The organism is Actinacidiphila guanduensis (assembly GCF_900103985.1).
Taxonomy (GTDB): domain Bacteria; phylum Actinomycetota; class Actinomycetes; order Streptomycetales; family Streptomycetaceae; genus Actinacidiphila; species Actinacidiphila guanduensis.
In genome coordinates, this window is record NZ_FNIE01000026.1 from 1 (window position 1) to 56,144 (window position 56,144).

Below are 56,144 nucleotides of genomic sequence, written 5' to 3' on the forward strand. Positions count from 1 at the left end.
CCACCGTCACCGGCGCCCTCCGGGCTTTCCCTTCGTTGTGTCTCCGACTCTATCAGACCCTTTTCAGTGCCTGATCCCCGGTCAGCGGGGTTTGTCTTTCCGGCTGTTGGGCCGTTCCGACGAGTGAGACTTTAGCGGAGCCTTACCGCCCGATCCAAATCGAGCGATCTTGCTTCCCATTCCGCGGGGTGCACATGGAGACGACACGGATAGCCCGTGGTCGTCTCGGGTGTGGGTCCTGCGGGATGGCTGTCCGGGGACCGACCGGAGTCGGCGCTCACGTCGGACAACCCGAAGAACTTTACGCACCGGACCGGACCGTGTCAACCTCTCCCTGATCTGCACCATCCCTCCGCGCCCTCTCCCCCATCGGCCCGGCCTGCCGCTACCCTTCTCGGCATGAGCACGCATACGCGCACCTCCCAGTGGTGGGCCGCCTAGAGGCGGCCCAGGAGTCACGTATGCATCCACCGGCCGCCGCCCAGGCGGCCGTTCTCATTGGTGTCACCGGCCGCTCGGCGCGGCGGTCCCCATAGCGGGACGACAGGAGAGTCACCGATGACACACCCCTCGCGGATCTTCAGCGGGATCAAGCCCACGGGCCACCTCACCCTGGGGAACTATCTCGGTGCCCTGCGCCGGTGGGCGCGGGAGGACCAGTACGCCGCCGAGTCGTTGTTCTGCGTGGTGGACCTGCACGCGCTCACCGTGGAGCACGACCCCGCGCGGGTGCGGCGGCTGAGCCGGCAGGCGGCCGGGCTGCTGCTGGCGGCGGGCCTCGACCCGGAGGTGTGCACGGTGTTCGTGCAGAGCCACGTGGACGAGCACGCGCGGCTGTCCTACCTGCTGGAGTGCGTGGCGAGCGACGGCGAGATGCGGCGGATGATCCAGTACAAGGAGAAGTCCGCGCGGGCCCAGCGCGGTGGGCAGGGCGTACGGCTGTCGCTGCTGACGTACCCGGTGCTGATGGCGGCGGACATCCTGGCCTACCGGGCCACCGAGGTGCCCGTCGGCGAGGACCAGGCGCAGCACGTGGAGCTGACCCGGGACCTGGCGGTGCGGTTCAACCAGCGCTATGGGCATGTGTTCGCCGTGCCCAAGGCGACGCTGCCGGCGGTGGCCGCGCGGGTGATGGACCTGCAGGACCCGGCCACGAAGATGGGCAAGTCCCATGACGCGACGGCCGGCATCGTCTACCTGCTGGACGAGCCGGAGGCGGTGGCGCGCAAGGTCCGCCGGGCGGTGACCGACAGCGAGCCGGGCGTCTCGTACGACCGCGAGGCGCGGCCCGGGGTCGCGAACCTGCTGGAGATCCTGGCGACGTGCACGGGCAAGGAGCCCGAGGTGCTGGCCGCCTCGTACGAGGGGATCGGGGCCTTGAAGGCGGACACCGCGGAGGCCGTGGTGGAGCTGCTGCGTCCGGTGCGGGAGCGGCACGCGGAGATCAGCGCCGACCCGTCGTACGTGGACGGGGTGCTGCGGGCGGGCGCGGCCCGGGCGCGGGAGCTGGCGCGCCCGACCGTGGACGCGGCCTACGCGGCGATCGGGCTGCTGCCGCCGGCCTGAAGGGCGGGTGCGGGGTGCGCGCCGGCCGCCGCTACGCCCCGGAGGCCAGCTCGCGGCTGCGGTCGCGGGCAGCTTCCAGGGCGGCGATCAGGGCGGCGCGCACCCCGTGGTTCTCCAGCTCGCGGATGGCGTTGATGGTGGTGCCGGCCGGGGAGGTGACGGCCTCGCGGAGCCGTACCGGGTGCTCGCCGCTGTCGCGGAGCATGACGGCGGCGCCGATCGCGGACTGGACGATGAGGTCGTGCGCCTGGGCGCGGGGCAGGCCGAGGAGGATGCCGGCGTCGGTCATCGCCTCGACCAGGTAGTAGAAGTACGCCGGGCCCGAGCCGGACAGCGCGGTGGCGGCATCCTGGTGCTTCTCGGGGACGCGCAGGGTCTTGCCGACGGGCTGGAAGATGGCCTCGGTCCTGGCCAGGTGGGACTCGTCGGCGTGGCGGCCGGCGGAGATCACGGACATGCCCTCGTCCACCAGGACGGGGGTGTTGGGCATGACGCGGACCACCGCCGTGCCCTCGGCCAGTCGTTCTTCGAAGAAGGCGGTGGGGATGCCGGCGGCCGCGCTGATCACGAGGCGGTCGGCCGCGGTGTGGGGTGCGAGTTCGTCGAGCAGGGCGCCCATGTCCTGCGGCTTGACGGCGAGGATGAGGGTGTCGGCGGCCTTGGCGGCGTGCGCGTTGCTCACGGCCTCGACGCCGTGGCGCTCGTGGAGTTCGGCCGCGCGCTCGGGGCGGCGGGCGGTGACGAGCAGGTCGGCCGGGGCCCAGCCGGCGCGGATCATCCCGGACAGCAGCGCCTCGCCGATCTTGCCGGCGCCCAGGACGGCGACCTTCTGGGCGGTGCCGGGGGTACGGGCCTCGGCGGGGGCGGTCGTGGGGGTCATCGCGGCTCACCTCGGGCGGTTCTGGCGGTACGGGTCGGTTACGGGGTCGCGGACGGGTCCGGTCCGGGTCTGTTGCGGGCCCGGTCCGGGTCCGTTGCGGGTCCGCCGTGCCCGTCTGCCGGGCACGGCTCGTGCGGCCCATCCTGGCAGGCGGCGGGCGGCCGCGGCGGGTGCGTCCACCCTGCGGGCGGCGGCCGGGCCCCCGGGCGGGGTGAGGGGCGGGTCAGGGTCATCCCCTATGGCGCGCGGGCGGCGGGCGATGGACCGTAGCGGTATGAGGCGTTCATCCCCGGAGATCACGGTATCCAGCGCGGACAAGCGGCACTTGGCCGTGGCGTCGGCGTCCCTCGGACCCTGGCGGCCGGCGGCCGTCGTGGGCGCGCTCGGCGGCGGCGTGTCGCTGGTGCTGCACCTGGTGCACGGCCACTTCGGCCTGGGCATCCTGACGGGCGCGCTGTCCGTGGCCGCGCTGCTCTTCTTCTGCGTGGGCGGTGCCGGTGCCGTCCTCGGCTACTCCGGTGCCGGTGCCCGGCGCGACCACCGCATCCGCCGCTGGGCCCGGTCGCACCCGTGGCACGTGGCGGCGGTCCCGGCCGGGCTGATGTTCCTCACCGACCTGGTGCTGCGCCAGGTCCTCACCAGCCAGGGCTTCTTCGGCACGGTGTGGACCGGGCTGTGGCACGGGGCCGTGGTCGGCGCGGTGGTGGGCGTCGCCGGCACGCTGGGCGCCGCCCGCCGCTGACCGGACGCCGTGCCGTCCGTCCGGCCGGTCCTGCCGAACCGGCCGGCGTGGTCGACCGGTCAGCGGTTGACGCTCTGGATCTCCTGCACGGTGACGTCCTGTCCCCGGCCGTAGGTGCCGGACGGCAGGGCCGTCGGGTCGGCGTGCCCGGTGCCGACCCAGCTGACGGCCCAGGTGATGGTGGCCTTCAGCCGGAAGGGGCCGGTGCCGTCGGTGGAGCGCAGGTAGGTCACGCCGCAGGGCGGGTTGCCGTGCGAACCGTTGTACGGGGTGCCCAGGTGGTGGTTGCCGTCGGCGGTGCAGGTGCCGGAGGCGGGGAAGGTCTGCGCGTCCTTGGTGCCCGGGTCGATCGTCATGCTCACCGGGGTGGCCGTGGTGGTGGCCGAGATGCCGAGCAGCGGCACGGACGCGGTCACCGAGACCGGGCGGATGTCCCGCTGGTTCATCCAGATCCAGGTCGGCAGGTTCACCGTCTGGACGGCGGTGGGGTTGAGTTCGGCCCGCTCGTTGGGGATGCGGATGGCCTGGTAGGCGAGCTTGGCGAGCATCTCCGGGGTGATCGCGTTCTGCACCGGCGGGGTGTCACCGGTGTCGACCCAGAAGTAGGGGGCGTCGCAGGAGGTGGAGGCGGGGTCGGCGATGTCGGCCTCGTTGGGGAAGCCGGTCCACCAGTAGCCCTTACCGGCCTTGTCCATGTTGAAGTTCTTGTACGGCTTGCCGTTGACGTACCGGTCGCGCTGGGTGTTGTCCCACTCGTAGCCGGTGGAGTCCTCGCCCCAGACGCCCTCTTCGAGCGCCTTGAACTGCTCGGGGGTGTAGGCGGGGGCGTACCAGCAGGGCGGCGGGGTGAAACTGCCGCCGACGGCGGTGAGCGGGCCGGTCGAGGGGCCGCGGCCGTTCTTGCTGGTGTCGTAGGTGACCGAGGCGGATATCAGGCCGCTGCTCGGGTCGCTGCCGCCGGTCGGGGTGGACTGCGTGCCGTTCCCGCCGCGGCCGCCGGTCTCGGTGGCGTGGGCAGGCGCGGTCATCAGGGCCGCGCCCGCGAGGGCTGCGGCGAGAATTGCGGCGGCACGGGTCCGCCGGATCACGGCTGGCATTGCTTCGCCCCCCGATCGGAGAGAAGGTTCGTCGTCTGCCACACGCCCTGGGCGTTCTTGGTGAGCCGTGCGTTGTAGAGCACGTACGCCTGCGGGGTGTCGCCGCCGCCGGGCAGCTTCTTGCCGTTGTGCGTGATCCAGGACTTGCTCTCGTCGGAGCAGAAGACGACGGCGGCGGTCGTGGCGGACTGCAGAGTGACCTTGCGGTCGAAGAACCGGGTGACGCCGCCCCATTTCTCGCCCTTGGAGATGTAGCCCTTGGCGAAGTCGACGGCGCCGATGAGTGCCTGGTCGGAGTAGTAGTAGTGGAGCAGCGGCCGGTCGGTGGAGCCGTGGAAGATGGCGTCGTCGGTCGCGCTCATCGCCTGGGCGCTGTCGGCGAGGACCTGGTCCTTGACGGGGTCGCCGGTCTTCGGGCCGTCGAAGACGTCCTTGGCGTAGGAGGGGAAGGTCACCGTCGGGCGGGCGGCGGCGCGGGTCGCGGAGGCGGTGGGCGCGGCCGTGGTGGTGGCGGCCGTGGTGGCCGGCGCGTCGGTGATCTTGTCGGAGCCGGAGTCGGAGCCCGAGCCGCAGGCGGCCAGCGCGGCGGCGAGCACCGCGGTCAGGGCGGCGGCACAGGTGGTACGTCGGATCACGTGGGGGCTCCCGGGTGCGGTGGACGCCGCCGGCAGCGGGTCGGTGGCATACGGCTCGGCGGGGGGCTCGGGTGCTGTGCGACCCCACACTGTAGGTGCGGAACGGCCGGTTCCTGACCCTGTGTTAGCGAATCGCAACTCCGCCCCCCTGAAGTCCTCACACGGTCCACGCACGCCAACGCGTGCTTGACAACCTATCGGGGAAGACGCGGCGGGGGTATGGCCCGGTTGCGTCCCGGCCGGATCGCGTTGGTGGTGCCATGACAGGAGCATCACACGGGCGCGGGTTGCGGGGGCCGTCCGGCGGACGGCGGGGCGGGGCTGTGCCAAGGGGTGGCCAAGGACGCGTTTTACCGGGCCGGTTCGCCGGGCAGCGGCGTTAGCATCGGCGGGTCGGTCCCGAGGAACGGAGAGTTCACCCGTGCGCCACCCTCGTGTAGGAGTCGCCGTCCTGACCATGGGGACGCGGCCCGCGGAGCTCGCCGCCCTGCTGGATTCCGTGGCCGCCCAGGAGACGCCGGCCACCCGCGTGGTGGTGGTCGGCAACGGCACCCCGCTGCCGGACGGCCTGCCGAAGGAGGTCGCGACGGTGGAGCTGGCGGAGAACCTCGGCATCCCCGGCGGGCGGAACGTGGCGCTGGAGGCGCTGCGCGACTTCGGCGACGTGGACGTCGTGGTGAACCTCGACGACGACGGGCTGCTGGTGGACCGGCACGTCTTCACCCGGCTGGTGGAGCTGTACGCGGCCGACGAGCGGCTCGGCGTGGTGGGTTTCCGGATCGCCGACGAGCGCGGCCGCACCGCCCGCCGGCACGTGCCGCGGCTGCGGGCCTCGGACCCGATGCGCGGCGGCCCGGTGACGACGTTCCTGGGCGGCGCGCACGCGCTGTCGATGGCGATGCTGGACGAGATCGGCGGCTGGCCGGAGCCGTTCTTCTACGCGCACGAGGAGACCGACCTCGCCTGGCGGGCGCTGGACGCGCGCTGGAAGGTGCTCTACGCGCCGGAGTTGGAGCTGCGGCACCCGTGGACGTCGCCGACCCGGCACGCGGTGTACTACCGCAACCTGGCCAGGAACCGGGTGTGGCTGGCCAAGCGCAACCTGCCGGTGCTGCTGGTGCCGGCGTACCTCGGGGTGTGGACGGCGCTGACGCTGGCCCGCACCCGGTCGGGGTCCGGGCTCAAGGCGTGGTTCGCCGGGTTCGCGGAGGGGGTGCGCACGCCGTGCCCGCCACGGCGGCCGATGCGGTGGTCCACGGCGTGGCTGATGACGCGGCTGGGCCGCCCACCGGTGATCTGACGGCGGCTCCGGGGGGACGAGGCACAGCGGGGGCGCCCTCGTTCCGGGTCGCGTTGCGCCTCCCGCGGCGGCCGCGCCCTGAAGCGCCCACCTGGATTGGCCGGGACGATCGCGGCCCCGTCGCCGGGGGAACCGGGCACGGGCGGGTCCGCGCGCGCCGAACCCGCCCTGCGCGCACGGCGCTTGACGTTGGGTGGGAGCCGACCCCTGTACGGCTCCCGGTGATCACGGTGCCGTACCGGCCGGCGCGCTGTCAGGGTTCACGCGCGGCCGGCGCAGAGCCGGGGCGGTGCCGTGACACAGTCCCGACACCTGTTGCCGTCCCCTGACCCGGCGAACGGCGGCGGCCGCCCTCCTGAAGGGGGGCGGCCGCGGGGTGCCTGGGCGTGAGCGGGGGCTCAGCGCTCCAGCAGGGAGATGTCGCGCACGGCGCCCTTGTCGGCGCTGGTGGCCATGGCGGCGTACGCGCGCAGCGCCTTGGAGACCTGGCGCTCGCGGTTGCGGGGCGCGTACACCCCGCCCAGGGTCTCGCGGCGGGCGGCGAGCACGTCGTCGGCGACCAGCAGCTCGATGGAGCGGCCGGGGATGTCGATGCGGATCCGGTCGCCGTCCTCGACCAGGGCGATGGTGCCGCCGGAGGCCGCCTCGGGCGAGGCGTGGCCGATGGACAGGCCCGAGGTGCCGCCCGAGAAGCGGCCGTCGGTGACCAGCGCGCACACCTTCCCCAGGCCGCGGCCCTTGAGGTAGGAGGTCGGGTAGAGCATCTCCTGCATACCGGGGCCGCCGCGCGGGCCCTCGTAGCGGATGACCACCACGTCGCCGGGCTTGACCTGCTTGGTGAGGATCTTCTCCACCGCCTCCTCCTGGGACTCGCACACCACGGCGGGCCCCTCGAAGGTCCAGATCGACTCGTCGACGCCGGCGGTCTTCACCACGGCGCCGTCCACGGCGAGGTTGCCGCGCAGCACCGCCAGGCCGCCGTCCTTGGAGTAGGCGTGGTCGGCGTCGCGGATGCAGCCGGCCGCCGCGTCGGTGTCCAGGGACTCCCAGCGCTCGGACTGGGAGAACGCCTCGGCGGAGCGGACGCAGCCGGGGGCCGCGTGCCACAGCTCGACGGCCTCCTCCGAGGGCGAGCCGCCGCGCAGGTCCCAGGTGCCGAGCCACTGCTTGACCGACGGGGAGTGCACGGTGTGCACGTCCTCGTTGAGCAGCCCGGCCCGGTAGAGCTCGCCGAGGATGGCGGGGATGCCGCCGGCCCGGTGCACGTCCTCCATGTAGTACGTGCCGGTGGGCGCCACGTTCGGCGCGACCTTGGCCAGGCAGGGCACCCGGCGGGAGACGGCGTCGATGTCGCTGAGCCCGTAGTCCAGCTCGGCCTCCTGGGCGGCGGCGAGCAGGTGCAGGATCGTGTTGGTGGAGCCGCCCATCGCGATGTCCAGCGCCATGGCGTTCTCGAAGGCGGCCGGGGTGGCGATGGCGCGCGGCAGCACGGAGGCGTCGTCCTGCTCGTAGTACCGCTTGGCGAGGTCCACGACGGTGGCGCCGGCCCGCTCGTACAGGCCCCGGCGGGCGGTGTGGGTGGCCAGCACCGAGCCGTTGCCCGGCAGGGACAGGCCGATCGCCTCGGTGAGGCAGTTCATCGAGTTGGCGGTGAACATGCCGGAGCAGGAGCCGCAGGTGGGACACGCGTTCTGCTCGATGCGGAGCATGTCGGCGTCCGAGACCGACTCGTTGACCGCGTCGGACATCGCGTTGATCAGGTCGAGCTTGCGGACGGTGCCGTCGACGAGAGTGGCCCGGCCGGCCTCCATGGGGCCGCCGGAGACGAAGACGGTGGGGATGTTGAGCCGCAGGGCGGCCATCAGCATGCCCGGGGTGATCTTGTCGCAGTTGGAGATGCAGATCAGGGCGTCGGCGCAGTGCGCCTGGACCATGTACTCCACAGAATCGGCGATCAGGTCGCGCGAGGGCAGGCTGTAGAGCATGCCGCCGTGGCCCATGGCGATGCCGTCGTCCACGGCGATGGTGTTGAACTCGCGGGGCACCGCGCCGGCCGCCCGGACCGCCTCGGAGACGATGCGGCCCACCGGGGCGAGGTGGGTGTGGCCGGGTACGAACTCGGTGAAGCTGTTGGCGACCGCGACGATCGGCTTGCCAATGTCGGAGTCGGCGACGCCGGAGGCGCGCATGAGCGCGCGGGCGCCCGCCATGTTGCGGCCGTGGGTGACCGTACGTGACCTCAGCTCGGGCACGGTGTCCACTCCCTTGGGTTCACTTCGCTCGTACGACCCCCGTGCCCCGCACGGGAGTGCCCTGGGGGTCGAGGGTACGCCCGCGGCCCAGGATTCGGACGGGTGGTCCGCATCGCGGGACCGGGTGTCCGCCGCGCGGGCGGTGCCGAGCGCCGCCGTGCGGGGCTCGCCGGCTCAGCGGCGGGCGGGAACGGGCTGCTCGGGGGCGGCCAGGTGCAGCCGGGTGAAGGCCAGCGCCTCGGCGAGATCCTCCTCGCGCTCGGCGGAGGACATCGCGCGCCGGGTGTTGACCTCGATCACGACGTGGCCGCCGAAGCCGCGTGCGGCCAGGGCCCGCAGCACGGGGCCGCAGGGCTGGGTGCCGCGGCCGGGGACCAGGTGCTCGTCCTTCGCCGAGCCGTTGCCGTCGCCCATGTGCACGTGCGCCAGCCGGTCGCCCATCCGCGCGACCATGTCCAGCGCGGCCGAGCGGGAGGTGGCGGTGTGCGAGAGGTCCACGGTGAAGTGGCGGTAGTCGTCGCGGGTGACGTCCCAGTCGGGGGCGTAGGCGAGCATCTCGCGGTCGCGGTAGCGCCAGGGGTACATGTTCTCCACGGCGAAGCGGACGTCGGTCTCGTCGGCCATCCGCCAGATGCCGCGCACGAAGTCGCGCGCGTAGCCGCGCTGCCAGCGGAACGGGGGGTGGACGACGACCGTGTCCGCGCCGAGCCGCTCGGCGGCGGCGCGGGCCCGCTGCAGCTTCGTCCAGGGGTCGGTGGACCAGACGCGCTGCGTGATCAGCAGACAGGGGGCGTGTACGGCGAGGATGGGGACGCGGTGGTAGTCCGAGAGGCGGCGCAGGGCCTCGACGTCCTGGCTGACCGGATCGGTCCACACCATCACCTCGACCCCGTCGTACCCCAGCCGCGAGGCGATCTCGAAGGCCGTGGCCGTGGATTCCGGGTACACGGAAGCGGTCGACAGCGCGACCTTCGTCTTCACGGGAACCTCGACCACGTCGCCAGGGTACGGGGCTTTTCTTGCAGGGCCACCGCACCAAAGGGGTAATCAATCCCATACCCGCACCAACGGCCTGCCGATAGCTGGTCGCGCAGTTCCTCCCCCGGAGCTTCGCCTGGGGCGCCTCCAGCACCCCCTGGGCGGTGGTACGGGGCTCGGCCTGCGCGCGAACGGCAAGGTTTTTCAGGGGCGCGGGGAACGGCGCGACCAGCCATCCGCCGGGTTGCAGGCGGCGACGAGACGGGAACCCCCGCGGCGGGCAGCCGCACCCGCACCGCACCGGCGGAACCCGGCCTCCCCCGGAGGGAACCCTCAGGACGACGACATCACGTCGAGCTTGCGGAGGATGACCCCCTCGCGCAGGGCCCACGGGCAGATCTCCAGGACGGGGACCTCGAAGAGGTCCATCGCGGCCTCGGCCACGAGCGCTCCCGCGAGGAGCTGGCGGGCCCGGCCCTCGGAGACGCCGGGGAGGGTCGCGCGGCGGGCGGCCGTCATCGTGGCGAGACGGGGCACCCACTCCTCCAGGGCCCCGCGCCGCAGCGTGCGCTGGACGTAGAGCCCGTCGGCGCTGCGGGCCGCACCGGCGATCCGCGCGAGCTGGCGGAACGTCTTGGACGTGCCGACCGCGTGGTCGGGCCGTCCCAGCCGGGTGAACTCGGCGACGCAGCGGCCTATTTCGGCCCGCACGTGCTTGCGCAGGGCACGTACGTCCTCGGCCGCGGGCGGGTCGCCCGGCAGCCGGCCCGCCGTGAGCCGCCCGGCGCCCAGCGGCAGCGACACGGCAGCGGCGGGGTACTCGTCCATGCCGTAGCCGATCTCCAGCGAGCCGCCGCCGATGTCGAGCACCAGCAGCCGGCCGGCCGACCAGCCGAACCAGCGGCGTACCGCGAGGAAGGTCAGCCGCGCCTCGTCGGCGCCGGCGAGGACGGTCAGCCGCACCCCCGTCTCGCGCTCGACCCGGGCGAGCACCTCCTCGCCGTTGGCCGCCTCGCGCACCGCGGAGGTGGCGAAGGGCAGCACGTCCTCCACGCCCTTGTCCTCGGCCACCCGCATCGCCTCGGCGACGGTGCGCACCAGCAGGTCCACACCGGAGGCGCTGATGGCGCCGCTCGCGTCGAGGAGTTCGGCCAGCCGCAGCTCGGCCTTGTGCGAGTACGCCGGCAGCGGGCGGGCGCCCGGGTGTGCGTCCACCACCAGCAGGTGGACGGTGTTGGAACCCACGTCGAGCACTCCGAGTCGCATAGGCACGACATTAGGGCAGGCCGGGCGGGGCGTGGACGGCGGACGTACGAAGGGCGGGGGGCACGGCGGCGCACGCCGCCGCACGGAGAGTGGGCGCGGCATTCCGTGCATTCCGGTCTTACGCTGGGCCCTGTGGCGAAGGTGACTGCCCGCAAGAGCAAGGGCGACAAGAGCAAGAAGAAGGACCGGGCGCACGGCAGCCTGCCCGCGCAGCCCGTGGCGGAGGTGCGCGAGGACGCACGCGAGGAGGAGACCGGGCTCGACTTCCCGCGGACGTGGGTGGAGTTCGTGGACCCGGCCGACGAGGAGCAGGTCTTCCGGTGCGACCTGACCTGGCTCACCTCGCGCTGGGGCTGCGTGTTCGGGGCCGGCTGCCACGGCATCGTGGCGGGCCGGGCGGACGACGGCTGCTGCTCGCTGGGCGCGCACTTCTCGGACGACGACGACGAGAAGCGGGTGGCCGGGCATGTGGTGCGGCTCACCGCGGAGGACTGGCAGTTCCACGACCTGGGCACCGGCGCCGACGGCTTCTGGGCCGAGGAGAACGAGGACGGCGAGCGGCAGACCCGGGTCGTGGACGGCGCCTGCATCTTCTCCAACCGGCGCGGTTTCCCCGGCGGGCAGGGGTGCGCGCTGCACGCGCTGGCGCTGCGCGAGGGGCGCGAGCCGCTGGAGACCAAGCCGGATGTGTGCTGGCAGCTGCCCATCCGCCGCACCTTCGACTGGGTGGACCGGGCCGACGACAGCCGCGTGCTGGTGGTGTCCATCGGTGAGTACGACCGGCGGGGCTGGGGCCCCGGCGGTCACGACCTGCACTGGTGGTGCACGTCCGCGCCTTCCGCGCACGGTGCGGGTGATCCCGTCTACGTGTCCTACCGCCCCGAGCTCACCGAGCTGATGGGCGAGGCCGCGTATGCCGAGCTGGCGGCCATGTGCGAGGCCCGCCTCGCCTCGGACCTCCCCCTGGTGGCCCCCCACCCCGCCGATCCGCTGCGCTAGCGTTACGAGTTGCCTACTCGCCGCGACGGTTCCTGTCTCGCCGCCGCCTGCCGCGGCATTGCTCCTACGGTGCGGCTGCCCGCCGTTTGGGTTCCTGTCTCGTCGCCGACAGCCGCCGCATTGCTCCTACGGTGCGGCTGCCCGCCGTAGGGGGTTCCGTCTCCTCCCCGACAGCCGCGCCGATGTGGCTGGTCGCGCAGTTCCCCGCGCCCCTGAAAAACCTTGCCCTTCGCGCGCAAAGCGAGCCCTGTACAACCCAGGGGCGCTGGGGGTACCTCCCAGGCGAAGCTCTGGGGGAGGAACGGCGCGACCAGCCAGGCACCGGCCTGCGGCCGGGAAAGCGCGGAACCCCTACGGCGGGGGACCGTTCTTGGGGGCGCGGGGAACTGCGCGACCAGCCCAAAGCCGGGCCGCGGCCGGGAACGCGCAGAAACCCCTACGGCGGGATGCCGTTCTTGGGGGCGCTGGGGGTACCCCCAGGCGAAGCTCTGGGGGAGGAACTGCGCGAGAAACCATCCACCGCCCTGGCGGGCGGGAACGCGCAGAAGCCCCTACGGCGGGATGCCGGCCCCGCGGAGCGGGCGGCGACGGTGTCAACTGGTCGTGGGTGAGGGGGCCGTGTCGGTGGGGGTGGGGGATTGGGTCGGGGGGTCGGTGGTCTCGGTGGGGGTCGCCGTGTCGGTCGGGGGCGGGGTGGTGGGCGGGGGCGTGGGCGCCGTGGTGGTGGGGGTCGGGGAGGAGGAGGCGGGCGGAGGGACCGATCGCCGCGAGGAGCCGCGCAGCGTGACCGTGGCGCCGCCGGGCGAGAAGCGGATCTCGGCCTGCCAGGAGCCGCGCGGCTCGAGCGCCCGGTCCACCCCGATCACCAGCGTGACCGTGTCGCCGGGCGCGAGCGTGCCCGAGCGGCTGGAGAACTCCAGCCAGTACGCCGACGTGCTCGCCGTCCAGTGCACGGGCGCGCCACCCGACGCGGTGAGCGTGACGTACGTACGGCCGCGGCCGGGCCGCGCGGTCACCTGCAGCCACCCGGCGCCCGGGGGTACGGACGCCGCGGGCGGGGTGCCGCCGGAGACGACCACGGAGGTGGCCTCGGGCGCGTCCGGGGACGGTACCGAGGTGCGGCCGGGGCGGCCGGTCACCGGGCCCGAGCTGCCGGCCTTCTCGTAGGGGACGCCGTCGATGCCGTCGGGGGCGGAGGCGGGGCGGCCGTCGGCGTGCGGGCCGTCGCCCTCGCCGAGCGGGGTGGCCCGGTAGGCCGCCCAGACGGCGAGGACGGGCGCGGCCACCACGGCGGCGACGACCGCGGTGGTGACGGCCCGGTGCCGCACCTGGGCCCGGCGGGCCGCGCTGTCGGCGAGGGCGACGGGGAACCCGCGGCGGTCGAAGCGCGGGGTGGACTCCCTGGCCCGGCCGAACCCGGCGTCCATGGCATGCAGTATGGCCGCGTAGGCGGCCGAGCGGGGCGCCTCGACCAGCGGGAGCACGGCGGTGGCCGCGCCCTGTCCGGGCGCACCGGGCCAGGGCGCGCCCGCCACGACGCGCTCCGCGGTGCGCCGGCACAGCGGGCAGTCGTCCACGTGCCGCACCAGCTCGGCCCGCAGGGTGGCGCCGAGCAGCACCCGCGTGTCGCCCGCGAGTTCGGCCACCTCGGCGCAGCGGCCGGTGTCGACCACGGCGAGCGCGGTACGGGTCCGCTCGACCTCGCAGGCGGCCCGGGCCAGCCGGGTCCGGGCGGCCTCGGCGTCCAGGCCCAGCACGTGGGCGACCTCCTGCGCGGACAGCTGGTGGCGCACCGCCAGTTCGAGCGCCTCGCGCTGCTCGGGGGTGGTGCCGGCCGCCTCGGGCCAGGCGAGCGAGGCGAGTTGGGCCCGGCGCTCCTCGGCGACGGCCGCGGAGGCGCGCGGCGGTTCGCGGCGCTTGGCCGCCAGCCGGCGCAGGCACACCCAGCGGGCCAGCGCGTACAGCCAGGGCCGGCGCAGGGCGGGGTCGCGCAGCCGCACCCGCTGCCGCTCGGCGAGCGCGAGCACCTCGCCGAGGGCGGCGGCGGCCGCGTCGTGCTCGCACAGGATGGACAGGCAGTAGGTGAACAGGCCGTCGAGATACGGCTCGTAGTGCGCCGGCGGCTGCATGGGCAGCGTGCCGCGCGGGCGGACCCGCCCGTCGCGGCGGCCGCCCTGCGTCCGGCCCCGCTCGGACTCCCGCTCGGCCCGCTCGGCCCGCGAGCGCTGCGCCGGCGCCCGGTGCCTGCGGTGTGCGCCGGTGCTCTGCGTGGGGGTTTCCTGCCTGCTCGTCACCGGGCGAACGTAGGCCGGTTCAACGGCAAACTTCAGCAGTCCGGGCCGCCTTTAACCCAAATGGGTAACAGCGCGCCACGAAAGGGGACATGGCGTGCACACCTGCGGGTGAATACCGTGCGGGCGGCTCGACGTCCGGCGGACGCGCCCCCGTACGCGCCCCGGCGGCGCCGGCTCGCCGGGGGCGGGCGGCCCGCGCTGCGGTGCGCCCCCGTACGGCAGTGGCGACCGCATTGGCGGCGTTGTCGTACCCGGCCGCTACCGTGAACGCCATGGCCACCCGCAAGCCCGCCGCCAAGGACCGCCCCTCCTACCGCTGCACGGAGTGCGGCTGGACCACCGTCAAGTGGCTCGGCCGCTGCGGCGAGTGCCAGGCGTGGGGCACCGTCGAGGAGTACGGCGGCGCGCCCGCGGTGCGCACCACCGCCCCCGGCCGGGTGACGACCGCCGCGCAGCCCATCGCGCAGGTCGACGGACGGCAGGCCGCCGCCCGCTCCACCGGCGTGCCCGAGCTGGACCGGGTGCTCGGCGGCGGGCTCGTCCCCGGCGCGGTGGTGCTGCTCGCCGGCGAGCCGGGCGTCGGCAAGTCCACCCTGCTGCTGGACGTGGCGGCCAAGGCGTCCGGCCCGCAGACGCCGACGCTCTACGTCACCGGTGAGGAGTCCGCCTCTCAGGTGCGGCTGCGGGCCGACCGGATCGGCGCGCTCGCCGACCATCTCTACCTCGCCGCCGAGACCGACCTGTCCGCGGTGCTCGGCCACCTCGACGACGTGAAGCCCGCCCTGCTGGTGCTGGACTCCGTGCAGACCGTCGCCTCCCCCGAGATCGACGGGGCGCCCGGCGGCATGGCGCAGGTCCGCGAGGTGGCGGGTGCGCTCATCCGCGCGTCCAAGGAACGCGGCATGTCCACGCTGCTGGTGGGCCACGTCACCAAGGACGGCGCCATCGCCGGGCCGCGCCTGCTGGAGCACCTGGTCGACGTGGTGCTCAGCTTCGAGGGCGACCGGCACGCGCGGCTGCGGCTGATCCGCGGGGTCAAGAACCGCTACGGCGCCACCGAGGAGGTCGGCTGCTTCGAGCTCCACGACGAGGGGATCACCGGGCTCGCCGACCCCTCGGGGCTCTTCCTCACCCGGCGCGACGAGCCGGTGCCCGGCACGTGCCTGACCGTCACGCTCGAAGGGCGGCGGCCGCTGGTCGCCGAGGTGCAGGCGCTCACCGTGGACACGCAGATCCCCTCGCCCCGGCGCACCACCTCCGGGCTGGAGAACTCGCGGGTGTCGATGATGCTGGCGGTGCTGGAGCAGCGGGGGCGGATCAAGTCGATCGGCAAGCAGGACATCTACACGGCGACGGTGGGCGGCGTCCGGCTCACCGAGCCGGCCGCGGACCTGGCGGTGGCGCTGGCGCTGGCCAGTGCGGCGATCGACACGCCGCTGCCGAAGAACCTCGTGGCGATCGGGGAGGTGGGGCTGGCCGGGGAGGTGCGGCGCGTCACCGGGGTGCAGCGCCGCCTCTCGGAGGCGCACCGCCTCGGCTTCACCCACGCGCTGGTCCCCCCGGACCCGGGCCGCGTCCCTTCCGGCATGCGCGTCACCGAAGTCACCGACATCTCCGACGCCTTGCGAGCGCTGCCGCGGCGCTAGCTTCACGGGGGCTACCCGCCGCGAGGGTTCCTGTCTCGTCGCCGACAGCCGCGGCATTGCTACCACGGTGCGGCTACCCGCCGCGGGGGTTCCTCTACGCCGCCGGGTGCCGCCCGGTGACCGGTTGCGCGCGCAGTTCCTCCCCCAGAGCTTCGCCTGGGAGGTACCCCCAGCGCCCCATTCGGGTTCCCGTCTGCCCCACGGGGTTGTCTGCCGTCCAAAGGCCGGTGGCCTCTGCCCGCGCCGTTCCCCGCGCCCCTCAACGCCTTGCCCTTCGCGCGCAAAGGGGGAGCCCCGTACAACCCAGGGGTGCGGGGAACTGCGCGAGAAACCACCCACCGGCCTGCGGCCGGGAACGTGCAGAAGCCCCTGCGGCGGGGTGCCGTTCTCGGCGCGGAGAACGCCGCGGGTGTCGGCGACGCGGCGGGAACCCGGACGGCGAGAAGCCGCACCCGCGTAAACTGCCAGCAGACACCAACCGTGAGGAGCAGCGTGGCAGGCAACGACCGGGCCGGCGCCCCGGCCCGCAGGGCGGGGGCGGACTCCGCCGGGCGCGCCGCCGCGGGCGACATGCGCGCCTCGCTGAGCGCGGTGGCGCCCGGTACCGCGCTGCGCGACGGCCTGGAGCGCATCGTCCGCGGCAACACCGGCGGCCTGATCGTGCTCGGCATGGACAAGACCGTCGAGGCGATGTGCACCGGCGGCTTCGTGCTGGACGTGGAGTTCACCGCCACCCGGCTGCGCGAGCTGTGCAAGCTGGACGGCGCGCTGATCCTCGACCGCGACATCACCAAGATCCTGCGGGCCGGTGTGCAGCTCGTGCCGGACCCGACGATCCCCACCGAGGAGACCGGCACCCGGCACCGTACGGCGGACCGCGTCAGCAAGCAGGTCGGCTTCCCGGTGGTCTCGGTGAGCCAGTCGATGCGGCTGATCGCGCTGTACGTGGACGGCCAGCGCCGGGTGCTGGAGGACTCCGCGGCGATCCTGTCCCGCGCCAACCAGGCATTGGCCACGCTGGAGCGCTACAAGCTGCGGCTGGACGAGGTGGCGGGCACCCTGTCCGCGCTGGAGATCGAGGACCTGGTGACCGTGCGCGATGTCACCGCGGTCGCCCAGCGGTTGGAGATGGTCCGCCGGATCGCCACCGAGATCGCCGAGTATGTCGTGGAGTTGGGCACCGACGGGCGACTGCTGGCCCTGCAATTGGACGAGCTGATCGCCGGGGTGGAGCCCGAGCGCGAACTCGTCGCGCAGGACTACGTGCCCGAGCCGACCGCCAAGCGCGGCCGCACCGTGCCGGAGGCGCTCGCCGAGCTGGACGCGCTGCCGCAGAGCGAGCTGATCGAACTCACCACCGTGGCACGGGCGCTGGGCTACACCGGGTCGCCCGAATCGCTGGACTCCGCGGTCTCACCGCGCGGTTACCGGCTGCTCGCCAAGGTGCCGCGGCTGCCGAACACCGTGATCGAGCGGCTGGTCGAGCACTTCGGCGGCCTCCAGAAGCTGCTCGCCGCGAGCGTGGACGACCTCCAGGCCGTCGAGGGCGTCGGCGAGGCCCGCGCCCGTTCCGTCCGCGAGGGCCTCTCCCGCCTCGCCGAATCCTCCATCCTCGAACGCTACGTCTGAGGACTTCTACGGCCCCCGCCCCGTCTGCCCGCACCTCGATCTTCCCGGCCGCACGCCGGCTCGTGGCAGGTCGCGCAGTTCCTCCCGGAGCTTCGCCCAGGAGGTACGGGGCTCGCTTTGCGCGCGAAGGGCAAGCTCAATAGGGGCGCGGGGAACTGCGCGCCCAGCTCACGACGGTGCGGCAGTCGGCAACGGCGGCGAACCCCAACGGCGAGGAGCCGCCCCCGCACCACGTCAGTCCTGGCTGAGCTGGAACGACGTCTGCTTCGTCCCGTATCCCGCCATCTGCAGCTGCACCAGATAGGTGCCCGGCTGCGCGTGCGCTCCCTTCGGCTTCGCGCAGTTCGGGGAGCTGGTCGTGCCGTTCCAGCGCACAGTGAAGGAGATCGTGCTGTGCGCGGGGACCTGGAGCAGGTGCGCGCCGGTGGTCGGGCAGTCGTCGGAGGCCCACACGTGGCTGGAGCCGGGCGCCTCGGAGACGGTGAGCACCGCGCTCTTCGGACCGAAGTCCACCTTGCAGGACACGTCACCGGAGTTGGTGGCCTGCAGCCTGAACTCCGGGTCCTGGCCGGGCGCGTAGGAGTTGCGGACGCTGGCGAGGGAGAGCGCGACCGGGCCGGGCGAGCAGTCCGGCAGGGTGGAGCCCACGGGCACCTCCTGCCCCGGGACCACGGCGCCGCCGGCCGAACCGCCGGTGGACGAACCGCCGGAGCCGGCCGAGCCCGCGGTGGAGCCGCCGCCCGACGAACTGCCACCCGCCGTGCCGCCGCCCGAACCTCCCTGGCCCCCCTGGTCCGAGCCGCCGCCCCCGCCGGAGGTGTCGCTCGGCGCGGTGTCGCGGCCGCCGGGGCGGCCGCTGATGTGGGTGCCGGTGGGCGCGGGCCCCGCAGTGATGGTCGCCGCCGGGGTGTGCGAGCCGGTGGGCGCACTGGCTCCGTGGCCACCGCTGCCGCCCCCGCCGGAGGTGAGCGCCCACACCACGAGCGCGACCACCAGCGCCAGCAGACAGGCCACAACGACCCGCCGCCGCCAGTAAATAGAAGACGGAAGAGGTCCCACGGGATTGCGCACAGAGCCCACAGACGCACTCTAGGGGAGATCGACCTGCGGGCGTCGCATCACCCGCCCGGACGCTGCGGCCTCTTTGCCGATCATCACCTTTTCCGCACCGCACAACCCCGCACTACCCGGCGTGCGACCTCGCATCCGTACACGCACCGTCGCTGTCCGCGACCAATGTCGCTGGCATGTGCGAGGATCGGACGGCCATGACGAGCCACCCCCTGCCTCCTGTCCCGGCCGCCCCTTCGGGCCCCGCCGCCGCACGTCCCGCTCCGGCCGCGGCGACCGGCTCTGCCGCCGGTTCCCCCGCCGCCGCCGACCTGCACGACCTGGTGATCGACTGGTTCGACGAGCACGCCCGGGACCTGCCCTGGCGGCGCCCGGACGCGGGCGCCTGGTCGGTGATGGTGAGCGAGTTCATGCTCCAGCAGACACCGGTCAGCCGGGTGCTGCCGGTGCACAAGGAGTGGCTGGAGCGCTGGCCCCGGCCCGCCGACCTCGCCGCGGAGCCACCCGGCGAGGCGGTGCGCGCCTGGGGCCGGCTCGGCTATCCGCGCCGGGCCCTGCGGCTGCACGCGGCGGCCACCGCCATAGCGCACCGGCACGACGGCGAAGTGCCGCGCGACCACGCCGAGTTGCTCGCCCTGCCGGGCATCGGCGAGTACACCGCGGCGGCCGTCGCCTCCTTCGCGTACGGGCAGCGGCACATCGTCCTGGACACCAATGTCCGGCGGGTCTTCGCGCGGGTCGTCTCCGGTGTGCAGTACCCGCCGAACGCCACCACGGCCGCCGAGCGCCGGATCGCCGCCGCCCTGCTGCCCACCGAGGAGGCGCGGGCCGCGCGCTGGGCCGCGGCCACGATGGAGCTGGGCGCCCTGGTGTGCGGGGCCCGCTCGCCCGAGTGCGGGGTCTGCCCGGTGGCCGCGCACTGCACCTGGCGGCTGTCCGGCTCCCCCGCGCACGACGGCCCGCCGCGGCGCGGCCAGACGTACGCGGGCACCGACCGGCAGGTCCGCGGCCGGCTGCTCGCCGTGCTGCGGGCGGCCCCGGGCCCCGTACCGCGCTCGGCCCTGGACGCCGTCTGGTCCGACGCGGCCCAGCGCTCACGGGCGCTGTTCGGCCTCGTGCAGGACGGCCTGGTCGAGCCGCTGCCCGGCGAGCGCTTCCAGCTCCCCTCCCGCTGACCCGGCCGACCCGGCCGATCCACTCGAACCTGCCGAACCCGCCGACCCGGCTATCCGGTTGACCCGGCCGACCCCGGCTGCCCGGCTATCCGACCGCCTATCCGGCCCGCCCGGCGGCCTTACGCGCGTCCCGCCGGCCGGCCGGCGGCACCGGTCCGGGCCGGCCGCGCACCCCTCCCCCGGGCCCTGCCCCGCACCGGCCGGGCCGCCGAACCGCTCCGCCGCCCCCGAACCGAAACGTCCCGCCTCCGCTTGTTACAGAACCGATGGGTTGCCGTGCGCGGGCCGTGCGGTGACGGTCGCGAAAGCCCAACATCCCCTTCGTAGCGTCGGTGTCGGCCGGTGGGCGGGAGCCCGCCGAGGGACAACGGCGAGGCGGTGGAGGCGCAGATGTCGGTGGACGGCGGCGTGCTGGAGTTCGAGGACTACGTGCGCAGCAGGCAGGACGCCCTGCTGCGCAGCGCCCGGCGCCTGGTGCCCGACCCGGTGGACGCCCAGGACCTGGTGCAGACCGCGCTGGTGCGCACCCTGCCGCGCTGGGAGGGGATCGCCGACAAGAAGCTCGCCGACGCGTACATGCGCCGGGTGATGATCAACACCAGGACGGAGTGGTGGCGCAGCCGCCGCTTCGAGGAGGTGCCCACCGGGGACCTGCCGGACGCCTGCGTGGACGACGGCGCCGAGCAGCGCGCGGACCGCGAGATGCTGCGCGACGCCATGCGGGTGCTCGCGCCCAAGCAGCGCCAGGTCGTCGTGATGCGCCACTACGACCAGCTGAGCACCGAGGAGACCGCCCGCGCCCTGGGGATGACGACAGGTACGGTGAAGAGCACCCTGCACCGGGCACTGGCCCGGCTGCGGCAGGAGCTGGAGCACGGCCGGTACGGATATGCGCGGAAGGAGGGCCGGTGCGCCGCCTAGGACCCGTCGTCGCCGCTGTCGGCGCCTTGGCCTGCGTGGCCGTGGCCGGCTGCGGCACCGACGTGACCGGTGCCCGGCGCGAGGGACCGGCGCCCAGTACCACGGCGAAGTCCCGGCCGCCCGGCGCGGCCGTCCCCGCCATCGCCTCCGATCCGGTGGCGCTGGCCGGGATGGTCCGCCGCGACACCAGCGTCAGCGCCGACATCCGCGAGGACCTGGCGCCCTGCGGCGAGCACCGCTCCGACACGGACTACCCGCTGGACGCCGACTTCGGCGACCTCACCGCGGGCGACGGCCCCGACCTCGTGGTCAACATCACGACCTGCGGCGACGGCCTGGGCATAGGCGCCTACGTGTACCGGATGATCGGCGGCAAGTACCGCTGCGTCTTCGCCGACGAGCGGCCCCCGGTCTACGGCAGCGTCACCGGCGGGCGGCTGGAGATCGTCCACGAGGTCTACCGCACCGACGACGCCGTGGCCTACACCGCGGGCGAGGACGCGGCCACGTATGTGTGGCGGGATGGCCACTTCGTGCAGGTGGCCCGCTCGTACTCCGACTTCGCCGCCAAGGACCCGCAGCCCTCGCCCGAGCCGACGTCCACCGCGCCGGCCCCGCTGCCGAAGTCCGTGGCGCTCGACCCGGAGCTGCCCGGCACCGCCACCCCCTCGCCGACGGCCACCGCGAGCGGGCCCGCGCCCACCCGTACGCCCGCGCCTTCGACCGCGACCCGCCGGTCCCCGACCGCCACGCAGGGGCGGTGACCGGTGGTGGCGACCCGTACGACCCATGTGCTGTTCGTCGAGGACGACGACGTGATCCGCGAGGCGACCACGCTCGCCCTGGAGCGCGACGGCTTCCGCGTGACCGCCGCACCCGACGGACTGGCCGGCCTGGAGGCCTTCCGCGCCCACCAGCCGGACCTGGCGCTGCTGGACGTGATGGTGCCGGGCCTGGACGGGGTGAGCCTGTGCCGGCGGATCCGGGACGAGTCCACCGTGCCGGTGATCATGGTCTCGGCGCGGGCGGAGGCGATCGACGTCGTCCTCGGCCTGGAGGCCGGCGCCGACGACTACGTCACCAAGCCCTTCGACGGTGCCGTGCTCGTCGCCCGCATCCGCGCGGTGCTGCGCCGCTTCCGCGCCACCGCGCCGGAGGAGGACGAGCAGGACGCCGTGCTGGCCTTCGGCGACATCGTGATCGACCCCGAGGGCATGGAGGTCACCCGGGCCGGCGCCCGGGTGGCGCTCACCCCCACCGAGATGCGGCTGCTGCTGGAGTTCGCCGCCGCACCCGGCACCGTGCTCACCCGCGACCGGCTGCTGGCCCGGGTGTGGGACTACGCGTGGGGCGGCGACACCCGCGTGGTGGACGTCCACGTGCAGCGGCTGCGGGCGAAGATCGGCCAGGACCGGGTGGAGACCGTGCGCGGCTTCGGCTACAAGCTGCGGGCCTGACCGGTGGTGTCGCTGCCGCGCCGGGCGTTCCTGCGGGGCGGGCTGCGCTGGAAGATCAGCGCGGCCATCGCCGCGGTCTCGGCGCTGGTGGTCCTCGCGCTGAGCCTGGTGGTGCACAACGCGGCCCGGGTGAGCATGATCAACTCCACCCGGGACGTCCAGGACGAGCGGGTGCAGTCCGCGCTGCGGATCTACGAGGCCACCGGCCATCTCGCCTTCTACGCCCGGCTGGACGACCCGTCGCTGCCGCACGAGCTGAAGGAGTACGCGGCCAAGGGCCAGCGGGCGACCTTCGTGGACGACGACCGCACCGGCGACCCCGTCGTCTGGGCGGAGACGCCCGCGGGCGATGGCCGGGTGCTGTCGCTGAAGAGCGCCTTCAGCGACCGCTACTCGGTGCTGGTCGACCTCGACCGGACGCTGATCGCCGGGTCGATCGCGGTGGTGGTGGGCGGCACCGCGGCCGGCGTGCTGATCGGCGGCCGGATGTCGCGGCGGCTGCGCAAGGCGGCGGGCGCGGCCCGCAAGGTCGCCGACGGCGACACCGGGGTGCGGGTGCGCGAGGCCGTCGGCGGCCGGGTGCGCGACGAGACGGACGAGCTGGCCCGGGCGGTGGACGCCATGGCCGACGCCCTCCAGCTGCGGCTGGAGGCCGAGCGCCGGGTCACCGCGGACATCGCGCACGAGCTGCGCACCCCCGTGACGGGCCTGGTCACCGCCGCCGAACTGCTGCCGCCGGGGCGGCCCTCGGAGCTGGTCCGGGACCGGGTGCACGCCCTGCGCACCCTCGTGGAGGACGTGCTGGAGGTGGCCCGGCTCGACGGCGCCGCCGAGCACCCCGAACTGCAGGAGGTCGCGCTCGGGGACTTCGTGCGGCGCCGGGTGCCGGGGCTCGCGCCGGGAGCGGAGGTGCGGATCGTCTCCGACGCGGTGGTGCAGACCGATCCGCGGCGCCTGGAGCGCATCCTGGGCAACCTCCTGGCCAACGCGGTCCGCCACGGCGGGCCGCCGGTCGAGGTCGAGGTCGACGGTCCGCAGCTGACGGTCCGCGACCACGGCCCGGGCTTCCCCGCCGACCTCCTGCGCGAGGGCCCCAGCCGCTTCCGCACCGGCCGCACGGACCGCTCCGGCGGCGGCCACGGCCTCGGCCTGACGATCGCCTCGGGCCAGGCCCGCGTCCTGGGTGCGAAGCTTCTGCTGCTCAACGCGGACGAGGGCGGCGCCCAGGCCCTGCTCCACCTCCCCGGCTCCCCGCCGTAGGGGCCGGCGGAGCAGCCCTTCCCGCTACAGCTCGGCGACCACGGGCGCGGGTGCGGCTTCCTCCGGACGCGGGGCGGCGCCCCGCAGCGGCGTCTCGACCAGGAACCAGGCGGCGAGGAAGCCCGCGACGCTGATCACCGCGCCCCAGAGGAACACGATGTGCGTGCCCGAGGCGACGGCGTGGAAGTACGCGTCCTTCACCGCCACCGGCAGCTTCGCGATCGTCTTCGGGTCCAGCTGCGCCCCGCCCGCCACGGCGGAGGTGCCGTGGGAGCCCAGCGTGTGCGTCATGTCCGACTGCACGCGGTGCGAGAAGAGCGCGCCGAAGAGCGAGACGCCGAATGTGCCGCCGATGGTGCGGAAGAGCGTCGCCGAGGACGAGCCGACGCCGATGTCGCGCAACTCCACGCTGTTCTGCGCCACCAGCATCGTGATCTGCATCAGGAAGCCCATGCCCGCGCCGAGGACGGCCATGTGGATGCCGGAGACCGTGCGCGAGGTGTGCACGTCCATCGTGGACAGCAGGTAGAGGCCGACGGTGATCAGCGCGCCGCCGATGATCGGGAAGACCTTGTAGCGGCCGGTGGCGGACGTCACGCGGCCGGCCACCATGGACACCGCCATCATCGCCAGCAGCATCGGCAGCAGGAGCAGCCCGGAGTTGGTGGCCGAGGCGCCCTGGACGGTCTGCTGGTAGAGCGGCAGGAAGGTCATCGCGCCGAACATCGTGAAGCCGACGAGGAAGCCGATGACGGAGATCAGCGAGAAGTTCGCGTTGCGGAAGATCCGCAGCGGCAGCACCGGGTCGGCGGCGCGGGTCTCGGCCAGGAGGAAGAACGCGAGGGTGGCGAGCCCGACCACCAGCAGGGTGAGGATCTGCCAGGAGCCCCAGGCGTACTGCGTGCCGCCCCAGGTGGTCAGCAGGACCAGCGAGGTGATGGAGACGGTGAGCAGGGCGGCGCCGAGGTAGTCGATGCGGGCCTGGGTGCGCTTCTTGGGCAGGTGGAGCACGATCGTCACCATCGTCAGGGCGACGGCGCCGACCGGCAGGTTGATGTAGAAGCTCCAGCGCCAGCCCCAGTTGTCGGTGATCGAGCCGCCGACCAGCGGGCCGCCGATCATCGCGATGGCCATCACGCCGGCGATCAGGCCCTGGTACTTGCCGCGCTCGCGGGGCGGGATCAGCTCGCCGATGATCGCCATGACGCCGACCATGAGGCCGCCGGCGCCCAGGCCCTGCACGGCGCGGAAGGTGATCAGCTGGTCCATCGACTGGGACATGCCGGACAGCGCCGAGCCGACCAGGAAGAGCACGATCGAGGTGAGGAAGATGCCCTTGCGGCCGTACATGTCGCCGAGCTTGCCCCAGATCGGGGTGGAGGCGGCGGTGGCGAGGGTGTAGGCGGTGACGACCCAGGACAGGTGGTTCAGACCGCCGAGTTCGCCGACGATGGTGGGCATCGCGGTGCCGACGATCATGTTGTCGAGCATCGCCAGCAGCATGGCGATCATCAGACCGACCATGACGACGCGGACGCTGCGGGGCCGCGGCCCCGAACCGGTGGGCGGGCCTTCGGCCGCGGGGCCGTCGCCCTTTCGTGTGGTGTCGATGGTCGCCATGACCGGTGGTCCTTCCCCCTGCTGCGGGCGGCGGCCGCTGGTGCCGCTGACTTGCCGCCCGGCTAGTTGTCCCGACGGAAGCACGGTAGGCGGGCCCTAGCCGGGCGTCAAGTAAGTGCGTACCCTCGGGGGAAGGCCGTACCGTGAATGGCCTTGTCACGCCGTGCCCGAAGGGGGTCACGCGTAGTGCAGCAGGAGAGCGCCATGGCCACACCGCACCACCCGCGCCGCGGCGACACGCGGCACCGCATCCAGGACGTGGCGCTGCGGCTGTTCGTCGAGCAAGGCTACGAGAAGACCTCGCTGCGGGAGATCGCCGAGCACCTGGATGTCACCAAGGCCGCGCTGTACTACCACTTCAAGACCAAGGAAGACATCCTCATCAGCATCTCGGACGACCTGACGGCGCCCGTGGACGAGCTGATCGCCTGGGCCGAGCAGCAGCCGCGCACCCTGGACACCAAGCACGAGGTGCTGCGTCGCTACCACGAGGCGCTGTGGGGCGCGGCCGACCTCTTCCGCTTCGTCCAGGAGAACCAGGCCACCGTGCGCGACCTGGCCATCGGCGAGGCGTTCAAGGCCCGGATGACGGCGGTGAACGAGCTGCTGCGCGAGCCGGACGCCACCGTCGCCGCGCAGGTGCGCACCACCACGGCGCTCTTCGCACTGCACGCGGGGACATTCGCCACGAGGAACATCGAGGGCGACCCCGAGGAGAAGCGCGCTGCTGTCCTCCAGGTCGCCCTGGACCTGGTCACGCAGGCCCACCGGGACCTGCTGCCGGGCTGAGCCGCCGCCCGGGTGGAGCGTGGTGCTTTTTCACTGCGGCGGTGGCGTTTTGCCGGCCTGCCGCTCCGGCCGCCTTCCGACGTGCCTTACGGGGTCACGCCGTGGGCGCGCAGGAAGTGCAGCGGCTCGACGGCGGAGCCGTAGTACGGCGTAGTGCGGACCTCGAAGTGCAGGTGCGGCCCGGTGGAGTTGCCGGTGGAGCCGGACAGGCCGATCTTCTCGGCGGTGTTCACGTGCTCGCCGACGTAGACGCCGATCTTCGACAGGTGACCGTACTGCGTGTACAGGTGCGCGCCGTGCTTGATCACGATGTTGTTGCCGTAGGCGCCGCCCCAGCCGGCGGTCACCACGGTGCCCTCGTGCGCGGCGCGCACGGTGGTGCCGGTGTTGACCACGAAGTCCTGGCCGGAGTGCTTGTGGATCCAGTGCGGGCCGGCCTGCGCGAAGCCCGCGCCCAGCGTGTAGCCGGTGGTGGGGGTCACCCACGAGGCGTTGGTGATCTTGGGTGCCTTCTTGGCGGCGGCCTTCTTGGCTGCCGCCTTCTTCGCTGCGGCCGTCTTGGCCGCGGCCTTCTTGGCGGCAGCCGTCTTGGCGGCGGCCTGCTCGGCTGCGGCCGCCTTCTGGCCGGCGGCCTGCTTCTGGACGGCCACGACGGCGTGGGCGGCCGAGGTACCGGCCCCGTCCGAGGCGTGTGCGCCGCCGGCGGCGAACGCCGCCGTCGAGCCCAGCGCGATGGCCGCGACCACGCCGCCGCCCACCACGGCGATCCGGCCGCGGGACAGGGTGCGGGTGCGGTTCTTCATCGTCGAGTTCTTGCGCATGGAGAAACAACCTCACTGGATGGGGGAACGACGGAGCCGGCAGCGGCCCGTCGCGAATCAGTGATAACCCGGCATTACGGACAACGACAAGAACCGCTTTTACTACCGCAGGTCGTAGTCCATACATCCCTTTTGCGCAGAATTCGGGCAACCCCCATCAGCTCTCCGCTCCCCCGGCCGTGCCCCCACTATTTCCCCTCGTACGTGGCCTGCCTCACATGACCGACCTCACCGCGACTACCGTGGAAACCCATGCGACCGGGGCTTTTCGGAGGGGGCGGGCAATGCGTACGGACGACGGAACGGCCAATGGCCAGGAGGGCGCGATCGTCGCACCCTCCGTACCACCGCCGCCGTTCACCGGCATGGAACTGGCGGACGCGGTGGAGGCGGTCCGCTCCGGCCTGATGGCGGGCGCGGCAGCGGGCGCGGATGCGGGGCTGCGCTTCGAGGTCGGCGAGATCCACATGGAGTTCACCGTCCAGCTGGAACGGGTCCGCACCGGCCGCGGCGGCGTCAAGGCCTGGGTGGTCGAGGCCGGCGGCGAGGCGAGCCGCAGCCTGGCCCGCACCCACACCGTCTCCTTCACCCTGCGCCCCCTGGACGCCGCCACCGGCCGCCCACCCCACATCACCGCCCCCGACGAACCGGCGTGACCACCGTGCCCGTCCCTCCCCGCGTCTGAGCGCGGAAAGGCCCCGGCCCCGGCGACCCTTGCGGGTGCCGGGGCCGGGGCCCTGGTGCGGAGGGGTGCGGGCTACTCCTTGGAGAGGTTGGGGCCCGCGGCCTCGACGGGCGGGGCGTCGGCCACGGTGACCTTCTCCTCGCCGCGGAAGGTGAACTTCGCCGTCTCGCCCTCGCCCTCGACGTCCACGACGACGATGTGGCCCGGGCGCAGCTCGCCGAAGAGGATCTTCTCGGAGAGCGAGTCCTCGATCTCGCGCTGGATCGTCCGGCGCAGCGGGCGGGCGCCCAGCACCGGGTCGTAGCCGCGCTTGGAGAGCAGCTCCTTGGCCTCCAGGCTGAGCTCGATGCCCATGTCCCGGTCGCGCAGCCGCTCGTCCACCGCGCTGATCATCAGGTCGACGATCTGCAGGATGTTCTCCTGGCTGAGCTGCGGGAAGACGATCACGTCGTCCACACGGTTGAGGAACTCGGGGCGGAAGTGCTGCTTCAGCTCGTCGCTGACCTTGTTCTTCATCCGCTCGTACCCGGACTTGGTGTCGCCCTGGGCGGCGAAGCCCAGGTTGAAGCCCTTGGAGATGTCCCGGGTGCCGAGGTTGGTGGTCATGATGATCACCGTGTTCTTGAAGTCCACGACCCGGCCCTGGGAGTCGGTCAGCCGGCCGTCCTCCAGGATCTGCAGCAGCGAGTTGAAGATGTCCGGGTGGGCCTTCTCGACCTCGTCGAACAGCACGACCGAGAACGGCTTGCGGCGCACCTTCTCGGTGAGCTGGCCGCCCTCCTCGTAGCCCACGTATCCGGGCGGGGAGCCGAACAGCCGCGAGACGGTGTGCTTCTCGCTGAACTCCGACATGTCGAGGGAGATCAGCGCGTCCTCGTCGCCGAAGAGGAACTCCGCGAGCGCCTTGGACAGCTCGGTCTTACCGACACCGGACGGGCCGGCGAAGATGAACGAGCCACCGGGACGCTTCGGGTCCTTCAGACCGGCCCGGGTGCGGCGGATCGCCTTGGAGAGCGCCTTGACGGCGTCCACCTGGCCGATGATCCGCTTGTGCAGCTCGTCCTCCATGTGCAGCAGCCGGGAGGACTCCTCCTCGGTGAGCTTGAAGACCGGGATGCCGGTGGCGGTGGCGAGGACCTCTGCGATCAGCTCGCCGTCGACCTCGGCGACGACGTCCATGTCGCCGGCCTTCCACTCCTTCTCCCGCTTGGCCTTGGCGGCCAGGAGCTGCTTCTCGTTGTCCCGCAGGGAGGCGGCCTTCTCGAAGTCCTGCGAGTCGATCGCGGACTCCTTCTCCCGGCGCACCTCGGCGATCTTCTCGTCGAACTCGCGCAGGTCCGGCGGCGCGGTCATCCGGCGGATGCGCATCCGCGAGCCCGCCTCGTCGATCAGGTCGATCGCCTTGTCCGGCAGGAACCGGTCGGAGATGTACCGGTCGGCCAGCGTGGCCGCCTGCACCAGGGCCTCGTCGGTGATGGAGACGCGGTGGTGCGCCTCGTACCGGTCGCGCAGGCCCTTGAGGATCTCGATAGTGTGCGGCAGCGACGGCTCCGCGACCTGGATGGGCTGGAAGCGGCGCTCCAGGGCCGCGTCCTTCTCCAGGTACTTGCGGTACTCGTCGAGCGTGGTGGCACCGATGGTCTGCAGCTCGCCGCGGGCCAGCATCGGCTTCAGGATCGAGGCCGCGTCGATCGCGCCCTCGGCGGCGCCGGCGCCGACCAGGGTGTGCAGCTCGTCGATGAACAGGATGATGTCGCCGCGGGTGCGGATCTCCTTGAGCACCTTCTTCAGGCGCTCCTCGAAGTCGCCGCGGTACCGGGAGCCGGCCACCAGGGCGCCGAGGTCGAGGGTGTAGAGCTGCTTGTCCTTCAGCGTCTCCGGCACCTCGCCCTTGACGATCGCCTGGGCCAGGCCCTCCACGACGGCGGTCTTGCCGACGCCGGGCTCGCCGATCAGCACCGGGTTGTTCTTGGTGCGGCGGGACAGCACCTGCATGACCCGCTCGATCTCCTTCTCGCGCCCGATCACCGGGTCGAGCTTGGTCTCACGAGCGGCCTGGGTCAGGTTGCGGCCGAACTGGTCCAGCACGAGCGAGGTCGAGGGCGTGCCCTCGGCCGGCCCGCCGGCCGTGGCCGACTCCTTCGAGCCCGAGTAGCCCGACAGCAGCTGGATGACCTGCTGCCGCACCCGGTTGAGGTCGGCACCCAGCTTCACCAGGACCTGGGCGGCAACGCCCTCGCCCTCGCGGATCAGGCCGAGCAGGATGTGCTCGGTGCCGATGTAGTTGTGGCCGAGCTGAAGGGCCTCGCGGAGCGAGAGCTCCAGCACCTTCTTCGCCCGGGGCGTGAAGGGGATGTGGCCGGAGGGCGCCTGCTGGCCCTGGCCGATGATCTCCTCCACCTGCTGGCGGACCGCCTCAAGAGAAATCCCGAGGCTCTCCAGGGCCTTAGCGGCGACACCCTCACCCTCGTGGATCAGGCCCAGGAGGATGTGCTCGGTGCCGATGTAGTTGTGGTTGAGCATCCGGGCTTCTTCCTGAGCCAGGACGACAACCCGCCGCGCGCGGTCGGTGAACCTCTCGAACATCGTTAATCGCTCCTCAGAGCGGTCGGGCAGTGAGGGGTCGGTCCCCTCCCTGTCCTTCCGCATGCTAGTCCCGCACAGCGGCGCCGCTCACGTATCACCCCCGCGTCCGCGAAGGAAAGCCGCGCTACCGGCTGACGTCACTCCCACAACCTCGATGGTGCGAGACGATGTTCCCGCAGGCCAGGCGAATGCCCCGTTATCCAGTACGCCCGTGGCGAACGCCCGTCCCGCCTGCTCGAACACCAGCCCTTCTCACTAGGTACTTCTTACCCTCGGTTGCCGGTAATCCACACCGCGGGCACCCCGGGGAGTGCGCTAAGGGCGAACACGGGGAACCGCCCACGAGGGGTTCCGGCGCCCGGATCGGCACAGCCGGCAGATCCGACACAGCCGCCGCCCCGGTACGGTCCGCCCGCCGGAAGGACGCGCCGCGCCCGGCGGCCCGGTCAGCGCGGCCCCGTCGGCGCGTCCCCCGGCGTAACCCGGCGGCCGCCGCCGCAGTTCTCACCGTATGGGCTGGTACGAGCACGAGCTGGGGTGGCCGGTGACCGGCGGGGCGCCCCCGGCGCTGGTCACGGGGGTGCGGTTCGACGCCCTGGACGTGCCGGCCGAGGCCGGCTTCGCCGTGCTGGGCCGCTTCCCGCGGCCGGGGCAGCTGGGGCCGGTGGCCCTGGACGGGCACCGGGTCCGGCTGCTGGTGGCGCCGGGCGCCGCCGAGGAGCTGCCGGGCCTGCTGGAATGGCTGGAGTGGGGCGGGATCGCCCTGGACCTGCTCGCCCTGGGCGCCGGCCGGAGCCTGCGCGCCCCCGCCCACCCCGAGTGGAGCCGCAGGGAGGCCGCGTACGACCGGTCGGCGCCGGTCTGGCTGCGGCCTCCTCGGCCCGGTTTCGACGTGGAGTCGACCGTGCCCGCGCTGCACGTCGCCGCCGGGACCGACGGCGCAGCGGGGCCCGTCGGTCTGGCGGCCCTGGTCGCCGCGCTGGCGACCGCCTGCCACCGGATCGCGTTGCGGACCCGCTGTCCCGATCAGCCGTGGGCCTTCTCGTACGCCTCGCGGATGCTCGCGGGGACACGGCCCCGGTCGTTCACCTCGTAGCCCTTCTCCTTGGCCCAGGCGCGGATCTTCGCCGTGTCCTGGCCCGCCGTGCTGCCGCCGCCACGGGCGGCCTTGGGGGTGCGGCCCCGTCCGGCCCGGCCGCCGGTGCGGCGGCCACTGTCCGTGTACGGGTTGAGCAGCCCGCGCAGCTTGTCGGCGTTCTCCGTCGTGAGGTCGATCTCGTACGTCACACCGTCGAGTGCGAACGTCACGGTCTCGTCCGCCTCGCCGCCGTCGAGGTCATCGACAAGAAGGACCTGAACCTTCTGTGCCACCGGCTTCCCTTTCATCGAAAACGGATTAACGGTAAAAGCAAAGCGCCTTTCACCGGAAAACACAAACCCCTTGCGCGAAGAGCCTCCCGCGAGGTAGCGCGATCCGGACATACCGGAACCCTCAGAGTTGCAGCAGCATCCGAGTGTTACCCAAGGTGTTGGGTTTCACTCGCTCCAGGTCGAGGAACTCGGCCACGCCCTCGTCCTTTGAACGCAGCAGCTCGCCGAAGACATCGCCGTCCACCGGGGTCTCGCCGATCTCCACGAAGCCGTGCCGGGCGAAGAAGTCCACTTCGAAGGTGAGGCAGAAAATACGCCTGACTCCCAGCCAGCGTGCGGTCTGCAGCAACTTGGCGAGCAGCAGGTGCCCGACGCCGGCGCCGCGCAGGTCCGGGTGCACCGCCAGCGTCCTGACCTCGGCCAGGTCCTCCCACATGACGTGCAGGGCGCCGCAGGCCACCACCTCGGCGTCCTGGTCCCGTTCGGCCACCCAGAACTCCTGGATGTCCTCATAAAGCGTCACCGTGGCCTTGTCCAGCAGGATGCCCCGGCGGGCATAGGAGTCCAGCAGGAGGCGCAGAGCGGCGACATCGCCCGTTCGGGCCCGGCGGACGGTCACGTCATTCGACATCAGGGGCATGGAGCGGACGCTATCGCCCTTCGGCATCCTCCGGGCCGGAGGGGTCCACGCTCTGGATGATGCGCAATGCGTCGCGGACGGCTTCGCGCTGTTCCGGGGACATCATGCCGAAGAAGTGGACGAGCGCCTCGGCCGGGTTGTCGCTCGCCGCCCACGCTTCGTTCATCAGTGCGGCCGAGTATGCCGCCCGCGTGGATACCGCCTCATAGCGATATGCCCGGCCTTCCGCCGAGCGTCGCAGCCACCCCTTCTGGCGGAGGTTGTCCATTACGGTCATCACAGTTGTGTACGCGATGGAACGGTCCTGTGACAGATCCTCGAGTACCTCACGAACGGTGACCGGCCGGTTCCACTCCCACACCCGGGTCATGACGGCGTCTTCGAGATCTCCCAGTGGTCGGGGCACACCGGAATACTACGGGCCTTTCGTCGTATACGGCGCAATCCCGGCGTCCGCGCGGTTCGCCGGGCGGTCCGGCCGCGCTCACGACGGCACCCCGAGCGCGGCATGCGCGCCCGGGGTGCCGGGGTCCTGCGGTGGCCGGCGGCGGCACGAGGAGGCCCGCCGGCGGGGTCAGTTGTCGGCGGCCTTGGCCTTCGCGGCGGCCTCGGCCGCGGCGAAGGCGGCGTCCACGGCCGCGTCCTCCTTGGCCTTGTTGGCCCCGCCCTGGTTCTTGACGATGGTCACGATCAGCAAGGTGAAGAGCACCGCCATCACCAGCGGCGGCACGATAGCGGAGACGTAGTCCATGCCGTCCAGACTAGCCACCGCGTTTCCGGCTACGCCGAGCGGGCCTCGTCGGGGCGGCGGCGCCGGTGGGGCGGCCAGATCTCGGCGGGCGTGGGGGTGCGCCGGCCGGGCTGCTCGGGCTGCTCGGGCCGGCGCCCCGGCTCGGCGGGCTCGGGCTGCCCCGGGCCGCCGGGACGCGGCGGCGCGGGCTTGGCGGGGCCGGGCTTGGGCCGGTCGGCGGGACGGTCGGAGGGCTTGTCCGCGGGCCGGTCGGCGGGACGGTCGGACGGCTTGTCCGCGGGCTTGGCGCCCGGCTTGGGGCGCGGCGTCCCGGCGGGTTCCTCGCCGGGCTTGCCCGCGGCGGCGGGTCCCAGGGGCAGGGCCAGCAGGCGGCGGTCGCTACGCATGTGGGCCTCCAGACGCTGTCGTACGTCGATCTCGGCGAGGGTCTCGCAGCGGCGCAGCAGGGCGGTGCGGCGCAGGTACTCGGGGCCGCCGCAGGGCAGGGCGCGCAGCCTGCGCAGGGCGGCGAGGTCGTCCGGACCGGGGACGTGGCCGGCCGCGACGGCGGCCGTCAGCCGCTCCAGGTAGCCGCTCGCGGCCCCCGGCAGCGCCCGCCGGTAGCGGGCCAGTTCCGCGTGCTCGAAGGCGCGCATCCGCCCGGCCTCCCGTACGGCGTCCTCCAGCGCGTCCGCGAGGCGCAGCCGGGCGAGGTGCTCCAGTACGCCGGGGTCGTCGCCGGCAGCGCGCGGTGCGACCAGGGTGGCGGGCGCGCCGGTCCCGCGGCCCGGGTTCAGCACCTCCGCGAGCGCGTGCCGCAGCACCCGCACCTCGTCGGCGCTGAACGCCATTCCCCCTCGGCTTCCGTGTGGCGTTGGCATGAGGGGGACATTAACCACTAACCGGACAAATTCGCGGCATCCGCCGCCCACCGGGCGTGTGCGGCCGGCTTGTACGGGGCGGCTCCCCGCCGCGGGGGTTCCCCGCGTCCCCGCCTGCCGGCCCGCCCTGGCCGGGCGCGCACTTCCCCGCGCCCCTTTCGGGTTCCCATCTGCCCCACCCCCGCCACTTCCGACCACAGGCCGTGGCCTCTTCCTGCGGCTGCCGCCGCGAGGGTCCGGTCCCCTTACGTTGCCGGGTTCCGCGGGCGCGGTGCGAGTGCGGCTCCCCACCGCGGGGGTTCCCCGCGTCCCCGCCTCCAGGCCGGCTCTGGCTGGTCGCGCAGTTCCCCGCGCCCCTTTCGGGTTCCCATCTGCCCCACCCCCGCCGCTCCCGACCACAGGCCGGTGGCCTGCTGAGCGCGCAGTTCCCCGCGCCCCCAAGAACGGCACCCCATCTGCCCAACGGAGGATGTACACCCGCCGCAAGGACAGTGGTCTCTTCCCGCGCAGTTCCCCGCGCCCCTGGGTTGTACGGGCCTCGCCGTTCGCGCGAAGGGCGAGGTTCTTCAGGGGCGCTGGGGGTACCTCCCAGGCGGAGCTCTGGGGGAGGAACTGCGCGACCAGCCAGGCACCGAGGCGCGGACGGGGACGCGCCGAAGCCCCTACGGCGGGACGCCGTTCTTGGGGGCGCTGGGGGGTACCCCAGCGCCCCTGGGTTGTACAGCCTCGCCGTTCGAGCGAAGGGCGAGGTTTTTCAGGGGCGCGGGGAACTGCGCGACCAGCCCATGGCGGGCTGCAGGCGGCAGCGGCGGGGGGCCGTTACCCGGAGCTCGCCGCAGGCGGGACGTTGCGTTCGTAGACGAGGCGGAGCCCGATCAGCGTGAGCCAGGGCTCGTGCGCGTCGATCAGGGACGCCTCGCCGAGGACGAGCGGGGCGAGGCCCCCCGTGGCGATCACCGTGACGTCGTCGGGGTCGTCGGCGAGCTCGCGGGCCATCCGCTCGGCGATACCGTCGGCCTGGCCGGCGAACCCGTAGAGGATGCCCGACTGCATCGCCTCGATCGTGTTCTTGCCGATGACGCTGCGCGGCCGGGCCAGCTCGATCTTGCGCAGCTGGGCGCCGCGCATGCCGAGCGCGTCCACCGAGATCTCGATGCCGGGTGCGATGGCGCCGCCGACGTACTCCCCGCGCGCGGTCACCGCGTCGAACGTCGTGGCCGTGCCGAAGTCGACCACGATGCACGGCCCGCCGTAGAGGTGGACGGCGGCGAGCGAGTTGATGATCCGGTCGGAGCCGACCTCCTTGGGGTGGTCCACCAGGATCGGCACGCCCGTCTTCACCCCGGGCTCGACGAGGATCGACGGCACGTCCCCGTAGTAGCGCCGGGTCACCTCGCGCATCTCGTGCAGCACCGAGGGCACCGTGGAGCAGATGGAGATGCCGTCGATGCCGTCGCCGAGGTCGCCCAGCAGCGGGTGCATGCCCATCAGGCCCTGCAGCAGCACCGCCAGCTCGTCGGCGGTCCGCCGCGGGTCGGTGGAGATCCGCCAGTGCTCCACGATCTCCTCGCCGTCGAAGAGCCCGAGCACCGTGTGGGTGTTGCCGACGTCGATGGTGAGCAGCATCCGCCTCTACGCTTCCGCTCGCAGGTCGAGGCCGATGTCCAGGATCGGGGCGGAGTGCGTCAGCGCGCCGACGGCCAGGAAGTTGACGCCGGTCTCCGCGTAGGCGCGGGCGTTGGCGAGGGTGAGCCGGCCGGAGGACTCCAGGAAGGCGCGGCCGCCGACGATGGCGACCGCCTCGGCCGTCTCGGCCGGGGTGAAGTTGTCCAGCAGGATCAGGTCGGCGCCCGCCTCCAGCACCTCGCGGACCTGGTGCAGGGTGTCGACCTCGACCTCGATGGGCACGTCCGGGAACTCCTGGCGGACCAGGGTGAACGCCTCGGCGACGCCGCCGGCGGCCACCACGTGGTTGTCCTTGACCAGGGCGGCGTCCGACAGGGACATGCGGTGGTTGGTGCCGCCGCCGCAGCGCACGGCGTACTTCTCCAGGGCGCGCAGCCCCGGCGTGGTCTTGCGGGTGTCGCGGACCTTGGTGTTGGTGCCCTCCAGGGCGTCGGCCCAGGCACGGGTGGCGGTCGCGATGCCCGACAGCCGGCACAGCAGGTTGAGCGCGCTGCGCTCGGCGGTGAGCAGGTCGCGGGTGCGAGTGCGCACGGTGAGCAGCTTCTGCCCGGCGGCCACCCGGTCGCCGTCCTCGACGTGCCGCTCGACCTCGAACTCGTCGGTGCACACCACCGACAGCACCGCCTCGGCGACCCGCAGCCCGGCCACCGTGCCGGCCTCGCGCGCGGTGAAGTCGCCGGTGGAGAAGGCGTCCTCGGGCACGGTGGCCACCGTGGTGACGTCCACGCCCTGGTCGAGGTCCTCCTCGATGGCCATGTGGGCGATGTCCTCGACCTGTACGGGGTCCAGGCCGGCCTCGACGATCAGGGCCGCGAGGGCGGGGTCGAGGCCGCACTCCAGGGGGTCCAGCTCGTAGGCGCCGTGCGCGTCGCCGCAGCCGCAGCCGTCGCCGCAGCCCCCGGCGGACACGGCGGGCGGGCCGAGGGTCGGCAGCGGCAGGGAGACGGGCCCGGGGCCCGGGCGGTCGGCGGGGGTGGTCACGAGAACTCCTTGGGCTGCGGAACGGGCTGCGCGGCGGGGGCGCCGCCGGCGTCGGGGGCTGCGGCCCCGGCGGGTGCGGCGGCCCCATCATCCCCGATGCCGGGGGCGCCCGTGACCGCGGCCGCCGCGGGGCCCTGGCGGGTGGCCGGGAAGCCCGGGCCGGGGGTGCCGGTGATGTCCAGGGTGCCCTGCGGGGTCAGGCGGACCACGAGGTGGCGCTGCCAGGCGGCGTCGTCGCGCTCGGGGCGGTCCTCGCGCCAGTGGCAGCCGCGGGTCTCCTCGCGGCGGCGGGCCGCGGCCACCAGCACCTGGGCGACCAGGGCGAGGTTGGTGGCCTCCCAGGTCTCCACGCAGGGCTCGGCGGTCTTGCCGTCGCGGTCGCGGGCCTCGGCCGCGGCGGTCCGCAGCCGCTCCAGGGCGCCGGCGGCCGCGGCCAGGCTGTCGGCGCTGCGCAGCACGCCGGCGCCGGCGCTCATGATCTGCTGGATCTCGTAGCGGGCCTCGGAGGCGAGCAGCGGCCCGGCGGCGCCGGCCGGCGGGACGGGGGCGCCGGGCGCCCCGGCCGTGCCTGCCGTACCGCCCGCGGTCTCGCGTCCGGCCAGGATGTCGGCGGCGATCCGCTCGGCGAAGACCAGGCCCTCCAGCAGGGAGTTGGAGGCGAGCCGGTTGGCGCCGTGGACGCCGGTGCAGGCGACCTCGCCGCAGGCGTACAGGCCCGGGACGGTGGTGCGGCCGTGCAGGTCGGTGCGCACACCGCCGGAGGCGTAGTGGGCGGCGGGGGCGACCGGGATGGGCTCGGTGACCGGGTCGATGCCGTGGGCGCGGCAGGCGGCCAGGATCGTCGGGAAGCGCTCCTGCCACATCCGCGCCCCGAAGTGCCGGGCGTCGAGGTTCATGTGGGCGGCGCCGGTCTCCTGCATGCGGCGCATGATGCCCTTGGCGACGATGTCGCGCGGGGCCAGCTCGGCCAGCTCGTGCTGCCCGACCATGAAGCGCACCCCGTCGCCGTCCACCAGGTGGGCGCCCTCGCCGCGCACAGCCTCCGACACCAGGGGCTGCTGGCCCTCGGCCTCGGGTCCGAGCCACAGCACGGTGGGGTGGAACTGGACGAACTCCAGGTCGCTGACCTCGGCGCCGGCCCGCAGCGCGAGGGCGACACCGTCGCCGGTGGAGACCGCGGGGTTGGTGGTGGCGGAGAAGACCTGGCCCATGCCGCCGGTGGCGAGCACCACCGCGCGGGCCCGTACCGCGCCGACGCCGTCGCGGGCGCCCTCGCCCATGACGTGCAGGGTGACGCCCGCGGTGCGGCCGTCGGCGTCGGTGAGCAGGTCGAGCACGAGGGCGTTCTCGACGAACGCGATGCCGGCCTCGCGGACCGCCTGGATCAGCGCGCGGGAGATCTCGGCGCCGGTGGCGTCGCCGCCGGCGTGCGCGATGCGGCGCCGGTGGTGGCCGCCCTCGCGGGTGAGCAGGATCTCGCCGGCCGTGTCGGTGTCGAACCGGGCGCCGGTGGCGATCAGCCGGCGCACCGCGTCGGGGCCCTCGGTGACGAGCAGGCGTACCGCGTCCTCGTCGCACACCCCGGCGCCGGCCACCAGGGTGTCGGCCAGGTGCTGCTCGGGGGTGTCGCCGGCGCCGAGCGCGGCCGCGATGCCGCCCTGGGCCCAGCGGGTGGAGCCGTCGTCCAGGTGTGCCTTGGTGACGACGGTGACCTTGGCGCCGCCGGCCGCGCAGCGCAGGGCGGCGGTGAGGCCGGCCACGCCGGAGCCGACGACGACGACGTCCGCGTCGATCGCCCAGCCGGGCGCGGCGGCGTGCAGGCGTATGCCGGTGGCGGTCATGCGGGGGCTCCGAACTCCAGGGGGATGTTGTCGATCAGCCGGGTGGTGCCCACCTTCGCGGCGACCGCGAGCACCGCGGGACCGGTGTGGTCCGGGGCGGCCTCGGTGAAGTCGGCGGGGTCGATGAGCGCCACGTAGTCCAGCACCACGGGGGGCTCCATCGCCGCGGCGCGGTCGAGGACGGCGTGGGCGGCCAGGAGGGCGGCCTGCGGGCCGCGGGGCGCCGCCTCGCGGCCGGCGAACAGGGCGCGCGACAGCTCGCGGGCGCTGACCCGTTCGGCCTCGCTGAGGTAGCGGTTGCGGCTGGACCGGGCGACGCCGTCGCCCTCCCGTACGGTCGGCACGCCGACGATCTCGACGGGGAAGTTCAGGTCGGTGGCCATGCGGCGGACGATCGCGAGCTGCTGGGCGTCCTTCTCGCCGAAGAACGCGCTGTCCGGCCGCGTGAGGTGCAGCAGCTTGGCGACGACGGTGAGCACGCCGTCGAAGTGGCCGGGGCGGGAGGCGCCCTCGTACCGCTCCCCCATCGGCCCGGCCGAGATCCGCACCTGCGGCTGCCCGCCGGGGTAGACCTCGGCGGCGTCGGGGGCGAACACGACGTCCGCTCCGGCCTGCTCGGCGAGCTTGACGTCGGCGTCCAGGGTGCGCGGGTAGCGGTCCAGGTCCTCGTTCGGGCCGAACTGCAGCGGGTTGACGAAGACCGTCACGGTGACCCGGCCGTCGCCGGCCCGGGCGCGGGCGGCGCGGATCAGGGCGGCGTGGCCCTCGTGGAGCGCGCCCATGGTCATGACCACGGCCGCGGCGGGGGCGAGGTCGCGGGCGTGGTGCACCAGTTCGGTCATCGGGTCCCCTCGTCGGCGAGGGCGCCCAGCAGCGCCTCCGCGTATTCGGCCTTGAGCAGTCCGGCCGCCAGCGCCCGGTCGGCGGTGGCACGGGCCATGGCGATGTAGGAGGCGGCGTTCTCGGGCGCGTGGGCCCGCAGTTCGGCCAGGTGGGCGGCGACGGTGCCGGCGTCGCCGCGGGCGACCGGGCCGGTCAGGGCGGCGTCGCCTGAGCGCAGCGCGTTGTCCAGGGCGGCGCCCAGCAGCGGGCCGAGCATCCGGCCGGGCTCGGCGACGCCGGCCTGCCGCAGCAGGTCCATGGCCTGCGCGACCAGGGTGACCAGGTGGTTGGCGCCGATCGCCAGGGCCGCGTGGTAGAGCGGGCGGTTCGCCTCCTCGATCCACTCCGGCTCGCCGCCCATCTCGATCACCAGTGCCTCGGCGGCGGTGCGCAACTCGGCGGGCGCGGTGACGCCGAAGCAGCAGCCGGCCAGCCGCTGGACGTCCACGGGCGTGCCGGTGAAGGTCATCGCCGGGTGCAGGGCCAGCGGGAGCGCGCCCGCGCGCAGGGCGGGGTCGAGCACGGCGGCGCCGAAGCGGCCGGAGGTGTGCACCAGGAGCTGGCCGGGGCGTACGGCGCCGGTCTCGGCGAGGCCCGCGACCAGGTCGGGCAGGGCGTCGTCGGGCACGGTGAGCAGCACCAGGTCGGCCCGCTCGAGCACCGCGGCGGGCTCGACCAGCGGCACCCCGGGCAGCAGGGCCTCGGCCCGCCGCCGGGAGGCGTCGGACACCCCCGACACGGCCACCGGCCGGTGCCCGGCCAGGGCGAGCGAGGCGGCCAGCGCGGGCCCCACCCGGCCGGCGCCGACGACTCCCACGGACAGCCTCGCCGGCTTCTCGTCCACGCCCACCACGCCTCCCGCTCGGGACCCTTCTCGTCAATCGTACGCGAACTCACCGCGGACGGCCCCGCCGTGGCGGCGTGACCCGCCGCACGTATGTCCCGCCCGGGAGGGGCGCGGCCGGGCGGTCGTCCCGGGGGCCGGCGCGGCGGCGCCGGGTGCGAGGATCGGCGGCATGACGAGGGATGACAGCGACGACGAGGTGAAGGCGGCCAAGGCGCGGCGGACCGCCGCCGTGCGGGCGTGCGGGCGGGTGCTGACCGGCGCGCCGGGGCCGACGCTTGGCGGCCTGGTGGAGCAGCTCGCGCGGGACGCGGCGGACGCGGGGGTGGACCTGGAGGGGCGCCCGGACACCTACGGGGACGGGGTGGTCGAGGAGTTGGAGACGCGGGTGGCCGGCCTGCTCGGCACCGCCGGAGCGGCCTTCTTCCCCACCGGCACCATGGCCCAGCAGGTCTCCTTGCGGATCTGGGCCGCCCGCACCGGCAGCGACACGGTGGCGCTGCACCCGATGGCCCACCCCGAGGTGCACGAGCGCGGCGCGCTGTCCGTGCTCGGCGGGCTGCGCACGGTGCACCCGGTGAAGGCGCCCCGGCAGCCCACGGCCGGCGACGTACGGGACGTGGCGGAGCCGTTCGGGACCTTGATGCTCGAACTGCCGCTGCGCGACGCCGGTTTCCTGCTGCCCTCCTGGGAGGAGCTGCGGGAGGTGGTGGCCGCGGCGAGGGAGCGGGACGCCGTGGTGCACTTCGACGGGGCCCGGCTGTGGGAGTGCACCCCGCACTTCGGCCGCGCCCTGAGCGAGATCGCCGACCTCGCCGACAGCGTCTACGTGAGCTTCTACAAGTCGCTGAACGGAATATCGGGCGCTGCGCTCGCCGGCCCGGCGGACTTCGTCGTCGAGGCCAAGGCGTGGCGGCACCGCTACGGCGGCATGCTCTACCGCCAGTTCCCCACCGTGCTCGCGGCGCTGGCCGGGCTGAACCGCGAACTGCCGCGTCTGCCTTCCTATGTGGCGCACGCGAAGACGGTGGCCAGGGCGTTGCGCGAGGGGCTGGCCGAGGCGGGGGTGCCGCTGGCGCGGGTGCATCCGCAGGAGCCGCACACCCACCAGTTCCAGCTGTGGCTGGCCGTTGCGGCGAAGGATCTGGACGCCGCCGCCCTGGAGCAGGCCGAGCAGACGGGCACCAGCCTCTTCGGGGCGGCCTCCTTCTGGGAGCCGGGCCTGCCGGGGCTGTCGATGACGGAGATCACCGTGGCGGGCCCGGCACTGGAGTGGACCGAGGCGGACATCCGCGCCGCGGCGGCCGACTTCGCCGGCCGGCTGGCGCTCTGAGCGCCCGGGCCGCCGCCCGCAGCGCCTCAACTGCCGCCGGGCGGGGGCGACGTGGCAGGAGCCGGGTCGGCCTCCGCCCGGCCGGGGCGACGCGAACGGACCGGAGCCGGCCCCCGCCTGCCGGCTGTGAGGGGGCGAGCGGGGGGCCAACCCCGGTGCGCCGGGCGCCCGTGGGCCCTCAGACCCGCAGCAGCAGCTTGCCCGTGGTCGTGCGGGACTCCATCAGGCGGTGCGCCTCGGCGGCGTCCTCCAGGGCGAACTCCGCGCTCACCGGCAGCTCCACGACGCCCTCGGCGAAGGCGTGGAAGGCGCGGCCGGCGATCTCGCGCAGCCGCTCCGGGGCGTCGGCGGCCAGGGCGAGGATGGAGAAGCCGCCGACGGATATCCCCATCGGGGTGCAGTCGTTGCGGCTGATCTGCCACTCGTCGAGCCCCGCATTGCCGTAGGAGACCAGGCGGCCGAAGCGGGCGAGCACCGCGAGGGTGCGGTGGAAGGTCTCGCCGCTGACCGGGTCGAGGGCGAGGTCCACGCCGCGGCCGTCGGTCGCCGCCTTGACATCGGTGTCGAATGTGTCGGCGGTGAACACCCGGTCGTAGCCGGACTTCAGGGCGTGCTCGGACTTGTCCAGGTCGGAGACCACCCCGTAGACGGCGGCCGCGCCCCCGGAGCGGGCCAACTGCCCCGCCACCGTGCCGACTCCGCCGGCCGCGCTGTGGATCAGCACGACATCGCCCTCGCGCACCCGGCCCACCTCGTGCAGCAGCCCCCAGGCGGTGGGCAGCACGATCGGCAGGGTGGCGCCGGTGCGCAGGTCCACCCCGGGCGGCAGCACGAAGGCGGTGCTCGCGCGCACCCGGGCCACCTCGCTGTAGCCGCCGTCGGTGACGAAGGCGGCGACCTCCTGGCCGGGGGCGAACCCCGTCACGCCGGGGCCGGTCGCGCGCACCGTCCCCGACACCTCGACGCCGGGCCGGAAGGGCAGCCCCGGCACCCGGTAGCCGGCCGAACGGGCCAGGGTGTCCACGAAGTTGACGCCGATCCAGGCCACATCGACGGTCAACTCGCCCGGTCCGGGCTCGGGTTCGGGCAGCGCGGCCAGCGTGAGGACCTCAGGTCCGCCGAACTCCTCGATGACGATGGCGCGCATGCGATGCGTCCCCCTGCTTCCGTGCCTGGTGCGGTCGTTGGTGCGTGTGGTGCGGGATCCACCCCGTGGGGCGTGGTGAAACGTGCGTACCACGTATCTGCGCGTGCACGTGGTCGCACTGCATTGTTCCCCGAAAACCCTTGCGTATCGCGCAGTTGACGACCGTCGCACCCGCCCCGGCCGGCCCGTGGCCGCCCCGCGGCGGATCGGCGCGCCCCGCGGTGGGACGGGTGCGGCCGTGCGGCAGGACAGACGAGATTACGCCGGGCGGCCGCCGCCCGCCCGCACCAGCCCGGATTCGTAGGCCAGCACCACCGCCTGCACCCGGTCGCGCAGCCCGAGCTTGGTGAGGATGCGGCCGACATGGGTCTTGACGGTGGCCTCGGAGAGCACCAGCTTGTGAGCGATCTCACCATTGGACAGCCCCTGGGCGACCAGCAGCAGCACCTCGCGCTCGCGTTCAGTGAGCCGGGTCAGCTCGGCGTGGCCGGGGGTGTCGTCGCCGCTCGGCAGCATCGGCGTGAAGCGGTCAAGCAGCCGCCGGGTGGTGCTGGGGGCGACCACCGCGTCGCCGCTGTGGACGGCGCGGATCGCCGCCAGCAGCTCGTCGGGCGGCACGTCCTTGAGCATGAAGCCGCTGGCGCCGGCCTTCAGCGCGGCGAACGCGTACTCGTCCAGGTCGAAGGTGGTCAGGATGAGCACGCGGGTGCCCTCGCCGTCCCGCCCGCCGCCCTCGCCCGCGCAGATCCGGCGGGTGGCCTCCACACCGTCCATCCGCGGCATGCGCACGTCCATGAGCACCACGTCGACCCGGGTGTGCCGCAGCACCTCCAGCGCCTCGATCCCGTCGCCCGCCTCGGCGACGACCTCCATGTCGGGCTGCGCGGCCAGCACCATCCGGAAGCCGGTGCGCAGCAGCACCTGGTCGTCGACGAGCATGATGCGGATCGCCATCGGTTCGGGGTTCCCTTCGTGGGGCGGGTGCGGGGGTCTGGGAGGGCCGTACGGTGCCCGGCGGGGGCCGGGGAGCTGCCGGGGACCCACCGGGCTCAGCCGGAGGCGCGCAGGGGCAGCACGGCGCTGATCCGGAAGCCGCCGCCCGGGCGCGGGCCGGCGTCCAGGGTGCCGCCGACCATGCCGATCCGCTCGCGCATGCCGATCAGGCCCTGCCCGAGCCCGTCCGGGCCGCCCTGCGCGTACAGCTCCCGGCTGGCGCCGCGGCCGTCGTCCTCGATCAGCAGGTCGAGGGCGGAGTCGCCGAAGCCGAGGGTGACGCTGGCGCTGGCCCCGTCCCCGCCGTGCTTGCGGACGTTGGTCAGCGCCTCCTGGACGATGCGGTACGCGGTCAGCTCGACGCCGCTGGACAGCGGCCGGGCCCGGCCCGCGACCTCGAAGCGCACCGGGAGCCCGGCGCCGCGCACCTGCTCGATGAGGTCGGCGAGCTGGTCGACGCCGGGCTGCGGCACGTACTCGCCGCCGGCGTCGTCGCCGGCCCGCAGCAGGCCGAGCAGCCGGCGCATCTCGGCGAGCGCCTGGCGGCCGGTGGTGGAGATGGTGTCCAGGGCCTGCTTGGCCTGGTCGGGGGCTGCGTCCAGCACGTAGGCGGCGCCGTCGGCCTGGACGACCATCACGGAGACGTTGTGGGCCACGACGTCGTGCAGCTCGCGGGCGATCCGGGCCCGCTCGGCGGCGACCGCGGCCTTCGACTGGGCCTCGCGCTCGCGGTGCAGGCGGGCGGCCCGCTCCTCCAGCTCGGCGTAGTACGCCCGGCGGGTGCGCAGCCGGTCGCCGACGACCCAGGACAGGGCGAAGATCACGGCGAGGAAGAAGGTCTGGAGCAGGGTGGTCCAGACCGTGGCGTACTCGTCCCGCGGCGGCCAGCGGAGCGCCGCCAGCGGGGCGGCGAGCAGGCCCGCGGCCAGGGCGAGCCGCGAGGACCAGCGGCGGCCGCTGGAGGCGCAGGTGTAGATGATCGCGAGGAACGCGGCGTCGCCGGGGTTGGTGCGCACACCGGTGACCAGCTGGAGCAGGCCGACGCCGATGGCCAGCAGCAGCATGCGCTCGGGCGCGCGGCGGCGCAGCGCCACCACGACGGCGAGGGCGCCGGACAGGGGCACCGCGGCGATCCGCTCGGTGTCGGCGATGTCGGGGTCCGCGACGATCCACGCGAGGCACGCCGCCACCAGGACGACGGCCCAGAAGCTGTCGACCCACGTCGGGTGTCGGCGGAAGAAGTCGTAGACGCGCTGCACATAACCCAGCGTAGGGACGCTGACGCGTCCCGGGGTCACCCCCCAGAGCGATCCCCCCTACTCCCCAAGTCGCACGTCCCCATCGAGCCGAAGGGGGGCGAGTACCAGGGGCGCTGCGGGCACCACCCGGGGCGGGGAGGAGGGCGGGGAGCCCGCCCGCAGCCGGCGTCAGCCGGCGCGGCGGTGGTTGGGGCGGGCGGCCGAGCGGGACCGCTTCTCGACGTACATGCGCTGGTCCGCCGAGTGGAGGACCTCTTCCGCGGTCATGCCGCACCCGGCCCAGCCGATGCCGAAGGACGCCCCGACGCGTACCGCGCGGCCGTCCACCCGGATGGGCGGGATGATCGCGTTGCGCAGCCGGACCGTAAGGTCCGCCGCGTCCGCGGGAGCGAGCCCGTCGGCGAGGACGACGAACTCGTCGCCGCCGAGCCTGGCAACGGTGTCACCGTCGCGGACCGCACTCGTCAGCCGCCGGGCCACCTCGATCAGGACGGCGTCCCCGGTGTGGTGCCCGAACCTGTCGTTGATCGACTTGAAGCCGTCCAGGTCGCAGAAGAGGACCGCCAGGCCCTTGCCGCTCTCCTCGTCGTGCTCGTCGGGCGCGACGGTGTGGACGTGGGCGCGGGAGTCGAGCCCGGTCAGCGGCGCGGCCAGCTCCTCGGGCCCGTAGCCGTAGCTGAAGGCGAACTCGTCGGGGCCCATGAGCTCGCCGGCGGTCGCCGGCTCGCGCTCCTGCGGCCGCGCGCACAGCCGCGAGGAGAGCCGGGCCCGCAGCTCGGCGCTGTTGGGCAGCCCGGTGAGCGAGTCGTGGCTGGCCCGGTGGGCGAGCGCCAGCTCCCGGCTCTTGCGCTCCTCGATGTCCTCGACGTGGGTGAGCAGGAAGCGCGGCCCGTCCGCGGTGTCGGCGACCACGGAGTTGCGCAGCGAGACCCACACGTAGCTGCCGTCGCGGCGGGCCAGGCGCAGCTCGGCCCGGCCGCCCTCGGCGGAGGTGCGCAGCAGCAGCCCGACGTCCTCGGGGTGCACCAGGTCGGAGAAGGAGTAGCGGCGCATCGTCGACGCCGAGCGGCCCAGCAGCCGGCACAGCGCGTCGTTGGCCCGCAGCAGCTTGCCGTGCTGGTCCCCGCCCATCTCGGCGATGGCCATGCCGCTGGGCGCGTACTCGAAGGCCTGCCGGAAGCTCTCCTCGCTGGCCCGCAGCGCCTGCTGGTCGCGTTCCAGGCGGACCAGGGCGCGCTGCATGTTGGCCCGCAGCCGGGCGTTGCTGATCGCGATGCCGGCCTGGAAGGCGTACGTCTGCAGGGCCTCGCAGCCCCAGGGGCCCGGGTGGCGGCCGCTGGAGGGGCGGTCGACGGATATGACGCCGATCAGCTCGCTGCCGACCGTCTGGGAGGCGTACATGGGCGCGTAGAGCCGGTCGCCGGGGTGCCATTCGTCGGCGAACCGCGGCAGCGGGCCCTCGGTGTGCCACTGCGGCACGTCGTCGTCGATCAGCACCCAGCCCTCGGTGTGCGGGATGAACCGCAGGGCGCCCCACTGCTCGCCCATGGCGAGCCGGCGCTCCCAGGAGGTGCGCGAGCCGACCCGGCCGGCCAGCAGCGCCTCGCCGGCCGCGCTGCCGGCGAACGCGGCCACGACCAGGTCGCCGTCGGGCCGCACCAGGTTGACCGCCGCGAGCTCGTACCCCAGGCCGCGCACCACCCCGTCGGCGACGGCCTGGAGCGTGTCGGCCAGGCTGCGGGCGCTGTTCAGGTCGGCGACGACCTGGTGCAGCTGGCGCAGGGTCGCAAGGCGGACGTACGGCTCGGACTCGGTGTCCATGTCGCTCAAGGTCGCTCACGCCCTCCCCACGTGCTCGGCGGCCGGCCGGCCGGTGGTCGGTCCGGCCGGTGCTGTACCCGGTGCTGGTTCTCGTCGCCCCGGTGGTTCTCGGTGCTGGTTCGCGGTTGTGCTCGGGCTTCCGGCCGCCGTAGCGACCGCGTTGTAATTCACAGTCTTCCAACTACAACGCAACTGAATCACAGCGAGCTGTGCAGCCGGTACACAGGGTCAACAATTCCTGCCTCTTGTGACTCAAGTCACACGCCCGCACGTGCAGTTGGGCACGGTACGTACGGACCGCGGCCCCCGGCGCGGCTAGGGCGTGTCTGACAAATAGCGGCGTCCGCCCGTGAGGGCGGGGTCGGCGGGGTCTGGCGCGTGCGATCGCAAGGCGGAGGGTGGGGGTACCTCCCGGGCCGCAAGGCCCAGGGGGAGAGAGCGCAGCGGGCTGCGCCGACGACCGACAACGTAGCGAGCGTGCGTGCCAGACCCCGCCGACCAGGCGGGATTTGTCAGACCCGGCCTAGGTCGCGCGGGGGTTCGCGGATGGGACGGAAGGACGATGCGGCCGGTTCCTACCGGGCCGTAACGTTGGGGAACGTGCTTCAGCCCTCAACCGGACGGCATCCTGGGACCACCATGGGTGAGACCGTCCACTCCGATGACTTCCGCGCCGCCATGGCCCGCCTCGCCGCGGGTGTCGTCCTGCTCACCGCGCACGACCCGGAGGACGGGCCGCGCGGGGAGGACGTCGGCATGACGGCCACCGCATTCATGTCCGTCTCGCTGGAGCCGCCGCTGGTGCTGGCGAGCGTCCGGCTGGGCTCGCGGATGGACGAGCTGCTGGAGCGGCAGCCGCGCTGGGCCGTCTCCGTGCTCAGCGAGAGCCAGCGGCACATCGCCGGCCGGTTCGCCATGCGCGGCCGGATCAGCGACCGCCTGCTCTTCGAGGACGTGTCCTACTACCGCGGCGAGGCGTCCGGCGCCCCGATCCTGGGCGGCGCCCTGGCGATACTCGAGTGCGAGACGCAGCAGCGGGTGGTCGCCGGCGACCACGCCCTGCTGATAGGGCGGGTGCTGACCGCCCGCACCCCGAGCGCGGACGGCGGCCCGCTGACGTACTTCCGCGGCCGCTACCGCTATCTGGGCTGACAGAAGCGAGCGGACCGAGCGGCGCGGAGCCGGGCCGGAGCGGCCCCGGGCCCCCGTGCGCACCCGCGGCCCCTCCGCGGCCCGCAACGGTGCCCAGGGCCCCTTGTCCCGGCGCGTCAGTCCCACCGCGAGGTGCGGCCGCGCTTGACCTCGCCGCGCTGCTTCTTGGTCCGCAGCCGCCGCTCGTTGATCCCGCGGGGTATCCGGGTGGGGCGGCGGGCCTTGGGCGGGGGCGCGGTGGCCTCGGCGAGCAGGGAACTCAGGCGAGCGGCGGCCGTCTCGCGGTTCCGCCACTGGGAGCGGTGCTCGGAGGCCCGTACGGCGAGCACCCCGCCGGTCAGCCGGCCGGCCAGCCGCTCCAGCGCGCGCTGCTTCCACACCTCGGGCAGCGCCTCGGTGGCCGCGAGGTCGAACCGCAGCTCCACCTGGCTGTCCGAGGTGTTCACGTGCTGGCCGCCCGGCCCCGAGGACCGGGAGAACCGCCACTGCAGCTCGGCCTCCGGCACGAAGACCGTCCCTCGCACATGCACGCTGCCGCCCGTCCCACCCATACCCCCATGATCCCGCCCGGCCACCCACCCGTCACGGGGATTTCCGGGGCGGGACGGAACCGTACGAACCCCTCTTCGCGTACAGAGGGATGACGGTAGTTTCGTCCGTGACACCTACGAGCACCTAAGGGGACTTCCCATGGCGGTAAGCCTGACCAAGGGCGGCAACGTCTCGCTGACGAAGGAGGCGCCCGGCCTGACGGCGGTCACCGTCGGCCTGGGCTGGGACGTGCGCACCACCACCGGCACGGACTTCGACCTCGACGCGAGCGCCATCGCCGTGAACGCGACGGGCAAGGTCTACTCGGACGGCCACTTCGTCTTCTTCAACAACAAGCAGAGCCCGGACCAGACGATCGTCCACACCGGCGACAACCGCACCGGCGAGGGCGAGGGCGACGACGAGCAGATCAACGTCAACCTGGCCGCCCTGCCCGCCGATGTCGACAAGATCGTCTTCCCCGTCTCGATCTACGACGCGGAGTCCCGCAGCCAGAACTTCGGCCAGGTGCGCAACGCCTACATCCGCATCGTCAACCAGGCCGGCGGCGCCGAGATCGCCCGCTACGACCTGAGCGAGGACGCGGCCACCGAGACCGCCATGGTCTTCGGCGAGCTGTACCGCAACGGGGCGGAGTGGAAGTTCCGCGCCGTCGGCCAGGGCTACGCCTCCGGCCTGGTCGGCATCGCCACCGACTTCGGCGTCTCCCTCTGAATCTCTCCGGACCCCTCCGGACCCTTCCGGGCTCCGCTGGTCGCCTCTGGACCCTTCCGGACCCGGCAGCGCTCGCAGCAGCCCGCAGCAGCCCACGGCCGGCCCCCGCACGTCAGGGGGCCGGCCGCACGCGTGCCCGGGCCCGGCGCAACCCGGGGGCGGCCGGCCCGCGACAGGCCCTAACCTGGGCACGGTGATGACGCTCGACCCCCTCACCGCCGCCCCCGACGACGCGCTGCTCGCCGAGATCACCGGCGTCTACGCCTCGAACCCCGACTTCCACCGGATCAGCGGCGACTTCCCCGATCCGCACGACGTCCGGCCCGAGCAGGTGGCGGCGAGCCTGAACGCCGAACTCGTCCAGCCCACCGCCGAGTTCCTGCTGGCCCGCGAGGACGGCGTGCTGGTCGGTGTCGCGGCGACGCTCGGCGAGCACCCGGACCCGATCGACCCCTACCCCTGGCTCGGCCTGCTGCTCGTGCACGGCGACCACCGGCGGCAGGGCCACGGCCGGCGGATCGTCGCGCTGGTCGAGGAGCGCTTCCGCGCCGCCGGCCGCGACGGGCTGCGGCTGGCCGTCCTGGACGGCAACACCGCCGCCCTCGCCTTCTGGCGGGCCCAGGGCTACCGGGTGATCGACCACCGCCCGGACCGGCAGCAGTTCCGCCCGTGCAGCGTCTTCCACAAGGAGCTGTGAGCAGCCGGTGATCGACCTCGGCTACGCCCTGTCCCGCCGCTTCCCCGACCCGCCGCAGACGCAGTACGCGAGCGCCGACGTCCACGCCCTGCGGCACGACCTGTTCAGCGGCGACGTCTACCTCGCCGAGGGCGAGCGGGAGTTGTCCACAGCCTGGGGATGGGTGCCCGTCCTGGACTTCGCCTGGGCGCTGTGCGACGTCGTGGAGGCGCTGGACCGCGACCCGCTGGGGGCCAGGGCGGCCCGGCCGCAGCGGGCCGAGCTGGACTTCACCGAGTCGGCCGACCGGCTGCGCTTCACCCGCCGGTTCGGGCACGTGGACATCACCGCGGACTGGCTGCCGGACGAGCCCCCGCTCACCGTCCGCCACGCCGATCTGCGGCGCGAGGCGCGCGACTTCCTGCACGACCTGACGGCCGACCTCACCGACATGCACGACGGCCTGGGCGACAACCCCGCGCTGTGGACCCTGCTGGCCCGCTTCCCGCGGGTGTGAGACGACTGTTCGCTCACAGCGAACAGGCGCGGCGGCGGCAGCGGGAACCGAAGCGGACCGCCCTTCTTGGGAACTCCTTTACGCTTCGCACGAGTTCTCATGCCGTACCGCACCACCCGTACGACCGGCCGTCGCGGCCCCGTACCCAAGACCGTCGAGGAGAGACCGCCATGGCCCTGTGGGACCGGTTCAAGGAATCCGCCCAGACCATGCAGACGCAGCTCAACGCGAAGAAGAACGACCTGAAGAGCGGCGCCTTCCGCGACGCGAGCATGGCGATGTGCGCGCTGGTGGCCGCGGCCGACGGCTCGGTGGACCCCTCCGAGCGGCAGCGCGTGGCCTCCCTGATCGCGACCAACGAGGTGCTGCAGAACTTCCAGGCCGACGACCTGCAGCGCCGGTTCAACGACTACGTCAACAAGCTCACCGCCGACTTCGCCTTCGGCAAGGTCTCGGTGCTGCAGGAGATCGGCAAGGTGCAGAAGAAGCCGGGCGAGGCGCGGGCCGTGATCCAGATCGGCATCGTCATCGGCGGCGCGGACGGCGACTTCGACAAGACCGAGCAGGGCGTGGTGCGCGAGGCGTGCTTCGCGGTGGGCATCGACCCGTCGGAGTTCGATCTCTGAGCCCTTCGATGAGGGCTGGATGAGCGCTGGGCCCTGAACGAGCTGCGGCCGGGGCCCGGACGAGCCGCGGGCATCCGCGTGGGAGTGGGGCCGCCCGCTCCCACGCAGTGGACGCGCAGGGACGGGCGGCCCTTTCACTCGGAGGGCCTTCGGGCCGGTCGGCCCCCCGATCGCCGTCGAGAGTCCCCCCCTTGGCAGACCGGGCGAGCAGACCGGTCGTACCCTCGACGGCTGGGTCCGCCACGGCCATACGGGGTTGCCGTGCGCGGACAGGACACCCCTTCCGGTGTCCGGCGGGACTTCGCGGGCGGGGAGTCGCCCGGCGAAGTGCCGTGACAGATTGATATCCGATCAACCCGCGGCGCTACCACCGGCTTTCGCCGGTCCCCTCCGTCTGGCAGGCCGCACAATGCCCCCGCCACCTGCGAGTTCGTCATCGCGGAAGCCGCGTTGTCCAAAAAGCGACACAGGCCAACATGGACAGAGCGCCGGCCCAGCCCCTTCGGGCGGCGGTTGCCCGGCACGTGGAACTCGGCCGCGGGTGCGGGGAGGTCGGGGTTCTCGGCGCGGCCGGCACGGACGGTGCGGGAGGAGCGTCCGGCACGGGCGGCACGTGCAGTACGGACAGAGCCCTCGCGCGTTCTGCCGGGCCGTCCCGCCCTCTCCGGCGCTGCTGGGCGCCCGGCCGCCGCTCACCCGACCGTGACGACGAGCTTGCCGCCCTTGGGGGTGCGGTCGCGCTCCAGCTCCGTGAGCGCGGCGATCGCCTGATCGAGCGGCACCGTGCGGGCGACCGGCAGCCGGAGTGTCCCCTCCGCCGCCGCCCGCGCGACCGCGGCGAGGTCCGCGGGCGAGGGTTTCCCGACCAGCACCCGGAACGGCCCGGGCAGGGCGCTGCGCAGCAACTTCGCCGGCGTGGGGTTGATGTCGATGATCCGGCCGCCGGGCTTCAGCAGGGCCCGAGCGGTGGCGATCGGCAGCGTGCCGGCGGTGTCGAAGACGACGTCGAACCGCCCGGCGAGTTCGGCCGCGTCGACGTCGAATCCGACGACCGGGCCGATGCCGAGGTCGCGTGCTTCCTGGGCGGCGCTGCCGCGGCAACTGCCGCCCACGGAGGCGCCGTAGGCCATCGCGAGCTGTGCGGCGCAGCGGCCGACCCCGCCGAGGCAGCCGTGGACGAAGACGGCCTGCCCGGCACGCACCTTGCTCGTGCCGGCCATGGCCTGGAAGGCGGTGAGCCCGACCACGGGGAGCGCGGCGGCCTCCTCCCAGGAGAGGTTCGCCGGCTTCTCCACAACCCCGTTCTCCGCCACGACGGCCACTTCGGCGAACGCCCCCGCCGCCTTCAGGCCCGCCCCGCCGAGCACGTCGTCGCCGACACCGAGCCGGGTGACGCCGGGGCCGACCGCGGTCACGACGCCGGCGAGGTCGTGGCCGAGGCCGCGCGGGAACTTCCGGCCGGTCAGGACCTTCATCTCGCCGCTGCGGATCTTCCAGTCCATCGGGTTCGCGGCCGCCGCCTTCACCCGGACCTGGATCTCGCCGGGGCCGGGCCGCGGCAGCTCGTAGTCCTCCAGCCGCAGCACCTCGGGACCGCCGTACCGGTGGTACTGGACGCGCTTCACCGTCGTCATGGTGAACATCCTCGCCGTTGATGTCATCAGGTGACATCACCTTACCCCACTGATGTCACCTGATGACATCACTGGGGGCCGCGGGCGGCGGCACTACACTCGCGGGGTGGGACGATGGGAGCCTGGGGCCGGTGACCGGCTGCGCGAGGCGGCGCTGACGCTGTACCTCGAACGCGGCTTCGAGCAGACGATGGTGGCCGACATCGCCGACCGGGCCGGGGTGACCGCCCGCACCTTCTTCCGCTACTTCGCCGACAAGCGCGAGGTGCTCTTCGACCGGTCGGCCGAGCTGGAACGGTCGGCCCTGGCCGCGCTGGAGGCGGCGCCGGCCACGGCGTCGACGCTGGAGGCCGTCGCGGCGGCGCTGTCCGCGGCGGCCGACCTCATCGGCCAGGACCGCGAGCTCGCCCGCAAGCGCCAGGCGGTGATCATGTCCACCGCCGACCTCCGGGAACGCGAACTGATCAAGCTGGCCGACCTGTCCGCCGCGCTCGCCGAGGGCCTGCGCCGCCGCGGCGTCCCCGCCGCGGAGGCGGCCCTGGCCACCGAGGCGGGCTCCGCCGTCTACCGGGTCGCGTTCCAGCGCTGGGTGGACACCGAGGACGGCACCCTCGACCTCCACGAGGCCATCCGCCAGTCCTTCGCCCAGCTCCACACCCTGACCACCCCCCATTGACCCCCCGCCCCCGGGCCGGGCCGTATCAGGCGTACGGAAGCAGCGTCGAAGTATCCAGGCCGAACCCGAAAGGCCGCGGGATGTCCAACGTCCCGCCGAAGTCGACATCCTCGCGCCGGTGGTACTTCCCCCCGTCGGGGCGGCTGAAGAGCGTGGCGGTCTTCAGCCGGGCATCCACCACCAAGTAGAGCGGAATCCCCATGATCGGGTAGTCCCTGAGCTTGCCCACCCAGTCGTTCTCGGGATTCGAGGGCGAGACCAGCTCCACAGCGATGGCCGCGACCTCCGCGGGGACCTGGTTGTCCGTGGTCTCCAGGGCTTCGGCGGGCAGATAGGTCAGGTCCGGATTGCGGCTCTTGCCGACCCCGGGCGACACCAGGTCCGTGTTCTCGCTCGGCACGAGGCCGCTCGGGCTGTGCGCGTCGAACTGGCGCCGGATCACCAGCAGGTTGCGCTGATGGAAACCAGTGCGGCCGACCGCCATGAAGAGGGTGTCGCCGGAGAGTTCGACCTTGTACCCGTCCGGCAGGCTCCTGCGAGCCTCTTCGAGCAGCGCCAAGTGCTGCGGGTCCATCCCGGGGTGCCTCCCAAGAGCGAACCGACTTGCCGCCCATGCTAACGGGGAGTCTGCCACCGCCCCGGAGCTGCATTATGCATGCACCGATGCTAAAGTGATGCCATGACCGCGATCACGATCCGGGACGTCCCGGACGAGACCGTCAACGCGCTGAAAGTGCGCGCCGCACAGGCCGGCAAATCGCTCCAGGCCTATGCCCTGGAACTCCTGTCCCGGGAAGCCGCCAAGCCCACGCTCGCGGAAATGGCCGCCCGCCTCGATCGCGAGACCCGCACCACGCTCCGTACGACCGACATCCTCGGCGCCATCGACGATGGACGTGACCGCCGTTGATCGTGATCGACTGCTCCAGCGTGGTGCACTTCCTCCTCGACCAGGGCGAGACAGGAGCCGCTGTCCGCCGGCGGGTGGGCCGCGCGGACAGCCTCGCGGCGCCGGGGCTGCTGGACTACGAGATCACGTCGGCTGTGTTCGGGCTGGCACGCGGTCGGCGCGGGGGCGAACCGAGGATCACGGGGAAGGAGGCCGTGAAGGCGATCACCGACTACCAGGCCCTTGCGGTCGATCTGCACCCGACCCTGATCCTGTGGCAGCGGGTACGGAAGCTGTCCGACAACCTCTCCGCATACGACGCCCACTACGTGGCCCTCGCCGAAAGCCTCGACGTACCGCTCGTCACCAGCGACGCCAGGATCGAGCGCAGTGGAGCCGCCCGCTGCGCGGTCGAGACCTTCGCGACCCCCGGCAGCTGAGCTGTTCGGCCACCGCCCACGCCGGGACGGGGGCTCGGCGGAGCGGGAAGAGAGCCCCCTGTCGGGTTCGAACCGACGACCTACGCTTTACAAGAGCGTCGCTCTGGCCAGCTGAGCTAAGGAGGCGCAGGGACGAGTGTAGCTGGCAGGGGGCCGGGCGGGCGGGAAAAATCGGGCGGGGGGCTGGTGACAAGGGGGGATCCGGGAGGTAGCGTCACGGGGAGCCCGCGTCTCGCGGGCTGGACCAGTTCGGAACACCCCGGGGCCCCGGCCCCGGAACGCTTCCTTTACTCGGATCGTCCGGCACGTTCCTGCCGGTGAAGGGACTGCAACACTCCATGGCTACAGTCACGTTCGACAAGGCGACCCGGATCTACCCGGGTGGCGACAAGCCCGCGGTGGACGGGCTCGACATCGAGGTGGGCGACGGCGAGTTCCTCGTCCTCGTCGGCCCCTCCGGCTGCGGCAAGTCGACCTCCCTGCGCATGCTCGCCGGGCTCGAGGACGTCAACGCCGGCGCCATCCGCATCGGTGAGCGGGACGTCACGCACCTGCCCCCCAAGGACCGGGACATCGCGATGGTGTTCCAGAACTACGCCCTGTACCCGCACATGACGGTGGCGGACAACATGGGCTTCGCGCTGAAGATCGCCGGCGTCAACAAGGCCGAGATCCGCAAGCGCGTCGAGGAGGCCGCCAAGATCCTCGACCTCACCGAGTACCTGGGCCGCAAGCCGAAGGCGCTCTCCGGCGGTCAGCGCCAGCGTGTCGCGATGGGCCGCGCCATCGTCCGCGAGCCGCAGGTCTTCCTCATGGACGAGCCGCTGTCGAACCTCGACGCCAAGCTCCGTGTGCAGACCCGCACCCAGATCGCCAGCCTGCAGCGCCGGCTGGGCGTCACCACCGTCTACGTCACCCACGACCAGGTCGAGGCCATGACGATGGGCGACCGCGTCGCGGTGCTCAAGGACGGCATCCTCCAGCAGGTCGACAGCCCGCGGAACATGTACGACAAGCCGGCCAACCTCTTCGTCGCCGGCTTCATCGGCTCCCCCGCGATGAACCTGGTCGAGGTCCCGATCACCGACGGCGGCGTGAAGTTCGGCAACACCGTGGTGAACGTCAACCGCGAGGCCGTCAAGGCCGCCGCCGACAAGGGCGACCGCACGGTCACCGTCGGCGTCCGCCCGGAGCACTTCGACATCTCCTCCCCCAACGGGAGCGGCCTGTCGAAGGAGGGCCCGGAGGGCCTGGCCGTCACCGTCAACGTCGTCGAGGAGCTCGGCGCCGACGGCTACGTGTACGGCTCCGCCGAGGTCGGCGGCGAGCACAAGGACCTGGTGCTGCGCGTCGGCGGCCGCGAGATCCCCGAGAAGGGCTCCGTGCTGCACGTCGTGCCGCGCCCGGGCGAGACCCACGTGTTCGCCACCTCCACCGGCGAGCGCCTGAGCGACTGACCCGGCGGCACGCCGCCGGCAGGCACGAGCAGGAACCAGCCGCGGGCCCAACCGCCCGCGCACGGCTGACCGTTGAACCGGCCGGCCGGTACGCACCCCGTACCGGCCGGCCGTTCGCATCCGCGGGTGACTGCCCCCCGGCGGACGCCCGTCAAACATCCGCATATCCGGCCTTTCGGGTCACCTCGTCAACACGACGCCGCCAACCGCACGGTTTCACCTCGCTCGTCAGGGTGACTAAATGTCGCCAAATCATCACCAGTCGCTACGATCCGATGCGTGAACCAGGTAGCTCGCCGACTCGGCAAGACATTCGCGCTCGTTCTTCCGGTCGTCCTCGTGCTGTCGGGGACGCTCGCCGTCACCCGCGTCCCGTGGGCCTCCTCCTCGTCGGACGGACAGGTACTGACGGTGGCGTCGTCGAAGAAGGGCACCGCTCTCGCGCCTCAGGAGGCGCTGCGCCGCCGGTTGCTGACCGAACTCCAGGAGAAGGACCCGGGCGCCGCCCTGACCGACCTCCAGGTGGCCATGGCCAAGCAGCCCTCACTCGCCCGCTATTGCGCCTCCATCGCCCGCTCGCTGGGCCGCGCGGCCGTCGCCAAGTACGACGGCGCCACCCAGCGCGCCCAGGCGTGGTCGCGCCCGGTGTGCGACACCGCCTTCGCCACCGGGGTGGCCTCGGTCGGCTGAACCCCGCGCCGGGACCGGCCCGTTGGCGCCGAAGCCCGAACCC

52 protein-coding genes, 1 tRNA gene and 1 pseudogene are annotated in these 56,144 nt (G+C 73.4%); 25 read left to right on the forward strand and 29 right to left on the reverse strand.

Annotated elements, in window-relative coordinates:
- The first annotated feature begins 558 nt into the window (after positions 1–558).
- The gene (gene trpS, locus BLR33_RS32910) at positions 559–1,566 is read left to right on the forward strand and encodes a tryptophan--tRNA ligase (RefSeq protein WP_093788466.1); all 1,008 of its coding nucleotides are present in this window, start codon (positions 559–561) and stop codon (positions 1,564–1,566) included.
- A gap of 31 nt (positions 1,567–1,597) precedes the next feature.
- On the opposite strand, the gene proC is transcribed toward trpS, so the two are convergent.
- On the reverse strand, positions 1,598–2,446 hold the full coding sequence (proC, locus tag BLR33_RS32915; RefSeq protein ID WP_093788468.1) for a pyrroline-5-carboxylate reductase: 849 nt from the start codon (positions 2,444–2,446) through the stop codon (positions 1,598–1,600).
- Positions 2,447–2,720: 274 nt separating this feature from the next.
- Between proC and BLR33_RS32920 the strand changes: the two genes are divergently transcribed.
- Positions 2,721–3,188, forward strand: a complete 468-nt coding sequence (locus BLR33_RS32920; RefSeq protein ID WP_093788470.1) for a hypothetical protein — start codon at positions 2,721–2,723, stop codon at positions 3,186–3,188.
- A 59-nt stretch (positions 3,189–3,247) separates the two neighbouring features.
- Here BLR33_RS32920 and BLR33_RS32925 read toward each other — a convergent pair whose 3' ends face one another.
- Together BLR33_RS32925 and BLR33_RS32930 are read right to left on the reverse strand one after the other, a co-directional pair.
- A complete protein-coding gene (locus tag BLR33_RS32925; RefSeq protein ID WP_093788472.1) occupies positions 3,248–4,285 on the reverse strand; it encodes a hypothetical protein in 1,038 nt (345 codons plus the stop codon).
- Positions 4,273–4,920 carry a hypothetical protein gene (locus tag BLR33_RS32930; RefSeq protein WP_093788474.1) on the reverse strand — a complete coding sequence of 216 codons (648 nt, stop codon included), beginning with the start codon at positions 4,918–4,920 and terminating at the stop codon, positions 4,273–4,275. The genes BLR33_RS32925 and BLR33_RS32930 overlap by 13 nt, the downstream gene beginning before the upstream one ends.
- Before the next feature lie 421 nt (positions 4,921–5,341).
- Between BLR33_RS32930 and BLR33_RS32935 the strand changes: the two genes are divergently transcribed.
- A complete protein-coding gene (locus BLR33_RS32935) occupies positions 5,342–6,220 on the forward strand; it encodes a glycosyltransferase family 2 protein (protein ID WP_093788476.1) in 879 nt (292 codons plus the stop codon).
- Positions 6,221–6,618: 398 nt separating this feature from the next.
- Here BLR33_RS32935 and ilvD read toward each other — a convergent pair whose 3' ends face one another.
- The 3 genes from ilvD to BLR33_RS32950 all read right to left on the reverse strand — a co-directional run bounded on the left by ilvD (position 6,619) and on the right by BLR33_RS32950 (position 10,716).
- Positions 6,619–8,472, reverse strand: a complete 1,854-nt coding sequence (gene ilvD / locus BLR33_RS32940; RefSeq protein WP_093788559.1) for a dihydroxy-acid dehydratase — start codon at positions 8,470–8,472, stop codon at positions 6,619–6,621.
- Between the two features lie 174 nt (positions 8,473–8,646).
- Positions 8,647–9,468 (reverse strand): sugar phosphate isomerase/epimerase family protein, encoded by an 822-nt coding sequence (locus BLR33_RS32945; protein ID WP_093788478.1) that lies wholly within the window; start codon positions 9,466–9,468, stop codon positions 8,647–8,649.
- Between the two features lie 315 nt (positions 9,469–9,783).
- Positions 9,784–10,716: a Ppx/GppA phosphatase family protein gene (locus tag BLR33_RS32950; protein WP_093788480.1), complete on the reverse strand. Its 933-nt coding sequence runs from the start codon at positions 10,714–10,716 to the stop codon at positions 9,784–9,786.
- A 201-nt stretch (positions 10,717–10,917) separates the two neighbouring features.
- Here BLR33_RS32950 and BLR33_RS32955 point away from each other — a divergent pair, with 201 nt between their 5' ends.
- A complete protein-coding gene (locus BLR33_RS32955; RefSeq protein WP_093788561.1) occupies positions 10,918–11,715 on the forward strand; it encodes a hypothetical protein in 798 nt (265 codons plus the stop codon).
- Between the two features lie 593 nt (positions 11,716–12,308).
- On the opposite strand, the gene BLR33_RS35500 is transcribed toward BLR33_RS32955, so the two are convergent.
- Positions 12,309–14,009, reverse strand: a complete 1,701-nt coding sequence (locus BLR33_RS35500; protein WP_176930735.1) for a BACON domain-containing protein — start codon at positions 14,007–14,009, stop codon at positions 12,309–12,311.
- Positions 14,010–14,281: 272 nt separating this feature from the next.
- Between BLR33_RS35500 and radA the strand changes: the two genes are divergently transcribed.
- Together radA and disA are read left to right on the forward strand one after the other, a co-directional pair.
- Entirely contained in the window at positions 14,282–15,655 is a 1,374-nt protein-coding gene (gene radA, locus BLR33_RS32960) for a DNA repair protein RadA (protein ID WP_093788482.1), read from the forward strand.
- 492 nt (positions 15,656–16,147) lie between these two features.
- Positions 16,148–17,284: a DNA integrity scanning diadenylate cyclase DisA gene (disA, locus tag BLR33_RS32965; protein WP_093788484.1), complete on the forward strand. Its 1,137-nt coding sequence runs from the start codon at positions 16,148–16,150 to the stop codon at positions 17,282–17,284.
- A 234-nt stretch (positions 17,285–17,518) separates the two neighbouring features.
- Here the strand turns inward: disA and BLR33_RS32970 are convergent, their stop codons facing one another.
- Positions 17,519–18,298 carry a hypothetical protein gene (locus BLR33_RS32970; protein WP_245771833.1) on the reverse strand — a complete coding sequence of 260 codons (780 nt, stop codon included), beginning with the start codon at positions 18,296–18,298 and terminating at the stop codon, positions 17,519–17,521.
- 254 nt (positions 18,299–18,552) lie between these two features.
- Here BLR33_RS32970 and BLR33_RS32975 point away from each other — a divergent pair, with 254 nt between their 5' ends.
- The 5 genes from BLR33_RS32975 (at position 18,553) to BLR33_RS32995 (ending at position 23,168) form a co-directional block, all read left to right on the forward strand.
- On the forward strand, positions 18,553–19,530 hold the full coding sequence (locus BLR33_RS32975) for an HhH-GPD family protein (RefSeq protein ID WP_093788488.1): 978 nt from the start codon (positions 18,553–18,555) through the stop codon (positions 19,528–19,530).
- Positions 19,531–19,920: 390 nt separating this feature from the next.
- Positions 19,921–20,451, forward strand: coding sequence for a SigE family RNA polymerase sigma factor (locus BLR33_RS32980; RefSeq protein ID WP_093788490.1), 531 nt, complete (start codon positions 19,921–19,923; stop codon positions 20,449–20,451).
- Positions 20,439–21,215, forward strand: coding sequence for a hypothetical protein (locus BLR33_RS32985; RefSeq protein ID WP_093788492.1), 777 nt, complete (start codon positions 20,439–20,441; stop codon positions 21,213–21,215). Before BLR33_RS32980 ends, BLR33_RS32985 begins: the two co-directional genes overlap by 13 nt.
- 6 nt (positions 21,216–21,221) lie before the next feature.
- Positions 21,222–21,908, forward strand: coding sequence for a two-component system response regulator CseB (cseB, locus tag BLR33_RS32990; protein WP_093788563.1), 687 nt, complete (start codon positions 21,222–21,224; stop codon positions 21,906–21,908).
- 3 nt (positions 21,909–21,911) lie between these two features.
- On the forward strand, positions 21,912–23,168 hold the full coding sequence (locus BLR33_RS32995; protein WP_245771834.1) for a sensor histidine kinase: 1,257 nt from the start codon (positions 21,912–21,914) through the stop codon (positions 23,166–23,168).
- 24 nt (positions 23,169–23,192) lie between these two features.
- On the opposite strand, the gene BLR33_RS33000 is transcribed toward BLR33_RS32995, so the two are convergent.
- A complete protein-coding gene (locus BLR33_RS33000) occupies positions 23,193–24,788 on the reverse strand; it encodes an MDR family MFS transporter (RefSeq protein WP_093788494.1) in 1,596 nt (531 codons plus the stop codon).
- A gap of 204 nt (positions 24,789–24,992) precedes the next feature.
- On the opposite strand from BLR33_RS33000, the gene BLR33_RS33005 reads away from it, so the two are divergent.
- Positions 24,993–25,577: a TetR/AcrR family transcriptional regulator gene (locus BLR33_RS33005; protein WP_093788496.1), complete on the forward strand. Its 585-nt coding sequence runs from the start codon at positions 24,993–24,995 to the stop codon at positions 25,575–25,577.
- Positions 25,578–25,663: 86 nt separating this feature from the next.
- Here the strand turns inward: BLR33_RS33005 and BLR33_RS33010 are convergent, their stop codons facing one another.
- Positions 25,664–26,398: a M23 family metallopeptidase gene (locus BLR33_RS33010; protein ID WP_176930737.1), complete on the reverse strand. Its 735-nt coding sequence runs from the start codon at positions 26,396–26,398 to the stop codon at positions 25,664–25,666.
- Positions 26,399–26,682: 284 nt separating this feature from the next.
- Between BLR33_RS33010 and BLR33_RS33015 the strand changes: the two genes are divergently transcribed.
- Complete coding sequence (locus tag BLR33_RS33015; protein WP_245771835.1) at positions 26,683–27,054, forward strand: trypco2 family protein; 372 nt, start codon at positions 26,683–26,685, stop codon at positions 27,052–27,054.
- 101 nt (positions 27,055–27,155) lie between these two features.
- Here BLR33_RS33015 and BLR33_RS33020 read toward each other — a convergent pair whose 3' ends face one another.
- A complete protein-coding gene (locus BLR33_RS33020) occupies positions 27,156–29,669 on the reverse strand; it encodes an ATP-dependent Clp protease ATP-binding subunit (protein WP_093788498.1) in 2,514 nt (837 codons plus the stop codon).
- Positions 29,670–30,180: 511 nt separating this feature from the next.
- Here BLR33_RS33020 and BLR33_RS33030 point away from each other — a divergent pair.
- Entirely contained in the window at positions 30,181–30,765 is a 585-nt protein-coding gene (locus tag BLR33_RS33030; protein WP_093788500.1) for an SCO3374 family protein, read from the forward strand.
- Here the strand turns inward: BLR33_RS33030 and BLR33_RS33035 are convergent.
- The 10 genes and pseudogenes from BLR33_RS33035 to BLR33_RS33075 form a co-directional block, all read right to left on the reverse strand.
- A complete protein-coding gene (locus BLR33_RS33035) occupies positions 30,696–31,040 on the reverse strand; it encodes a histone-like nucleoid-structuring protein Lsr2 (protein WP_093788502.1) in 345 nt (114 codons plus the stop codon). The two genes, BLR33_RS33030 and BLR33_RS33035, sit on opposite strands and share 70 nt — an antisense overlap.
- Positions 31,041–31,161: 121 nt before the next feature.
- Positions 31,162–31,680 (reverse strand): amino-acid N-acetyltransferase, encoded by a 519-nt coding sequence (locus tag BLR33_RS33040; RefSeq protein ID WP_176930739.1) that lies wholly within the window; start codon positions 31,678–31,680, stop codon positions 31,162–31,164.
- Positions 31,681–31,690: 10 nt separating this feature from the next.
- The gene (locus tag BLR33_RS33045) at positions 31,691–32,086 is read right to left on the reverse strand and encodes a BlaI/MecI/CopY family transcriptional regulator (RefSeq protein WP_093788506.1); all 396 of its coding nucleotides are present in this window, start codon (positions 32,084–32,086) and stop codon (positions 31,691–31,693) included.
- Positions 32,087–32,254: 168 nt separating this feature from the next.
- Positions 32,255–32,449 (reverse strand): hypothetical protein, encoded by a 195-nt coding sequence (locus tag BLR33_RS34890; RefSeq protein WP_143031804.1) that lies wholly within the window; start codon positions 32,447–32,449, stop codon positions 32,255–32,257.
- Between the two features lie 11 nt (positions 32,450–32,460).
- On the reverse strand, positions 32,461–33,261 hold the full coding sequence (locus tag BLR33_RS33050) for a hypothetical protein (protein ID WP_093788508.1): 801 nt from the start codon (positions 33,259–33,261) through the stop codon (positions 32,461–32,463).
- An 849-nt stretch (positions 33,262–34,110) separates the two neighbouring features.
- Positions 34,111–34,917, reverse strand: coding sequence for a type III pantothenate kinase (locus BLR33_RS33055; protein ID WP_093788512.1), 807 nt, complete (start codon positions 34,915–34,917; stop codon positions 34,111–34,113).
- 6 nt (positions 34,918–34,923) lie between these two features.
- The gene (gene nadC / locus BLR33_RS33060; protein ID WP_093788514.1) at positions 34,924–35,958 is read right to left on the reverse strand and encodes a carboxylating nicotinate-nucleotide diphosphorylase; all 1,035 of its coding nucleotides are present in this window, start codon (positions 35,956–35,958) and stop codon (positions 34,924–34,926) included.
- A gap of 134 nt (positions 35,959–36,092) precedes the next feature.
- Positions 36,093–37,799: pseudogene (locus BLR33_RS33065) on the reverse strand (L-aspartate oxidase); the annotation flags it as partial.
- Positions 37,796–38,641 carry a pantoate--beta-alanine ligase gene (gene panC, locus BLR33_RS33070; protein ID WP_093788518.1) on the reverse strand — a complete coding sequence of 282 codons (846 nt, stop codon included), beginning with the start codon at positions 38,639–38,641 and terminating at the stop codon, positions 37,796–37,798. The gene panC and the pseudogene BLR33_RS33065, both read right to left, overlap by 4 nt.
- Positions 38,638–39,525, reverse strand: coding sequence for a Rossmann-like and DUF2520 domain-containing protein (locus BLR33_RS33075; protein ID WP_245771836.1), 888 nt, complete (start codon positions 39,523–39,525; stop codon positions 38,638–38,640). The genes panC and BLR33_RS33075 overlap by 4 nt, the downstream gene beginning before the upstream one ends.
- A 172-nt stretch (positions 39,526–39,697) precedes the next feature.
- On the opposite strand from BLR33_RS33075, the gene BLR33_RS33080 reads away from it, so the two are divergent.
- Positions 39,698–40,858: a threonine aldolase family protein gene (locus tag BLR33_RS33080; RefSeq protein WP_093788522.1), complete on the forward strand. Its 1,161-nt coding sequence runs from the start codon at positions 39,698–39,700 to the stop codon at positions 40,856–40,858.
- A gap of 178 nt (positions 40,859–41,036) precedes the next feature.
- Here the strand turns inward: BLR33_RS33080 and BLR33_RS33085 are convergent, their stop codons facing one another.
- From BLR33_RS33085 to cdgB, 4 genes are all read right to left on the reverse strand, one after another.
- A complete protein-coding gene (locus BLR33_RS33085; protein ID WP_093788524.1) occupies positions 41,037–42,005 on the reverse strand; it encodes a quinone oxidoreductase family protein in 969 nt (322 codons plus the stop codon).
- A 258-nt stretch (positions 42,006–42,263) separates the two neighbouring features.
- Positions 42,264–42,959, reverse strand: a complete 696-nt coding sequence (locus tag BLR33_RS33090) for a response regulator (RefSeq protein ID WP_093788526.1) — start codon at positions 42,957–42,959, stop codon at positions 42,264–42,266.
- A 95-nt stretch (positions 42,960–43,054) separates the two neighbouring features.
- Positions 43,055–44,257 (reverse strand): sensor histidine kinase, encoded by a 1,203-nt coding sequence (locus tag BLR33_RS33095; protein ID WP_093788528.1) that lies wholly within the window; start codon positions 44,255–44,257, stop codon positions 43,055–43,057.
- Between the two features lie 168 nt (positions 44,258–44,425).
- Positions 44,426–46,078: a diguanylate cyclase CdgB gene (cdgB, locus tag BLR33_RS33100; protein WP_093788530.1), complete on the reverse strand. Its 1,653-nt coding sequence runs from the start codon at positions 46,076–46,078 to the stop codon at positions 44,426–44,428.
- A gap of 639 nt (positions 46,079–46,717) precedes the next feature.
- Here cdgB and BLR33_RS33105 point away from each other — a divergent pair.
- Positions 46,718–47,230, forward strand: a complete 513-nt coding sequence (locus BLR33_RS33105; protein ID WP_093788532.1) for a flavin reductase family protein — start codon at positions 46,718–46,720, stop codon at positions 47,228–47,230.
- A gap of 116 nt (positions 47,231–47,346) precedes the next feature.
- On the opposite strand, the gene arfB is transcribed toward BLR33_RS33105, so the two are convergent.
- Positions 47,347–47,781, reverse strand: coding sequence for an alternative ribosome rescue aminoacyl-tRNA hydrolase ArfB (arfB, locus tag BLR33_RS33110; protein WP_093788534.1), 435 nt, complete (start codon positions 47,779–47,781; stop codon positions 47,347–47,349).
- Between the two features lie 139 nt (positions 47,782–47,920).
- On the opposite strand from arfB, the gene BLR33_RS33115 reads away from it, so the two are divergent.
- The 4 genes from BLR33_RS33115 (at position 47,921) to BLR33_RS33130 (ending at position 50,315) form a co-directional block, all read left to right on the forward strand.
- The gene (locus BLR33_RS33115) at positions 47,921–48,496 is read left to right on the forward strand and encodes a TerD family protein (protein ID WP_093788536.1); all 576 of its coding nucleotides are present in this window, start codon (positions 47,921–47,923) and stop codon (positions 48,494–48,496) included.
- A gap of 196 nt (positions 48,497–48,692) precedes the next feature.
- Positions 48,693–49,193 (forward strand): GNAT family N-acetyltransferase, encoded by a 501-nt coding sequence (locus BLR33_RS33120; RefSeq protein ID WP_093788538.1) that lies wholly within the window; start codon positions 48,693–48,695, stop codon positions 49,191–49,193.
- Between the two features lie 7 nt (positions 49,194–49,200).
- The gene (locus BLR33_RS33125) at positions 49,201–49,689 is read left to right on the forward strand and encodes a hypothetical protein (RefSeq protein ID WP_093788540.1); all 489 of its coding nucleotides are present in this window, start codon (positions 49,201–49,203) and stop codon (positions 49,687–49,689) included.
- 170 nt (positions 49,690–49,859) lie between these two features.
- Positions 49,860–50,315 (forward strand): tellurite resistance TerB family protein, encoded by a 456-nt coding sequence (locus BLR33_RS33130; protein WP_093788542.1) that lies wholly within the window; start codon positions 49,860–49,862, stop codon positions 50,313–50,315.
- A gap of 692 nt (positions 50,316–51,007) precedes the next feature.
- Here the strand turns inward: BLR33_RS33130 and BLR33_RS33135 are convergent.
- Positions 51,008–51,949: an NADP-dependent oxidoreductase gene (locus BLR33_RS33135; RefSeq protein WP_093788572.1), complete on the reverse strand. Its 942-nt coding sequence runs from the start codon at positions 51,947–51,949 to the stop codon at positions 51,008–51,010.
- 106 nt (positions 51,950–52,055) lie between these two features.
- On the opposite strand from BLR33_RS33135, the gene BLR33_RS33140 reads away from it, so the two are divergent.
- Positions 52,056–52,625, forward strand: a complete 570-nt coding sequence (locus BLR33_RS33140; RefSeq protein WP_093788544.1) for a TetR family transcriptional regulator — start codon at positions 52,056–52,058, stop codon at positions 52,623–52,625.
- 25 nt (positions 52,626–52,650) lie between these two features.
- Here BLR33_RS33140 and BLR33_RS33145 read toward each other — a convergent pair whose 3' ends face one another.
- Positions 52,651–53,199 (reverse strand): Uma2 family endonuclease, encoded by a 549-nt coding sequence (locus BLR33_RS33145; RefSeq protein ID WP_093788546.1) that lies wholly within the window; start codon positions 53,197–53,199, stop codon positions 52,651–52,653.
- A 105-nt stretch (positions 53,200–53,304) separates the two neighbouring features.
- Between BLR33_RS33145 and BLR33_RS33150 the strand changes: the two genes are divergently transcribed.
- Positions 53,305–53,535: a FitA-like ribbon-helix-helix domain-containing protein gene (locus BLR33_RS33150; RefSeq protein WP_093788548.1), complete on the forward strand. Its 231-nt coding sequence runs from the start codon at positions 53,305–53,307 to the stop codon at positions 53,533–53,535.
- Positions 53,536–53,537: 2 nt separating this feature from the next.
- Positions 53,538–53,954, forward strand: coding sequence for a type II toxin-antitoxin system VapC family toxin (locus tag BLR33_RS33155; RefSeq protein WP_245771838.1), 417 nt, complete (start codon positions 53,538–53,540; stop codon positions 53,952–53,954).
- Positions 53,955–54,006: 52 nt separating this feature from the next.
- Here BLR33_RS33155 and BLR33_RS33160 read toward each other — a convergent pair.
- Positions 54,007–54,080: transfer RNA gene (locus BLR33_RS33160), tRNA-Thr, on the reverse strand.
- A gap of 212 nt (positions 54,081–54,292) precedes the next feature.
- On the opposite strand from BLR33_RS33160, the gene BLR33_RS33165 reads away from it, so the two are divergent.
- Both BLR33_RS33165 and BLR33_RS33170 read left to right on the forward strand, forming a co-directional pair.
- Positions 54,293–55,411 (forward strand): ABC transporter ATP-binding protein, encoded by a 1,119-nt coding sequence (locus BLR33_RS33165; RefSeq protein WP_093788552.1) that lies wholly within the window; start codon positions 54,293–54,295, stop codon positions 55,409–55,411.
- 279 nt (positions 55,412–55,690) lie between these two features.
- Entirely contained in the window at positions 55,691–56,101 is a 411-nt protein-coding gene (locus BLR33_RS33170) for a hypothetical protein (RefSeq protein ID WP_093788553.1), read from the forward strand.
- Positions 56,102–56,144 lie beyond the last annotated feature (43 nt).

Excerpts from the sequence above, each read along its gene's own strand:
- trpS (WP_093788466.1), top strand. The coding sequence starts at position 559 with ATGACACACCCCTCGCGGATCTTCAGCGGGATCAAGCCCACGGGCCAC.
- proC (WP_093788468.1), bottom strand. The coding sequence starts at position 2,446 with ATGACCCCCACGACCGCCCCCGCCGAGGCCCGTACCCCCGGCACCGCC.
- BLR33_RS32920 (WP_093788470.1), top strand. The coding sequence starts at position 2,721 with ATGAGGCGTTCATCCCCGGAGATCACGGTATCCAGCGCGGACAAGCGG.
- BLR33_RS32925 (WP_093788472.1), bottom strand. The coding sequence starts at position 4,285 with ATGCCAGCCGTGATCCGGCGGACCCGTGCCGCCGCAATTCTCGCCGCA.
- BLR33_RS32950 (WP_093788480.1), bottom strand. The coding sequence starts at position 10,716 with ATGCGACTCGGAGTGCTCGACGTGGGTTCCAACACCGTCCACCTGCTG.
- radA (WP_093788482.1), top strand. The coding sequence starts at position 14,282 with ATGGCCACCCGCAAGCCCGCCGCCAAGGACCGCCCCTCCTACCGCTGC.
- BLR33_RS32975 (WP_093788488.1), top strand. The coding sequence starts at position 18,553 with ATGACGAGCCACCCCCTGCCTCCTGTCCCGGCCGCCCCTTCGGGCCCC.
- BLR33_RS32980 (WP_093788490.1), top strand. The coding sequence starts at position 19,921 with ATGTCGGTGGACGGCGGCGTGCTGGAGTTCGAGGACTACGTGCGCAGC.
- BLR33_RS33000 (WP_093788494.1), bottom strand. The coding sequence starts at position 24,788 with ATGGCGACCATCGACACCACACGAAAGGGCGACGGCCCCGCGGCCGAA.
- BLR33_RS33005 (WP_093788496.1), top strand. The coding sequence starts at position 24,993 with ATGGCCACACCGCACCACCCGCGCCGCGGCGACACGCGGCACCGCATC.
- BLR33_RS33010 (WP_176930737.1), bottom strand. The coding sequence starts at position 26,398 with ATGCGCAAGAACTCGACGATGAAGAACCGCACCCGCACCCTGTCCCGC.
- BLR33_RS33015 (WP_245771835.1), top strand. The coding sequence starts at position 26,683 with ATGCGTACGGACGACGGAACGGCCAATGGCCAGGAGGGCGCGATCGTC.
- BLR33_RS33020 (WP_093788498.1), bottom strand. The coding sequence starts at position 29,669 with ATGTTCGAGAGGTTCACCGACCGCGCGCGGCGGGTTGTCGTCCTGGCT.
- BLR33_RS33030 (WP_093788500.1), top strand. The coding sequence starts at position 30,181 with ATGGGCTGGTACGAGCACGAGCTGGGGTGGCCGGTGACCGGCGGGGCG.
- BLR33_RS33040 (WP_176930739.1), bottom strand. The coding sequence starts at position 31,680 with ATGCCCCTGATGTCGAATGACGTGACCGTCCGCCGGGCCCGAACGGGC.
- BLR33_RS33050 (WP_093788508.1), bottom strand. The coding sequence starts at position 33,261 with ATGGCGTTCAGCGCCGACGAGGTGCGGGTGCTGCGGCACGCGCTCGCG.
- BLR33_RS33055 (WP_093788512.1), bottom strand. The coding sequence starts at position 34,917 with ATGCTGCTCACCATCGACGTCGGCAACACCCACACGGTGCTCGGGCTC.
- panC (WP_093788518.1), bottom strand. The coding sequence starts at position 38,641 with ATGACCGAACTGGTGCACCACGCCCGCGACCTCGCCCCCGCCGCGGCC.
- BLR33_RS33080 (WP_093788522.1), top strand. The coding sequence starts at position 39,698 with ATGACGAGGGATGACAGCGACGACGAGGTGAAGGCGGCCAAGGCGCGG.
- BLR33_RS33085 (WP_093788524.1), bottom strand. The coding sequence starts at position 42,005 with ATGCGCGCCATCGTCATCGAGGAGTTCGGCGGACCTGAGGTCCTCACG.
- BLR33_RS33090 (WP_093788526.1), bottom strand. The coding sequence starts at position 42,959 with ATGGCGATCCGCATCATGCTCGTCGACGACCAGGTGCTGCTGCGCACC.
- cdgB (WP_093788530.1), bottom strand. The coding sequence starts at position 46,078 with ATGGACACCGAGTCCGAGCCGTACGTCCGCCTTGCGACCCTGCGCCAG.
- BLR33_RS33105 (WP_093788532.1), top strand. The coding sequence starts at position 46,718 with ATGGGTGAGACCGTCCACTCCGATGACTTCCGCGCCGCCATGGCCCGC.
- arfB (WP_093788534.1), bottom strand. The coding sequence starts at position 47,781 with ATGGGTGGGACGGGCGGCAGCGTGCATGTGCGAGGGACGGTCTTCGTG.
- BLR33_RS33115 (WP_093788536.1), top strand. The coding sequence starts at position 47,921 with ATGGCGGTAAGCCTGACCAAGGGCGGCAACGTCTCGCTGACGAAGGAG.
- BLR33_RS33120 (WP_093788538.1), top strand. The coding sequence starts at position 48,693 with ATGACGCTCGACCCCCTCACCGCCGCCCCCGACGACGCGCTGCTCGCC.
- BLR33_RS33130 (WP_093788542.1), top strand. The coding sequence starts at position 49,860 with ATGGCCCTGTGGGACCGGTTCAAGGAATCCGCCCAGACCATGCAGACG.
- BLR33_RS33135 (WP_093788572.1), bottom strand. The coding sequence starts at position 51,949 with ATGACGACGGTGAAGCGCGTCCAGTACCACCGGTACGGCGGTCCCGAG.
- BLR33_RS33145 (WP_093788546.1), bottom strand. The coding sequence starts at position 53,199 with ATGGACCCGCAGCACTTGGCGCTGCTCGAAGAGGCTCGCAGGAGCCTG.
- BLR33_RS33150 (WP_093788548.1), top strand. The coding sequence starts at position 53,305 with ATGACCGCGATCACGATCCGGGACGTCCCGGACGAGACCGTCAACGCG.
- BLR33_RS33165 (WP_093788552.1), top strand. The coding sequence starts at position 54,293 with ATGGCTACAGTCACGTTCGACAAGGCGACCCGGATCTACCCGGGTGGC.